The sequence below is a fragment of the Marimonas arenosa genome, from assembly GCF_030848945.1.
Classification (GTDB): Bacteria; Pseudomonadota; Alphaproteobacteria; order Rhodobacterales; family Rhodobacteraceae; genus Marimonas; species Marimonas arenosa.
Map to the genome: position 1 here is coordinate 313908 of NZ_JANHAX010000004.1, position 56679 is coordinate 370586.

Genomic DNA, 56679 nt, shown 5'->3' on the forward strand with positions numbered 1-56679 from the left:
GCCGCCATGTTCCTGGCCGAGCTGATCGTTGGGGTAACCTTGCCGTTCGGGGTCACCGTGTCGATGGCGGCGTTCGCGCTGCTCACTGTCCTGCTCACCCAGCCGATGTCGAACGCGGCGGCCGCATTGACGGTGATACCGGTGGCCGCCGCGTCGGCCGAAACGCTGGGGGTGGACGCGCGCGCGCTGGTCATTCTGGTCACGCTTTCGGCATCGCTCTCCTTCATCACGCCGCTCGAACCCGCGTGCCTGCTGGTCTATGGCCCCGGTCGCTATCATTTCAGGGATTTCGTCCGGGCCGGTCTGCCGCTGACGGTCATCTGTCTGACGCTGCTGCTGATATTCCTCCCGGTGTTCTGGCCGCTTTGAGGTCTGACCTACGACCGGGGCGCATTGCGCCGAAAACCCGAAATTCCGCGGCGCTGCCGAGACACCGACCGGTTGCAACAACCGCGAATCTTTGCAGATAGTGGCTGCGACCAATGGAGATGACCATGACGAAACCGGACGCAATCATCATCGGCGCAGGCGTGATCGGCGCCGCCGTGGCGCTGGAAATGGCGCGCAAGGGATGGAAGACGCTGAACCTCGACCGGCACAGGGCCGCGGGCCACGGTTCGACCGCGGGGTCCTGCGCCATCATCCGGATGCACTATTCCACGCTCGAAGGCACTGCCTTTGCCTGGGAGGGCTATCATTACTGGCGCGACTGGGCCGATTACCTGGGCCTGCCCGACGGCACGCCGCTGGCCGAGTTCCGCGAATGTGGCTGCCTGGTGATGAAAACGCAGGCCAATGATTTCATGGCCCGGCATATCGAAACCTCGCGCGCTTTGGGCATTCCGTTCGAGGAGTGGGATGCAGCGGCGATCCGGGCGAAGCTGCCGGTCTATGCGCTGGAACGGTATGCGCCAGCAAAGCGGATGGATCAGCCGGGGTTCGGCGAGCCCACCGGCGGGCGGCTCGAGGGGGCGGTGTTCTGGCCCAATGGCGGCTATGTCAACGACCCGGCCCTGTCGGCGCAGAACCTGGCCGACGCGGCGCGCGCGGCGGGGGCCGAGTTCCGGCTGGGGGTCGAGGTCGAGGCGGTGCTGCAGGCGGGTGGCCGCGTGAAAGGCGTGCGGCTGAAGGGCGGCGAGGAGATTAACGCGCCGGTGGTGATCAATGTTGCCGGGCCCGGCTCGCGTACCGTGAACGAGATGGCCGGGGTGACCGGCGACATGACGATCGAGACCCGACCCTTGCGGCAGGAGGTGGTGCATGTGCCGAGCCCCGAGGGGTTCGACTTCGAGCGCGACGGCACTATCGTCAGCGACAGCGACATCGCCTGCTATTGCCGCCCGGAGCAGGGCAACCACATCCTGGTGGGCAGCGAAGACCCCGAATGCGACACCCACCAGTGGGTGGAGAGTGACACCGGGTTCAACCGCGATTTCACCGACCAGTGGACCACCCAGGCGATGCGCTATGCCCAGCGGGTGCCGTCGCTCGGCATCCCGAACCGGACGCGGGGTGTGGTCGAGCTTTACGACGCCTCGACCGACTGGATTCCGATCTATGACAAGTCGAGCCTGGGCGGGTTCTACATGGCCTGCGGCACCAGCGGCAACCAGTACAAGAACGCGCCGATTGCCGGGCGGATGATGGCCGCGCTGGTGGCGTATTGCGAGGGCGGGGCGGATCACGACGCCAAGCCGCTGCAATTCACGCTGCCCTATATCGGGCGCGAGATCGACGTCGGATTCTATTCGCGCAAGCGGGAAATCAACGCCGAGTCGAGCTTTTCGGTTCTGGGGTGAGAGGCGGCGTGAAGTGTGCCGTGAAGGGCGGCCTCCGACCGCGAATGGAGTGGTTTGGCCTGGGGCGGGCATTGGTCCCTTAATCGCTGAGCCGCGCATCGTTGGGCCGCGGTCCAGCGATCCAAGGTTTGTTCGAAGCACTTTATCAAGACAAATCCGAATGACCTCAACTGGTTGCGTCAGCGTCACCAAATCGCCGGGCCCGGGGGCGGCCCGGCGATGCGCGGCGGGCTGACGCCCTTGATTCCGCGCAGGGCGCTCAGCTCGAACGTCCGCTCCAGGCCAGAACCGGCCGCTCCGGGGAGGTCCTCATACCGATGTCCGGCAATTTCGATCAGGTGTCTGGATGCGCTTCCAGGTAGCTTGCCAGGCGGGCGGTTTCTTCGTCGCTGAAATGCAGGCCCAGCCTGGTGCGGCGCCACAGCAGGTCGTCGGTGTCGCGCACCCACTCCTTGGCGATCAGCCAGTCAACTTCGGCGGCGCGGAGGCCGTGGCCGAAATCCTGACCGGGGCCGCTCTGGAAGATCGTCATCGCCTCGGTGCCGTAGGCGCGGATCAGGCGGGTGGCGGTGGCGGCGTCGGCCCAGGGCTGGGCGGCGCGGAAACCGGCCACGAGGTCGGCCGCGCCTTCGACCGGGAAATCGCCGCCGGGCAGCGCCACGCCGGCGGTCCAGTCGCCGGGCAGGTTGGGGAAAACCGGGGCCAGTTTGGCCAGGGCGGTTTCGGCCAGGCGGCGGTAGGTGGTGATCTTGCCGCCGAAGACGTTGAGCACCGGGGCCCCGGCGCTCTGGTCGAGTTTCAGCACGTAATCTCGGGTGGCGGCGGTGGCCGAACTCGCCCCGTCGTCATAGAGAGGCCGGACCCCGGAATAGGTCCAGACAATGTCTTCGGCCGCGATCTGGCACTTGAAATACTGCCCGGCGAAGGCACGCAGGTAATCGGCCTCGGCCTGGGTGCAGCGCGGCGGCGTGTCGGCTGAGCCGTGTTCGTCCTCGGTGGTGCCGATCAGGGTGAAGTCCTGCTCGTAGGGGATGGCGAAGATGATGCGGCCATCGCTGCCCTGGAAGAAGTAGCACTTGTCGTGATCGTAGAGTTTGTGCGTGACGATATGCGAGCCGCGCACCAGGCGGACGCGGTCGGGGGTGTTGAGCTTGAGCGTGCCCGACAGCACGTCGCCGACCCAGGGGCCGGCGGCATTGACCAGGGCGCGGGCGCGGATGGTGCGTTCGGCGCCGTTTTCGTCGACGGTCACGCGCCACCCGTCCCGGTCGGAGGTGGCGCGGATGACTTTCGAGCGCGGCAGGACCGTGGCACCGCGCTCGGCTGCATCGCGGGCATTGAGCACCACGAGGCGGGAATCCTGGACCCAGACGTCGGAGTATTCGTAGGCGCGGGTGAGGCTGTCTTTGAGCGGCGCGCCTTCCGAGGCGGTGCGCAGGTCAAGCTCAGTGGTGCCGGGCAGGATCCGGCGGGCGCCCATGTGATCGTAGAGGAAGAGTCCGAGGCGGATGAGCCAGGCCGGGCGCCGGCCGTTCAGCCAGGGCATGAAGATACCAAGCAGCCGCGAGGTCGGGGTGCCGGCCTCGAACCGCATGTCGGGCGAGAGCGGCAGCACGAAGCGCATCGGCCAGGCGATGTGCGGCATGGCCCGGAGCAGCACCTCGCGTTCCTTGAGCGCCTCGCGCACCAGGCGGAACTCGAAATACTCGAGATAGCGCAACCCGCCGTGAAACAGCTTGGTCGAGGCCGACGAGGTGGCCTGGCCGAGATCGCCCATCTCGCACAGCGTCACCGACAGGCCGCGGCCGGCGGCGTCGCGGGCGATGCCGCAGCCGTTGATGCCGCCGCCGATGATCAGCAGATCGGTGGTTTCGCGCATGTCCTGCCCTTTCAGGCGTCACCCGGGGAGCGGGATAGTCGAGCGGCGTGCAGGTGGCAAGGCGGGGCGAGGGGCCAGCCCCTCGCGCTCCCCGGGATATTTGGGGTCAGATGAAGGGGCGGATCAGGCTTTTGCCGTGGCGGGTGCGGCGAGATCGGCGAGGATCGGGCAGTCGGGACGGTTGTCGCCAGCGCAAGCGTGGACGAGATGCGACAGCGTTGCGTGCATTTGCTGCAACTCGGCGATCTTCTGCTCGATGCCGGCGAGGTGTTTCTGCGCCACCAGTTTGACGTCGGCCGAGGCGCGGCCGCGGTCCTCGTAGAGTGCCAGCAGCGTGCGGCAGTCCTCGATCGAGAACCCGAGGGAGCGGGCGCGGCCGAGGAAGGAAAGCTTGTGCAGGTCGCTGTCGCGGAACGTGCGGTAGCCGTTGGCGGCGCGTTGCGGGGTGACAAGACCGATGTCCTCGTAGTAGCGGATGGTCTTGGCAGGCAGACCGGAGGCGCGGGAGACTTCACCGATATTCATGGGTTATCCTTCCTGCATCTGTGGGGATATGCGGCGCAGCCGCAGCGCGTTGGAGACGACGAAAACCGAGCTGAGCGCCATGGCCGCGGCGCCGAGCATCGGCGAAAGCTGCACGCCGAAGGCCGGGTAGAACAGACCGGCGGCAACCGGGATCAGGGCGGTGTTGTAGGCGAAGGCCCAGAACAGGTTCTGGCGGATATTGCGCATCGTGGCGCGGGAGATGGTGAAAGCGTTGACCACACCGGCGAGATCGCCGCGCATCAGCACCACATCCGCCGCCTCGACCGCAACATCGGTGCCGGTACCGATGGCGATGCCGATATCGGCCGAGGCGAGCGCCGGCGCGTCGTTGATACCGTCACCGACGAAAGCAAGCCTGGCGCCGTCCTGGCGCAGGGCTTCGAGTGCCTTGACCTTGGCGCGGGGCAACAGTTCGGCCTCGACGTGATCGATGCCGGCCTGCGCCGCGATTGCCCGGGCGGTGACCTGGGCGTCGCCGGTGAACATGGCGGTTTTCAGTCCCATGTCGTGCAGGGCAGCGATGGCGGCTTTCGTCGTCGGTTTCAGGGGGTCGGCCACGGCCAGGGCGGCAGCGATCTGCCCGTCGATGGCGGCGAAGAGCGGGGTTTTTCCCTGAGCCGCCATGGCGGCCGCGGCCTGTTCGAGGGATCCCAGGGCGATGTTCTCACGCGCCATCAGGCGGGCTGCACCGATCAGCACCGCGCGGCCTTCGACCGCAGCGCGGACCCCGAAGCCGGTTTGCGAGCGGAAGTCCCTGGCGGCGGGCAGGGAGCCGAGTTCGTCTTTCGCGGCGGCCTCGATGGCGCGGGCGATCGGGTGTTCGGATTGGGCTTCGACGGCACCGACCAGGCGGAGCACGGTGGCGCGGTCCTGGCCCTCGGCAAGGACCAGATCGGTGAGCTGTGGTTTGCCCATCGTCAGCGTGCCGGTCTTGTCGAAGGCGACCACCTGTGCGCCTTGCAGCGCCTGCAGCGCGTCGCCCTTGCGGAACAGCACGCCCATTTCGGCGGCCCGGCCGGTGCCGACCATGATCGAGGTCGGCGTCGCCAACCCCATGGCGCAGGGGCAGGCGATGATCAGCACCGCGACGCCGGCGACCAGCGCGTGCGAGAGCGCCGGGGCCGGGCCGAAGACGAGCCAGACGAGGGTTGTCAACGCGGCGAGCCCCATCACCACCGGGACGAACCACAGCGTGATGCGGTCGACGAGCCCCTGGATCGAGAGCTTCGCGCCCTGCGCGTCTTCGACCATGCGGACGATCTGCGCCAGCGTGGTGGCGCTGCCCACGGCGGTGGCCTCGATCCGGAGGCTGCCCGTGCCGATGACCGTGCCGCCGGTGACGGCATCGCCGGGCTGCTTGTCGACCGGGATCGGCTCGCCGGTGATCATCGATTCGTCGACATGAGTGCTGCCCTCGGTCACGGTGCCGTCGACCGGGATGCGGGCGCCGGGGCGGAGGATCACGGTGTCGCCGGTCCGCACCGCGCTGGCTTCGATTTCGATTTCCTGCCCGTCTCGCAGGACGAGGGCCGTCTTGGGCGCGAGCTGCATCAGCCTGGCGATCGCCGCGCCGGTGCGGCCCTTGGCGCGGGCCTCGAGGAAGCGGCCGACGAGGATCAGGGTGACGATCACCGCCGCGGCCTCGAAATAGACGGCGCGGGTGCCCTCGGGCAACAGCCCGGGCGCGAAGGTGGCGACGGTGGAGAAGAGATACGCAGCCAGGGTGCCGACGGCGACGAGGCTGTTCATGTCGGGCGCGCCGTGCAGCAGCGCCGGGATGCCCTTGGTATAGAAGCGGCGGCCGGGGAAGATCAGCACAAGGGTGGTCAGCAGGAACTGCGCCACCCACGAGGTCTGCTGGCCGATGGTGGCCATGATCCAATGGTGAAAGGGTGGGATCAGGTGTCCGCCCATTTCCACCACGAAGACCGGCAGGGTGAGCGCGGAGGCGATCAGCACCTCGCGTTTCAGCTCCGCCGCCTCGGCCTCCTTGCGGGCGCTGATGTCGACGGTTGCGGAAGCCTCGCGCACCGTCGCCGGGTAGCCGACCGAGGCGGCGGCTGCGATCAGGTCGGAGGGCGTCACCATGCCCTCGAGATAGGTGACGGTGGCGGTTTCCGAGGCGAGGTTGACGTTGACATCCGTCACGCCGTCGAGCGCGGCGATGGCAAGGTCGACGCGACCGACGCAGGAGGCGCAGGACATGCCCTCGATATCGAGCACGACTTTCGCCCGCCGGGCCGGGTAACCTGCGCGGTCGAGCGCCGCGGCGATGGCGCCGGGATCAGCGGGGGCGGTATAGTGCAGCGTGGCGGATTCACTGGCGAGGTTGACGGCCACGTCGGACACGCCATCAACGTCTTGCAGCGCTTTCGACGCGCGACCGACGCAGGCGGCGCAGGACATGCCGTCAATGGAGAGTTTCAGATCGTGCAGGGCGGTCATGGGGCTGGCCTTTCGCAATGCTGTGATTACCATATAGATGTTCCAGTCACTGGAAGGTCAAGGGGCGACGGCGCTCTTGACCTTCCCCCACTGGAAGGACCCAGATAACCGGAAAACCTGACAGGAGTGACGAGCGATGAAATTCACCGTACCGAACATGAGCTGCGGGCACTGTACCGCGTCGATCGAAGACAAGATCCACGATGCCGACGAAGGCGCCGAGGTGAGCTGCGACCTGGAGAGCAAGATCGTCGAGGTCGACAGCGTGCTGGACGCGGCCGAGATCGCGGCGGCGATCCAGGCGGCAGGGTTCGAGGCGAGCCCGGCCTGATGCGTAGTAGATTGTCGCGGCGCGCGTTCCTGGCCGGGGCGACAGCCCTGGCCTTGCCGGTGCCGGCGCGCGCCCAGAGCGCTGCGCGGCGGCTGGTGATGCCGCCGCTGCTCGATGCCCGGGCGGCGGGGCGATTCAGCCTGCGCGCGGCGGCGGGGCAGCACGATTTCCTGGGCGAAAGCCCCAGCGACACGGCCGGTTTCAACCGGGGTTATCTCGGTCCGGTGGTGCGAATCGCCCCAGGCGAGACCGAGGCCACGGTGGAAAACGCCGCCGGTTTCGCGGTGACGTCGCACTGGCACGGCCTGGAAGTGCCGGGCGAGGCCGATGGCGGGCCGCATCAGACGGTGGCGCCGGGCGCGACCTGGCGCACCGTTCTGCCGGTCGAGCAACCGCCGGCGACGGCCTGGTATCATTCGCATATCCACGGGCAGACGGCGCCGCAGGTCCATGCCGGGCTGGCTGGCGTGCTGCAGATCTTGGACGGGCGCGACGGCGACCGGGGATTGCCGTCGGATTACGGTGTCGACGACCTGATGCTGGTGCTGCAGGACCGGCGCTTTGATCAGGACGGCCGCATGGTCTATCGCCCGACGATGCATGACCGGATGGTGGGCCACCTCGGCGACTGGATGGTGGTCAACGGCCAGGTCGACGGGGTGGCGGCGGTGCCGCCGGGCGTGGTGCGGTTGCGGTTGCTGAATGCCTCGAACGCGCGAATCTATCGCCTGACGATGCGATCGGGGCGCGGGATGCATCTGGTGGCGACCGAGGGGGGCTACCTGCCAACGCCGCTGGCGCTGGACAGTCTGCTGCTGTCGCCGGGCGAACGGGCCGAGGTGCTGGTGGATTTCGCCGGTGCCGAGACCGATGCGCTGGTCAGCGACGTGATTGCCAACATGCCGATGCTGGCCGGCGGCCAGGGCCTGCGGGCGTCGCAGGGCCGCGGCCGGTTCACGGTGCTGGACTTTACAGCCGACGCCGGCCTGCCGGTGCGGATCGACCGGTTGCCGGACAAGATCGGCGACGATGTCCCGGAACCGGGCCAGGCTCACGACATCGCGCGCGCGTTCAGCCTCGACATGGGGATGGGCATGCACGGCGGGTTCGCGATCAACGGTGCGAGTTTCGCAATGGAGCGGATGGATCATGTCTCGAAGCAGGGCCAGACCGAGCTGTGGCGGGTGCGGGCCGATCGGATGATGCATCCGTTCCACGTGCACGGCACCCGGTTCCGGGTGCTGAGCGAGAACGGCCAGCCGCCGCGTCCGGAATATCGCGGCTGGAAGGATACGGTGCTGATCGATGGCGAGGCGGAGTTGCTGATGCGCTTCAACCACCCGGCGCCGGCGCATGCGCCCTACATGTTCCATTGCCACATCCTCGAACACGAGGACGCCGGCATGATGGGACAATTCAGCGTGGCCTGATCCAATTGTGCGCTTCCCGCTGGGCGGCAGGCGGTTTTCTTTGAAAACCTGCCGAGAGCCTGCGCGCTCTTAGTCAGCCAGGTGGCACGGCGACGCCCACGCCGCGGGACGGCGCGGGTCTCATCGGTTCGGATCGAGTATTTTCACCAAGAAAGAGCCGCAAACAAGGACCTCTTTCTTGGCTGAAATACTCCGGGGGAGGTGCAAAATGCCGTGGGCATTTTGCACCTTGGGGGCAGAGCCCCCGATTGCACGAAACCTGTGCGCCGCAGGCGCTCAATTGGATCACACGCTCAGCCGAGCAGGCGGCGGGCGATCACCTGGGCCTGGATCTCGGCGGCGCCTTCGAAAATGTTGAGGATGCGGGCGTCGCACAGGATGCGGGAGATCCTGTATTCCAGGGCGAAGCCGTTGCCACCGTGGATCTGCAGGGCGTTGTCGGCCGCGGCCCAGGCCACGCGGGCGCCCAGAAGCTTGGCCATGCCGGCCTCGAGATCGCAGCGGCGGTCGTGGTCTTTTTCCCAGGCGGAGAAATAGGTCAGCTGGCGAGCGACCATGATTTCGACCGCCATCATCGCGAGTTTCGACGCGACGCGGGGAAACTCGATCAGCGATTTGCCGAATTGCTTGCGGTCCTGGGCGTATTGCAGCCCCTGATCGAGCGCCGATTGCGCCACGCCGATGGCGCGGGCGGCGGTCTGGATGCGGGCGGCCTCAAAGGTTTTCATCAGCTGCTTGAAGCCCTGGCCCTCGACCCCGCCGAGGAGGTTTTCGCCTTTAACATGGAAATTGTCGAAGCCCAGTTCGTATTCCTTCATGCCGCGATAGCCCAGCACCTCGATCTCACCGCCCGACATGCCGTCGGTGGGGAAGGGGTTGTCGTCGGTGCCGGGCGTCTTTTCGGCCAGGAACATGGACAATCCGCGGTGATCGGTGGTGTCGGGATCGGTGCGCGCCAGCAGGGTCATCACATGGGTGCGGGCGGCGTGGGTGATCCAGGTCTTGTTGCCGGTGACGCGGTAGTCGCCATTGTCGTCCTTGATGGCGCGGGTGCGTAAGGAGCCGAGGTCCGAGCCGGTGTTGGGTTCGGTGAAGACGGCCGTGGGCAGGATCTCGGCGCTGGCGATCTTGGGCAGCCAGTGGGCCTTCTGCTCGTCGGTGCCGCCGCCTTCGATCAGTTCGGCGGCAATTTCCGAGCGGGTGCCGAGCGAGCCGACGCCGATATAGCCGCGGGAAAGTTCCTCGGAGACTACGACCATCGCGGCTTTCGTCAGGCCGAAGCCGCCGTATTCCTCGGGGATGGTGAGGCCGAAGACGCCCATTTCGGCAAGTTCCTCGATCACCTCCATCGGGATCAGCTCGTCCTTGAGGTGCCAGTCATGGGCGAAGGGTTCGACCTTTTCGACGGCATAGCGGCGGAACTGTTCACGGATCATTTCCAGTTCGTCATCGAGCCCGGTGACGCCGACAGTGATCTCGGCGGCGCGTTCCTGCATCAGCTCGACCAGGCGAATGCGGGCGGCTTGCGTGTTGCCGCGGGCCATCAGGGTCTGCACTTCCTGGCATTGGAAGCCCGAGAGCGCGTCCCAGCCGAGGCCCAGCTCCTGCAGGTGCAGAATCTCGCCCTGGCTCATCGGGATGCCGCCGGCGATGTGGTGCAGGTATTCGCCGAAGGCGATCTGGTGGATCAGCTGCTCGACCTCTCCGAACTTGCCCTGTTCGGCGACGCGGCTGGCCCAGTTCTGCATCTGACGCAGGGATTCGACGTAGGTGGCGAGCCAGGCAACGCCATGGGCGGCGGTCTGGTTGGCCTCGATCAGCCGGGCCGAGACGCGACCGTCCTCGGTCACCGTATCGCGCAGGCGGGCCAGTGCGGCGTCGAACACGGCTTCGGCCGCGGGCACGGCGGCGGCGGTGAGGGTAAGAAGATCGGGAAGAACGATATCGGTCATGGGTGCCCCCTGCATATCCTTGGCCATGAATCAGCCCCTTTGAAGCTTGTGGATCCTGAGTCCCGGGTGGTTTAGTTATTTTGCAGGTGCAGCGCAACAAATATACCTATATTTGCTATGTTTTTGTTCATTTCTTGCGCGGAAAATTTTGCGGTGCGGCGTGAACTGGGGTGATAAGAAGAGACATGGACGCGCTGCTTTCTCTGCTTCCGCCGGACACGCTGGCGATCTGTTTCGCCATCGCGCTGTTTGCCGGCGTGGTGAAGGGGCTGGTCGGCTTTGCCATGCCGCTGATTCTGATTTCCGGCATGGGCAGCCTGATCGACCCGGAACTGGCGCTTGCGGGGCTGTTGCTGCCGACGCTGATCTCCAATCTTTGGCAGGGGTTCCGGCAGGGGGTGGGGGCGGCGCTGGGCTCGCTCAGGGCGTTTCTGCCGTTCATCGCGGTGGGCGGCGTGATGCTGGTGCTGTCGGCGCAAATGGTACGGGTCATCCCGCCCACGGTGATGTTCATCCTGATCGGGGTGCCGGTGACGCTGTTCACCCTGGTGCAACTCGTCGGCTGGCGGCCGAGACTGAGTGAGGCGCAACGGTTGCGGGCGCAACTGGTCGTTGGCGGGATTGCCGGCGCGATGGGCGGGTTTTCGGGCACCTGGGGGCCGCCGACGGTGCTGCTGCTGGTGGCGCTGGAGACGCCGAAGCTGGACCAGATCCGGGTCCAGGGCGTGCTTTACGCGCTGGGCTCGGTGGTGCTGACGCTGGCGCATCTGGGCTCGGGCGTGCTGCGTTGGGAGACGCTGCCCTTCGCGCTTTTCACCCTGCCGCCATCGCTGATCGGGATGTGGATCGGGCTCAAATTGCAGGACCGCACGCCGCAGCACCTGTTTCAGCGGGCGACGATGGTGGTGCTGATCCTCGCCGGGCTGAACCTGATCCGGCGGGGCGTAATGGGCTAGGGTTGCCGGATCAGCCGCCCTGTTCTGCGACCAGAGCGGCAAGCCGTTTTTCGAGTTCGGCAATCCGGCCCGGCCAGCTGAGGAAAACGACGACAGGCTGCGCGCAACCGGCGTCAACCGAAAAGAAAAATCGACAGGTGACAATCAGAGTTTGCCACGTTGATCGCCGGGTTTGCAGGGCGTGCCGGGATGGAACGGTCCGAGATCGAACAGTGGTGCGGTCAGCCCGCCTGGGTGCGCGGCGTGATTGAGCGGCGGATATCTTCACCAATCGCATGGCGGGCGCGTTCCATGTCGTGCTCGACCTGCAGGCGGATCCAGAAATCGGCGGCGGTCGAGAAATAGCGCGCCAGCCGCATCGACATCTCCACGGTCATCTTCTCGTCGCCCGCGATCAGTCCCTTGAGCCGGCCTTCGAGCATGCCGGTGGCGGCGGCGAGCTGGGCCGGTGCGATCCCCAGCGGTTCGAGATATTCCTCGCGCAGAACCTTGCCCGGGGCCGGGCAGAGCAAGACCGGTTCGGGTGCCTTCTCTTCGCCCGGGGCCTTGAGCTGGACCTCGGTCGGCAAGCCGGCGGCCTTCCAGGCCTCCATGCCGCCGGTCATGTGGACGACCGCGTCATAGCCTTCCTTGAGCAGCATCTTGCCGGCGGCTTCCGAGCGTTTACCGACGGCGCAGTGCAGCACCAGCCGCTTGCCGGGCAGGCTGGGAAACAGGTCGGCCTCGAAGCTGGACAGCGGCAGCAGCAGGGCGCCGGCGATGTGTTCGACCTCGTATTCCGACGGCTCGCGCACGTCGACGAGCACGATGTCGCCAGCGGCGAACCAGGCATGGATGTCTTGCGGGCTGGCGGGCGTGACGCCCGGGTCGTCGGCAGGCATGGCGGTGTTCCCCGGTCTGTGTTGCGCCGGAAAAGCCTGCGGTAAAACCGGCGCAAAGGCAAATCCCGGGCTCAGTCGCCCAGGATCGCGGGCCAGAGGGCCGCGTTGCGCCGGGCGAAGGCCGCGAGGTGACCGACAGAGCCGAGGCGAAAGGCGGCGGCGGCGAGCGTGACGTGGGTCTGCGGCGCTGCGGTATAGAGCCGGCCAAGGCGCTCGACCACATGCGGCGGGATCATCACGTCGTCGGCCAGCGCCACGGTTCGCAGCGGGGCGGTGAGACGGGTGGCGCCCCAGGGCGGCAGGGTGGTGTCGGCGCGGTGAAATCCTTGCCGCGTGCACCAGCGTTTCCACTGCCGGAACACCGGGCCGGGCAGGTCGGCGCCGAGACCCGAGAGTCGGGCGGGCAGATAGCCGGTCGTGGCCACGAGGGCGGGGCCGAGGCCGAACCAGAACAGTCGGGCCATGGCCTGGTAGGGCCAGGGATGGTCGCGAACATGCACCGGCCCCGAGGCGACGGCGATGACCCGGGCAATGTCGGCAAGCCCGGTCTGGTAGCCCAGCATGAAGCCTCCGAGCGAATGGCCGATCACCCAGAGCGGTAGATCGGGGCACCGCGCCGCCAGCCAGTCGCGGGCCGCCTGCTGATCGGTGATGCCCCAGTCGGCCATCTGCAGCGGCACCATCCGGGCCGGTCCCTCGGCCGAGGCGCCGAAACCACGGTAGTCGTAGGTTAGACAGGTGACGCCGCGCGCTTCGGCCAGCCAGCGGGCGAAGGCGCGGTAGTATACCTGCGCTACGCCGGTGGCCGGGTTGAGCACGGCCGCGGCGCGCGGCGCGGGGGCCGGGTAGAGCGTGGCGGTCAACCGGCCCGGGCCGGCGGGGATGGCAAGGGTCTCTTTCATGTAGACAGCAAAGGCACGGCTGGGGTTTGCGTAAAGCCTGACGTGGAGAGATGCGACGCAGCGTCAGGCCGCCGCCGCAGAGCGCGCCCACCCACCCGCCCCGCGCCCTGCGGCGGCTTGTTTCGCGGACCCGGACATGCCGCGCGGGCCCATCGGTGGAATTTGAGTATTTTTGCCAAGAAAGAACGGCAGGTCGCGGCGACGCGACGGTGACGGTCAGCCGGTCGACCAGGCGCGGGGCTGTTTCATGCCGGCGATCTTGCAGGCCTGCTTGACATAGCCTTGGGGAAACAGCGCGTAGAGCGCGTCCTTGGCCTGTGACTTGGTCAGGCCGCGGCCGTGGCCGAGGAAGCGCAGAACGTGGCGCTGGTCGGGGGTGATGCCATGTTCGTCACGCTCGGCGCGGATGAAGTCGATCACCTCATAGTGACGCCTGGTCAGCGTGATGCCCTCGGCCGCGGCGGTGATCTCGGCGAAGGCGGGTGACCACAGGAACGGGTCGGTGAGATAGCCATATTCATCGACCGTGACCTTGCCGCCTGGCAAGGCGAGTTCGGTCAGTTTGTCAGGCCGGGTGCGCATGGCGTCACCGGGTCGGCACCGGCATGTCGCCGCGATAGTCGTAGAAGCCGCGGCCGGCCTTGCGCCCGAGCCAGCCGGCCTCGACATACTTGGTCAGCAGCGGGCAGGGGCGGTACTTGGTGTCCGCCAACCCGTCATGCAGCACGTGCATGATCGCCAGGCAGGTGTCGAGGCCGATGAAATCGCCCAGTTCAAGCGGCCCCATAGGGTGGTTGGCGCCGAGCTTCATGGCGTTGTCGATCGAAGCGACGTTACCGACGCCTTCGTAGAGCGCGTAGGCGGCTTCGTTGATCATCGGGATCAGGATACGGTTGACGATGAAGGCGGGGTAATCCTCGGCGCTGGCGGCGGTCTTGCCCAGGCGGTCGACCACGGCGAGGCAGGACTTGTAGGTTTCCTCGTCGGTAGCGATGCCGCGGATCAATTCCACCAGTTTCATCAGCGGCACCGGGTTCATGAAGTGGAAGCCCATGAATTTCTCGGGCCGGTCGGTGCGGCTGGCCAGCCGGGTGATCGAAATCGACGACGTGTTGGAGGTGACGATGGTGTGGGGCTGCAAATGCGGCAACAGGCCCGCGATGATCTTGTTCTTGATGTCCTCGTTCTCGGTCGCCGACTCGATCACCAGGTCGGCGGCGCCGACCTCGGCGGTGTCGAGCGTCGGCGTGATGCGGGCGAGGGCCCGGGCCATGTCATCTTCGCTGATCAGGCCGCGTCCGGCCTGGCGGCCCATGTTCTTTTCAATCCGGGCCATGGCGGTGTCGAGCGCGTCCTGGCTGATGTCGTTGAGGGCCACGTCATAGCCCGCCAGTGCCATCACATGGGCGATGCCATTGCCCATCTGCCCCGCCCCGATCACGCCGACTTTGCTGATGTCCATCGCGCTGCCCCTGTCCTGCCCGGTCCTGTCATGTCGATACCCGAGAATAGGCCCGGGCCGGTGCGCTCTGCAAGGGCTGCACGTTTTGCGTGGTCATTTTACCGTGGCGCGGAAAATTTTCCGCAAATCCGCCGGTTAGCCTTTCGGAAAGGGGTTTCTGCGACTCATTTCCGTGGGTGAGAAAACTTGGTGGGTGAGATGACCTTCGAAAACATGGGGAGCGGGCCCCTCGACTATGCCCCGTGCACGTATGGCGGCAGCCGACTGACCTTTCGCGGACCGGCGCGCGCGCTGGAACGCGATTACATCGCCTTTCTCGGCGGGACCGAGACCTATGGCAAGTTCATCGCCGATCCGTTTCCGGCGCTGGTTGAACAGACACTGGGATTGGCCTGCGTGAATTTCGGCCAGATGAATGCCGGGGTGGACGTGTTCCTCAACGATCCGGCGGTGCTGAACACGGCGGTGGACGCGCGGCTGGCTGTCATCCAGGTGACCGGAGCCAACAACCTGTCGAACCGGTTCTATGCCGTGCATCCGCGCCGCAACGACCGGTTCCTCAAGGCCTCGGCAATGATGAAATCGGTGTTCCGTGACATCGATTTCACCGAGTTCCATTTCACCCGCCACATGCTGGGCGCGCTGGCGGTGCGTGCGCCTGACCGTTTCCGCCTGGTGATCGAGGAGCTGCAACACGCCTGGCTGGCGCGGATGGGGCTGCTGTTGTCGCGGTTCGAGGGGCGGGCGGTGCTGCTGTGGTTCGCCGATCACGCCCCTGAGGACAAGACCGACATCGCCCAGACCCGCAACGACCCCTTCGCGGTGGAACGCTGGATGATCGAGCGGTTGCGGTCGGGCGCGGCCGGGGTGATCGAGGCGGTTGCGAGCCCGAAGGCGCTGGCCCGCGGCACCCGCGGCATGGTGTTTTCCGACCTCGAGGCGCCGGCGGCCCAGGGCATGCTGGGGCCGGCGGCGCACGCAGAGGCGGCGGAGGAAGTGGCGTCGCAGCTGGCCGGCTTGCTGGAGACGCACCGCAACCAATGACGCAATGACAAAGGCCCGCCGGGTTGGGCGGGCCTTTGAGAAGACTTGGAGTGCGCGCTCGCGCGCCGCGTGTCAGAGCTTCTCGATCAGTTCCGGCACGGCGGTGAAGAGGTCGGCCACGAGACCGTAATCGGCGACCTGGAAGATCGGTGCCTCTTCGTCCTTGTTGATCGCGACGATGATCTTCGAGTCCTTCATGCCCGCAAGGTGCTGGATGGCGCCCGAGATGCCGACGGCAACGTACAGATCGGGGGCGACGACCTTGCCGGTCTGGCCGACCTGCCAGTCGTTCGGGGCATAACCCGAGTCGACCGCGGCGCGGCTGGCGCCGACGGCGGCGCCGAGCTTGTCGGCGAGGCTCTCGATCAGTTTGAAGTCCTCTTCCGAACCGACGCCACGGCCGCCCGAGACGACGATCCCCGCCGAGGTCAGTTCCGGACGGTCGCTTGCGGCAACCTTGTCTTCCACCCAGCTCGACAGGCCCGGATCGGCGGCGGCCGGCACGGATTCGACCGGGGCAGCGCCGCCTTCGCCGGCGGCGTCGAAGGTCGAGGTGCGGAAGGTGACCACCTTCTTGGCGTCCGACGACTTGACGGTCTGGATGGCGTTGCCGGCATAGATCGGGCGCTCGAAGGTCGAGCCGTCGACGACGCCGGAGACATCCGAGATCACCATTGCGTCGAGCAATGCGGCAACGCGCGGCATCACGTTCTTGGCGTCGGTGGTGGCGGGGGCCACGATGTGTTCGTAATCCCCAGCAAGGCTGACGATCAGCGTGGCGGTCGATTCCGCCAGGCGGTGACCGAGCGATGCGTCTTCGGCGACCAGCACCTTGGCAACGCCGTCGATCTTGGCGGCGGCGTCGCCGGCAGCGGCGGCCGAGGCACCGGCGGCCAGAACGGTCACGTCACCCAGGGCTTTTGCGGCGGTGACGGCCTTGGCGGTGGCGTCCATCGCCAGTTCGCCGTTGTTGACTTCGGCAAGCAGGAGAACAGCCATTACACGACCCCCTTCTCTTTGAGTTTGGCGACAAGCGTATCGACGTCCGGCACGATCTCGCCGGCCTGGCGGGCCTCGGGCTCGTCGGTTTTGACGATTTCGAGCCGCGGCGTGACGTCGACGCCGTAATCGGCGGCGGTTTTTTCATCCAGCGGCTTTTTCTTGGCTTTCATGATGTTGGGCAGCGATGCGTAGCGCGGTTCATTGAGGCGCAGGTCAACGGTGACGATGGTCGGCATCTTGACCGAGATGGTCTGCAGGCCGCCGTCGACTTCGCGGGTGACCTTGGCGCTGTCGCCTTCGATGTCGACGTCGCTGGCGAAGGTCGCCTGGCTCCAGCCCAGCAGGGCCGACAGCATCTGGCCGGTGGCGTTCATGTCGTTGTCGATCGCCTGCTTGCCGGCGAGCACGAGGCCGGGCTGCTCTTCCTCGACCACCTTGGCGAGGATCTTGGCGACCGCCAGCGGTTCGATATCGGTGTGCACGTCATCGGCGGCAACCACGAGAATGGCGCGGTCGGCGCCCATGGCGAGCGCGGTCCGCAGGGTTTCCTGGGCCTGCTTGACACCGATCGAGACTGCCACCACCTCTTCAGCCTTGCCGGCTTCCTTCAGGCGGATGGCTTCTTCGACGGCGATCTCGTCGAAGGGGTTCATCGACATCTTCACATTGGCAAGATCGACGCCCGATCCGTCCGCCTTGACGCGGACCTTCACGTTGTAGTCGATCACGCGTTTGACAGGCACAAGCACCTTCATTGGCGTATCTCCTTGGTTGCTCCCGTGCCCCGCGTGCGGGGCGAGTCAGTATCTCGCGGCGTTGTTACAGGCTTGGGGCGGGCGGAAACAGGGCAAAATCGTCACGTTAGCGCCAACCGACGTCGCGTTCGCGGGTTTTGCCGGGGATTCTTTGCCAGAATGTTTCAGGCTGCCGCGGGGACAACGCGGGTCGGGCATGAGACCTGCTCGGGCGGCTCTCCGCGAGGCTGCCGGCAAGAATGTGGCGGCGTTGCGCCAACCCGCCTCGCCGTCTTCGCGCGTCTCGGCGGCATCAATCGCAATTGTTGTGCTTGCGCCACATCTCCGGCGCATGACCTTCGGGCACGCTGGAGCAGGGATCGGCGGCATAGCCGCGCAGCTGGTTGTAGCGGGCGACCTGATGCGGGGTAAGCAGGGCCGGTGTCTCGAGGTGGCGCGACAAGTGCACGAAGCGCAACGCGGCGCGGGCATCGGCGGCGGCGTCGAGCAGGGCTTGAAGGGTAAGAGGATCAAGACTGTCTGCGGTGAAGGCGTCGGACAGGGCCTTTTCGGCGGCCAGGAACCGGGCACCGGCGGCGATCGCTTCGGTTTTCATTTGCGCATGGATCGTCTCGATGGCGGCGACCTGAGCAGGGGTAAGTTGCAGATCCTCCCGCAACTCGAGCACATGTGCCGGGCCCGGTTTGCCACTGAGTTCGGCAGGCAAGGCGAGGCCCCAGCCGCCGCCCGACTCGATTTCGGCAATGTCGTCGGGCGACAGGCTCTTGATGGCGCGCTGCTCGAACCCGGCGTAAGGCTGCTGGGTATGGCCATGCTGCTGGGCCAGCGCGGGGGTTGCGAGACAGGCGAAAGCAAGGGCGAGTCGGCGCATCGCGGGAACTCCTGTTTGACCGGGTTGCGATATTCTAACCGCCCGGCACCTTTGCGTCTGCCGTGGCCACGTGAATGTGAAGCACGAACCGTGATCTCACCGGTTGGCGCCGGGCACCCAGAGCACGTCGTCGCGACCTTCGTCATTGGCGACGCGGGCAGCGACGAAAAACCAGTCGCTGAGACGGTTGAGGTATTTCAACGCGGCATCATTGACGTCTTCCGCGCCGGCCAGTTCGACGGCCAGGCGTTCGGCCCGGCGGGCGACGGTGCGGCAAAGGTGGAGATACGCGGCAAGCGCGCTGCCGCCGGGCAGGACGAAGCTGCGCAGCGGCTCGAGAATTTCGTTCATCGCGTCGATTTCCAGCTCCAGCCGTTCGACCTGGGCCGGGACCATGCGCAGCGGCGGGTAGTCGGCCTCGGCATCGCGGGCCATGTCCGGCCGGCAGAGATCGGCGCCGAGGTCGAACAGATCGTTCTGGATGCGGGCGAGCGCCTCGTCGATGTCGTCGTCCTCGACGTAGAGACGGGCGAGGCCCAGCGTGGCGTTGAGTTCGTCCACCGTGCCGTAGGCGTCGACCCTCAGGTCATACTTGGCCCGGCGCGAGCCGTCGCCGAGCGCGGTGTCGCCTTTGTCTCCGGTGCGGGTATAGATTTTCGACAGAACCACCATGGTGTCAGCCTTTCGAACGCAGCCAGACGAACAGGAGAATCAGGGCAATGGCGATCGCCTGCGCGCCGATCCGCCAGCGCATCACCTTGTTGGCGTGCTTGCGGTTGAAGTCGCCGCCCTTGGCAAATCCGCCGACGCCGATCATCAGGATGACCAGAACGGCGATACAGGCGAGTGCCACCACCCAGAAAAGCGGATCGTCGGCCATTGCATGTCCTTTCGTGTTCGTTGACGCCCACATAGGGGCTGACGCGGAAAAAGCGAAGGGGCGATTTGGCGCGGCGTCAGGCGAGGCTGCCGTGGCGGGCCCAGGCGATGGCATCTTCGAGCCGGTCGTCGCCCCAGAAGATTTCGCCGCCAACGGCGAAGCTGGGGCTGCCGAACACACCGAGATCGCGGGCAGTTTCAGTGTCCTGTACCAGCTGTGCGGCGATGGTGTCGGAGGCGGCGCGGGCGATGGTCGGTTCCGGGTCCTGGCCGGCGGCTTCGAGACTGGCGGTCAGGCCTTCGCCTTCATCGGGGACCAGCCCTTTCTCGAACCAGTTTTCATAGGCCGCAATGACGAATTTCTGGCCCCAGCCCTCGTTCAGGCCGAGCAGCGCCACCTGATTGGCAAAGGCGAGGTCATTGAGTGGATAGGGGGCGGGCAGTTGCGGCGCGAGCCTGTATTTCCCGGCACGGCGCGCGATGTCGCGCCACATATAGGCGGTCTTCACCGGCTTGTCGCGGAAGGGGATGTTGTTCTGTTCGAGCATGATCGCCCGGACGTCGAAGGGTCGCCAGGTGACGTCGACACCTTCACGTGCGGCCAGCTCGGGCAGGCGTCGGACGGTGAGATAGGTGTAGGTCGAACCGATCGAGAACCAGAAATCGATTGCGGACATGGGCGCCTCCGGGTGTTTCAGGCGACCATAGGTCGTGCCGTGCGGAACGTGCAATGCCGATGTGATGCGGGATCCAGAGCCTCCGCGCGAACAGCGGCACGACCACTGCCGCTTGCACCGGTGTCTACCCCTTCGAGATCAGCCAGTCGAGCGCGCGGCTGGGCAGCAGGCGACGTGCCGTGCCCATCAGATAAGTCGGCGTGGTGATGTAGTAACGTGGTTTCGGGCGGCGGGCGTCGAGCGCGCGCGCCAGCTTCCTGGTGACCGCCATCGGCGGCAGTTCGAACGTATCGAGATCGCGTTCTTCGTAGAGCCGCTTGAGCAGCGTGCTGCGGTATTGTTCGGCCCGGGGACTGGCTTGCCAGTCGATCCAGCGTTCGAAATGCGGGATCGAATTCTCGCGGATTCTCGAGGTGATGGGGCCCGGTTCGAGCGTGATCACATGGATCGGGGTGTCGCGCATTTCGAGACGGAGCACGTCGGTCAGGCCTTCAAGCGCGTACTTGCTCGCAACATAGGCGCCGCGCCAGCGCATCGGCACCAGCCCGAGGACTGAGGAACAGTTGACGATCCGCCCGTGCCCCTGGGCCCGCATCACCGGAATCACCAGCCGGGTCAACTCGTGCTGGCCGAAGACATTGGCCTCGAAGATCGCGCGCAGGGCGCCGGCGGGCAGGTCCTCGACCGCGCCTGGGATGGCGAAGGCGCCGTTGTTGTAGAGCGCATCGAGCCGGCCGCCGGTGGCCTCGAGCACCTCGGCCAGCCCGTTGTAGATGCTGTCGGCCTCGGCATAGTCGATGCGCGGGCTTTCAAACCCTTCCTCGCTTAGACGGTCGCAATCGCTGGCGTTTCGGCAGGAGGCAAAGACCCGCCAGCCGCGGGACCTGAGCCCGTGCGCGGCATCATAGCCGATGCCCGAAGAGCATCCGGTGATAAGGATGGATTTGCCTGTCATCGCCACGCCCTGTGCCTGCCTTCGCCCGTCAGCGCAGGGCTAATCGATTTCGGGGCGTGGGGCAATCAGGTGGCGCTTTTGCGGAACCGGGCGACTTCAAGCCCTTGGCGCAAGTTGAAACGCGAGGGAGAATCTGGCGGGAGAATGTAGAGGATCGCCGCTGGGCACGGTACTCACAACCAGCATGGAAGTAATTGTATGCTCAGGCAATCAAGGCACATGTCTCAGCGGTGATGTGCAACAAATTTGCGCATCTCGATTTAAACGAGATGTTGATGATTTGACGCGACTATCGGGTCAAATTCCTTTGGCAAAGTCCGCGCTTTCGACATGCCATAGAGACTGTCAGGTCATAGTGCGGTGTGAGACCGAACATGGCGGTAACCTTCGAAGTCCTCTACTTGGGCACTGCGCCGGAAATTGACACGGCGGAAGGTAACGTGCTGAGCGAAAACGACGGCGCGTTGGTCGGTATGACCTTCGGCTCCACGGACGCGCCGCTGGCTTACAACGCCCAGCACACCCTGTCGCCGGTCGGCTATTCTGGTGGCACGTCGAACATGTATGATATCGACAACACGATTTCTAACGACACGTTCAGTATCGATGGCGGCCCGGCACAGACCTTTGATGGGCTGGCAGTTTATAATGCCACGATCACCTATGCCGACGGTACGCCAAGCGCGACCATCACCGCGGTTGTGATCCAGGATGCCGACGGTAACCTTTATCTGGTGCCGGAGACGTCCGCAAACGCGGACCATGCCGCAATGACCGCTGCGCCGATTGCAAGCATCACCCTTGATTCGATCTACACGATCTCCTCTGGCAGGCTGGTTGCAGATCGGCAAAGCACTGATTTCGTCTGTTATGCCCTTGGCACCGACATACTGACGGACCGCGGAAATGTTCCGGTTGAGTGTTTGAGGCCAGGCAACCATGTCATGACGCTTGACCGTGGCGCTCAGCCAATCCGCTGGATCCACTCTGGTATGCATCTACTTGACGCGGAGGACACCGACGCAAAACCGGTTTTGATCGGTGCAGGTGCGCTTGGCCCGGGGCGTCCGGCTCGTGACCTGATCGTGTCGCCGCAGCACAGGGTATTGGTCGGGTCCAACTTGCAGTTGCAGGATTTTTTCGGTGCCGAAGCGTTGGCCCCGGCAAAATTTCTGACACGCCTGCCGGGTATACGGCACATGAAAAGCAAACGGGATATCACGTGGGTTCATTTCGCCTGCGATCGACACGAACTTGTCTATGCCAACGGCTGCTTGTCGGAATCGCTTTTGCTAGGACCCATGGTTTTGAATGGGATGACGCATCACGACCGACGGGCTGCAGCCGAAATCTTTGGACAAGCCCCGACGCCCGACGCGGCGCTGAATGGCCCTCCGGCCCGGGACTTTCTGCGCAAACGCGAGGTTCAGGCGATGCTGAGGCCACGAAACAGATGCCGAAAGGTGACGCGGCCTCATGACGACGTCTCCTCGGCAGGATTGGCCAGTCACTATTGAACGAAAATGGCCTCTTTGTCTTGGGTTGCGGATCTTCCTGAAGGCAACCACCCGCCGGGAAAAAGAGTAGGTGTTGGCCAGCAATGCAGGCGGAGCGCTTCGAACATTCAAATCAACTTGTTCCGGGCAAGCATCAAATGACCGCTTCGTCCGCAATCCGGACGATCTGCAACAAGAAGCTGAAGGTGCGCGGAAACGAGCGCCTACTTCGCCGCCACCAACAGGTAGTCGGCCATCCAGCCGACACGGCCTGACGCGAGCACGCGCAGCTTGACCCAGCCGTCGCCGTCGTCGCTGAGCACTTCGACCTCGGTGTCCCGGGTCAGCTTTGTGACCACGCTGTAATCGGTGCCGGGCCCCTGGCGTAGGTTTACGCGGGAGGCGCTGACCTTGCGAAGGTCGGGAGAGGGTTCGGCCGCCACGGTGTCCGCTCCGGTGCTGGGCTCGGTTTGCGGGCGCGCGGCGCCGGCGGCGGCGATCAGGCGGGCGATTTTCTGCGGATCGGCGGCGACGGTCTCGACCCCAGGCGAGCCCGATCGCGCGGCGGTCGCGTCGTCTTCGGCGGCTACGGCCTGACGCACGGTGTTGAGCGTGAGGCGCAGGCGTTTTTCGGCATCGCTGACCGGGGCGTTCGGGCGCCGTTGCGGCGATGGCGCGGCAGCAAGAACCAGCCTGGCCGGCTTGTCGGTCGATTGGGCGGTGCGCTGTGGTTCGGCGGCAATGTGTTTCGGCTCCGGGTCGGGTTGACTGGCCTTCAATGCGGCGGCGTGCTGACGCGAGCCGTCAGCGGGCGCGTAATCCGCGCCGCCGCTGAGAACGTAGAACGCCCATCCGAGAAATCCGAAAGTCACAACGATCAAGCGCCACATCTGCGCATCCCCTTTACACATTCACCCGGTGAATGCGGGACTTATAGCCGATTCGCCCCTCGGAGTCGGAGGGGAAGAACACCGGTATTTTCCCTGATGCAATCCTGCACCATCCACGGTTGCCCGGCCAGTCAGGAAATCCCGACCCGGCTGCAGCGCGCCGCAAAGCGCTTGATGGGGCGGAATCGGGCCGGTAGAAGCGGGTCATGAGCGATTTGCTGGACGATCCAGAGGATACAGGCACCCAAATTTCCGAACCGCTGCGCCGTGCCATCGGTGAGCGTTACCTGACCTATGCGCTGTCGACCATCATGCACCGGGCGCTGCCGGATGCGCGCGACGGGCTGAAGCCGGTGCACCGGCGCATCCTCTACGCGATGAGCCGTCTGCGGCTGAATTCCGGCGGCGGGTTCCTGAAGTCCGCCAAGATCAGCGGCGACACGATGGGCGATTTCCACCCCCATGGCGATGCCGCGATCTATGACGCCATGGCGCGGCTGGCACAGGATTTCGCGGTGCGCTATCCGCTGGTTGACGGGCAGGGGAACTTCGGCAATATCGACGGCGATAACCCCGCCGCCTCGCGCTATACCGAGGCGCGGATGACGGTGTTTGCCGAGGCGCTGCTTGAGGGGCTTTCGGAAAACGCGGTGGATTTCCGGCCCAATTACGACGGACGGCTGGAAGAACCGAGCGTCCTGCCGGCGCAGTTCCCCAACCTGCTGGCCAATGGCGCGGCGGGGATCGCGGTGGGCATGGCGACCAACATCCCGCCGCACAATATCGACGAGCTGATCGGCGCCTGCCTGCATCTGATCAAGACGCCGGATGCACGCGACGACACGCTGCTGAACTACGTGCCGGGGCCGGATTTCCCGACCGGGGGCGTGATCGTCGAGCCCAGGGAGTCGATTGCCCAGGCCTATCGCACCGGGCGCGGCGCGTTCCGGCTGCGCTGCAAATGGGAGGTCGAGGACCTGGGCCGCGGCACCTGGCAGGTCGTGGTCACCGAGATCCCTTACCAGGTGCAGAAATCCAAGCTGATCGAGAAGATCGCCGAGCTGATCCAGACCAAGAAGGTGCCGATCCTCGCCGATGTGCGCGACGAGAGCGCCGACGATATCCGACTGATCCTCGAGCCACGCTCGAAGAATGTCGATCCCGAGTTGCTGATGAACATGATGTTCCGCAACTCGGACCTCGAGGTGCGGTTCTCGCTCAACATGAACGTGCTGATCGACGGGGTGACGCCGAAGGTCTGCTCGATGAAGGAGGTGCTACGCGCCTTCCTAGATTTCCGCCGCGAGGTGCTGCAGCGGCGCTCGCGGTACCGGATGGCGAAGATCGACAACCGGCTCGAGGTGCTCTCGGGCCTGATCACCGCGTTCCTGAACCTCGACCGGGTGATCGACATCATCCGCTATGACGACGACCCCAAGGTGGCGCTGATGTACGAGGACTGGAGCCGGCCGCACCAGGCGACCATCGCGCGGGCGATGGACGAGGTGTCCTATGTCTCGCCGCTGGCCGGGGTGGATGTGGCATCGCTGGTGCTGGTGGCGGATGAAGAGGCGGTGGCCTCGGGCGTACTGGCCGAAAGCGACGATGGCACGCGGGCCATTCCGCATTCCTATGCCGGGCGCGAGAATGGGCTGTCGGATGTGCAGGCCGAGGCGATCCTCAATATGCGACTGCGCAGCCTGCGGCGGCTGGAGGAAGAGGCGCTGGTGCGCGAGCGCGATGCGCTGATGGAGGAGCGGGCCGATCTCGAGGATCTGCTGGAAGATGACGGGATGCAATGGGACCGGATCGGCGAGGAACTGAAGGAGGTCCGCAAGACCTTCGGCAAGAGCCACGAGATCGGGGCGCGGCGGACGCAGTTTGCCGAGGCCGCCGAAGTGGAAGAGGTGCCGCTGGAGGCGATGATCGAGAAGGAACCGATCACCGTGGTCTGTTCCAAGATGGGCTGGATCCGGGCGATGTCGGGCCATATCGATCTGACCCGCGAGCTGAAATACAAGGACGGCGACGAGGGACGGTTCGTGTTCCATGCCGAGACCACCGACAAGCTGCTGGTTTTCGCCTCGAACGGGCGGTTCTATACGCTGCAGGCCGCCAACCTGCCCGGCGGGCGCGGCATGGGCGAGCCGGTGCGGCTGATGGTCGATCTGCCCAACGAGGCCGAGATCGTGGCGTTGTTCATCCATCGGCCCGGGCAGCGGCTGATCGTGGCCTCGGCCGAGGGCAACGGGTTCGTCGTGTCCGAGGACGAGGTGCTGGCGCAGACCCGCAGCGGCAAACAGGTGCTGAACGTCAGGGACACGGTGGCCGCGGTGTGCAAACCGGTTCAGGGCGATCACGTGGCGATCTGTTCGCAGAACGGTAAGTTCCTGGTCTTCCCGCTGGCGGAGCTGCCCGAGTTGGGCCGCGGCAAGGGCGTGCGGTTGCAGAAATACAACCAGGCGCGCGGGCGCCAGGGATCGCTGGAGCTCGATGGCGGATTGTCGGACCTGACCACCTTTGCCTGGTCCGAGGGTCTGAGCTGGGAAATGGGCGGCGGCAAGACCCGCCACGAGCCCGACATGAGCGAGTGGCTGGGCAAGCGCGCCGGCGTCGGCAAACGGCCGCCCTATGGGTTTCCGAAGGATTACAGGTTCAGCTGAGGCGGCCCGGGTTCCGACGCTCCCGAAGGGCGACTCCGAACCCATTCTACCGGATGCTGCGCGACGCGCGAACTACCGGAAAGTGCGTAGTTCGGACATTGCTACCAGGCGGTTCACCCAAAGCGGACGTGGAAAGCAATGCGGAAGATCATTTGTGTGCAACGCTTGGGGTGCGGGCGGAGATTTGGCCTTTGGGGGCGATCAGACAGCAACTGAATAGGTTCGGGGCGTTGAACGTGTCCCTTCCTGAAACGCCTCTTTCGCCATTAAGTCATACTAATTGCCGTAATTATTTTAATGCATTGGACTAATTATGCTCGCCTTGGCAGAAAAGTCTTGCTGCAAACTACGGGACATCACCATGCGCGCCTTCGACAGCCTCCATGGCCGCGATCGGCAGGCTTTTCATAAGCTCCATGAGCGGGAAGGCCGCGGGCGGCAGGACCCGGCCACGCTTGCGGGCGATTGCCCAATGAACGCGCAGTTCGAGTTTCGTCTCGATCTCGACCAAACGCCCGGCAGCCACGTCTTCCGCGACGTTGAATCTGTTGGCCAACCAGATGAGATCGGTGGCAAGCACCGCTTGCCGCAAGACCGTTATCGCATCGCATTCCAGGGCCAGGAAGGGTTTGTTGCTGCCATCGGCACCGAATTCGGCGGCAAGTGCAAGACGCATGATTTCGGGCATTTTCACCGAAGCAAAGCCGTATTGGAACAGGGCCGTCCTGTCGCGCGTATCCGAGGCGAGGACGGGATGATCCTTGCGGCAAAACAGACCCCCGCCAAATTCGCCGAAGGGTTCGACCTCGATCTCGGGACTCGAAGGAACGTGGCGTGTATCGCAGACAAAAAAGTCGAGTTCTTCTTCCTGAAGCAAGCCAGAAAGAACCTGAGACGAATTGTAGACGGCTTCGACACTGACATCCGGGCGATCCGCCATCCACTGCGCAATCGCCTTGCCGCCGAAGCTGTAGGCATAAGTCGGCACAAGGCCGACGCGCAGGTGGCCCGCTTCGCCCGATTTCAGGTTACCTACTTCTTCCGTCAGGTTTTCCGCCTCAAACAAGACGCTTTGCGCGCGTTTCAGGACCGTTTCGCCAACCGCCGTCAGTTTGACCGAATGCTTGGTGCGTTCGAAAAGCTGAACCCCAAGGTCGCGCTCCAGCGCCTTGATCGAATGCGACAAGGCTGGTTGCGACAGGTTCGCCCTTTCCGAGGCACGGCGAAAATTCCGCTCTTGGGCGACCAGGACAAAATGCTGAAGCTGGCGCAGGTTCATGGGTTTTTCCTTTCCGCGTTCCGATGGAATATCGTCAACGCATGTAATCGATCTCTTTTATTGCAAGGCTACCACGCAATAGGAATGGAAAAGGCAATTGGGAGGGCGCCATGACCGCAGGGACAGCTTTCGATATCATCGTTATCGGCGCGGGGATCGCGGGTGCCTCGGTGGCGGCCGAACTGTCGCCCGAGGCCAAGGTGCTGCTGCTCGAAATGGAAAGCCAGCCGGGCTATCACACCACCGGCAGGTCCGCCGCAGTCTATACGCCGATCTACGGCCCGCAACCGATCCGCGCCCTGACCCGGGCGTCGCGGGCGTTCTTTTTCGATCCGCCCGACGGCTTTGCCGATCACCCGCTCCTGAGCAAACGCGGCGGCATGTTCGTTGCCAACGCAGACCAGATGGCGGCGCTGGAAGCCGCCTATGCGGAAATGGGCGCAGAGGGAGAGCTGGAATGGCTCGATCCCGCCGGAGTACGCAGCCATCAGCCCCTCTTGCGCGAGGACTACGTGGCCGGGGGGTTCCTTGATCCGGGCTGTTTCGACATCGACGTGCACGCTTTGCACCAGGGCTATCTGAGCCGGTTCAAGGCGGCGGGGGGCCGGATCGCAACCCGGGCCGAGGTGACGGCGATGACGCGAGACAACGACATTTGGCGCATCACCAGCGTGGAAGGGGTTTTCGAGGCCCCGATCATCGTGAACGCTGCCGGAGCCTGGGCAGATCATATCGGCCGTTTAGCCGGGGCGGAAGAAATCGGGCTTATTCCCAAGCGGCGCACGGCGTTGATCGTCGATGCGCCAGAGGGCCTGGCGCTTGATGATTGCCCGCTGGTCGTGGGCATCGAGGAGGACTTCTATCTCAAACCCGATGCCGGTCGCCTGCTTCTCTCGCCGGCGAATGAAGACCCGGAAGTGCCGTGCGACGTCCAGCCCGACGAGATGGACATCGCGATCTGCATCGACCGGATCGAAAAGGCGTTCGACCTTCAGATCCGGCGGATCGAGAACCGCTGGGCGGGCCTGCGCAGCTTTGTCGCCGACAAATGCCCGGTCGCAGGCTATTCGGAACAGACCGAGGGCTTCTACTGGCTCGCCGGTCAGGGCGGCTATGGCATTCAATCGGCCCCGGCGCTGTCGCGCTTTGCCGCCTCGCAGATAGTGGGTTCAGACATCCCTCAAGACGTCCTCACAGAAGGGCTTGACCCGGCGACCCTGGCACCGGGCAGGCTGAAAGGCATAACATGATCTGGCTCGTTCCCATCGCCGCCATCGCATTGCTCGCCTCTGGTCTGGCGCTGGCTTACGTCATCGGTGGTGCGACCGTGCTGGCCTTCGTGGCAACCGACAACGCGCGATACCTCGCCATCCTGCCGCAAAAGGTGTTCTCGCAGATCAGCGTCTTTGCCCTGATGGCGATGCCGTTATTCATCCTGGCTGGCGAGTTGATGAACCGAGGCGGCGTGACCAAGGCGCTGATCGACATGTCCATGGCCTTGGTCGGACGCCTGCGCGGCGGACTGGGGCATGTCAATATCATGACCTCGGTGTTCTTTGCCGGCATCTCCGGCTCGGCCGTGGCGGATGCGGCGGCGCTGTCGAACACGCTGGTGCCGGCGATGAAGGAACGCGGCTATTCCGAGACCTATGCAGGGGCGATCACTGCGGCCTCGGCGATCATCGGGCCGATCGTGCCGCCCTCGATCATCCTGATTTTCTATGGCGCGATCATGCAGACATCCGTCGCCGCGCTGTTCGTTGCCGGTATCCTGCCGGGGCTTTTGCTGGCCGTGGCGCTGTTCATCATGAATGGATATTTCGCCTGGCGTGACGACCATCCGCGCCTGAGCAGGGAAGAGGCCCCGGCGATCCTGCCCTCGCTCGTGACCGCCTTGCCCGCGCTTTCGCTGCCGCTGATCATCGTCGGCGGCATTGTCCTGGGTTGGATGACCCCGACCGAGGCGGCGGTGGTCGCAGTGTTCGCGGCGCTTGCCGCGGGCGCGTTTTATTCGGGGTTCACCCGCAGCGACCTTTATGAAAGCCTGAAGCGCACTGCGATCCTGACGGGTTCGATCTTCATGATCCTTTGCGCCATCTCGGCGCTTGGCCATCTGGCGGCGCTGGAGCGAATACCTCAGGCAATTTCGGACCTCGTGGATCGCATGGGGCTGGGGCCGGTCGGGTTCCTTTTGATGATGAACCTGATCTTCATCATCGCCGGTATGGTGCTGGATATCGCGGTGGCGCTGGCGTTGCTGGTGCCGCTCTTGGCTCCGGTTGCGCTGGCGAATGGCATTGATCCGGTGCATCTGGGCATCGTGGTCTGCTTCAACCTCTCCATTGGCCTCGTGTCGCCGCCGCTGGGCGGGTGCCTTCTGATCGTGTCGACGGTGACTGGCATGAACTACTGGAAGCTGGCCCGCGCCGTCCTGCCCTTTGTCATTGTCGAGATCATCGTCCTGCTGGTTCTGGTCTTCGTGCCGGACATCAGCCTTGTCCTGCCCCGCGCCATGGGGCTTTGGCAGTAATCGTGATAGGGAAAGTGAACTAAGATCATAAATCAATTCGATTGGACGAATTACGCGGCGTCCAGTAACGAGGAAGAGAAAATCGCCGATCCGGGCGAAAGAAACCACAATCCGGGAGGAACTCACATGTCATACCTCAAACGCATCAGCGGCGCGGTCGTCGCGCTCGCGCTGTCGCTCGCAGCTCCGGCCAGCGCGCAGGTCAAGATCGCGCTTGATGGTCCCAAGGACCTCGAAAACGTCGGCACCTATGTCTGGGCGCATACCTTCGGCGAGCATCTGGCCGCCAACGGCATGGCGTACGAGGAATTCGAGCGCGGCGCATTGGGCGGCGAAGCCGAGAAACTCGACCAGGTCAGCCAGGGGCTTTTGGAAGTGTCGCTTTCGGACGTGAAATCGGCCGGAACGCTGGATGCCACCATGTTCGGCGTGATGCTGCCGTATTTCTTCACCGGCGTCGGTCAGATGGACCGTGCCCTGCTGGACGGCGGCATGCTGGAACGCATCAATTCCGCGACCACGGCCAAGGGCGTGCGGGTACTCGATATCGCGCTGATCGGCGCAGGCGCGGGGATCTTCAACACCAAGCACCCGGTCACCGGCGTCGCCGACATGTCGGACCTGCGGATGCGGGCACTGGACGAGGTGCAGATCGCGATCTTCAAGGCCTGGGGCTCGACCGGCACCATCGTGGCTTGGGACGAGGTTCCCAACGCCCTGCAAACCGGCGTGGCCGACGGCTATCTGAACCCGCCGATCGTGCCGCTGATGTTCGGCCACACCAGCTTCATCAAGCATTTCACCGATGCCAACCTGGTGCCCTCCAGCCGCGCGGTGATCGCCTCGGAAGACTGGTACCAGGGTCTGTCGGATGATCAGCGCAAGATCGTGGGCGACGCTGTGGTGGCCGCCCGTGCGGCGAACCGCGAATGGCTGGGCACGCAGGTTGCCGTGCTCGACAAGCTGCGCGGCGCGGGCGTAGAGGTGATCGAGCTGAGCGACGCGGCCCGCGCCGAATTTCGCAAGGCGTCCGAACCGCTCTATGGCCTGCTGCCGATGCCCGAAGGCGCGCTCGACGCCTGGATCGCGGCGAAAGGCGAATAAGCATGATGCGGGCGGCGGCACTCACACTCGACCGGATCTCGGCGGCGCTCAACGCCGTCGCGATCTGGGGTGCGATTATCGCAGTTCTGGTGATGATCGGCGCCGCCGGTTGGCAGGTCGTCGCCCGCTACCTGCTGGATCAGCCACCGGTCTGGACCGAGGAGCTTGCCCGTTTCTCGATGGTCTGGGCCGGAGTTTTGGGCGGCTCCTGTGCCTTTCGCGCCATGGCCGACCCTTCGCTGTTTCCGGCGATGCGCGACACAACCGGCCGCCCGGGCGCGGCGTTGGCGATCCTCCGGGCGCTTGGGGCCTTTGCCTTCATCGCGCCGATCCTGTGGTATTCGGCCTTCGGTCTGAACGGCAAGCTTGCCTCGGGTTATGTCGGCCGCCTGATGGGCCGGCAGGCGGAAACCATGGACCTGCCGATGGCGGTTTTCGGCATCGCCATTCCCATCGCCTTCGCGTTGGTCCTGATCCATCTCTTGGCCGATCTCGGCATGCGCCTGACCGGCCAGCCCCGGTCTGCAACCTGACGAACGGAGTCATCGATGAAAGTCCTGATTGCCGGTCTCGCGACCGAAACCAATACCTATTCCCCGATCCCGACCGGGCGCGCCTCGTTCGAGGAATCGATGCTGACCCGGACCGCGACACAAGAACCCGGCAACCTGTTCTCGGCGCCGATGATCGAATGGCGCCGCATGGCCGAGGAGCGCGGCTGGGAGGTGATCGAAAGCCTTGCCGCCTTTGCCCAGCCCGCGGGGATCACGGTGCGCAAGGTCTATGAGGAGTTCCGCGATGAAATCCTGGGCGATGTCCGGGCCCACAAGCCCGACATCTTCCTGATCTCGATGCATGGTGCGATGGTCGCCGACGGCTATGACGATTGCGAAGGCGATACCCTGGCCCGCGCGCGCGAAATCCTCGGACCTGACCGGGTGATCGGGCTGGAAATCGACCCGCACAACCATCTGACCGAGGCGATGCTGGACGCCGCCGACCTGATCGTCGAGTACAAGGAATATTCCCATATCGACAGCCCGGACCGGGCGCGCGAGTTGTTCGTGCTGGCCGCCGATACCGCCGAGGGCAAGATCAAGCCGGTGATGCGCGACTATGATTGCCGGATGATGCTGATGATGCCGACGCTGGAGGACGGCCCGGCCAAGGATTTCGTCACGGCGATGAAGGAGCGCGAGGGCAAGGATGGCATCCTGCATCTGTCGCTGACCCATTCCTTCCCCTATGGCGATACCGAACGCACCGGCATGCGGATGCTGGCCATCGCCGATGGCGACGCCGACAAGGCCGCGGCGGTGGCCGAGGAGTTCGGGCGCAAGCTGTGGGACCTGCGGCACGGGATCAAGAAGGATTTCCCGCCGCTTTCTGCCACGCTCGACAAGGTGCAAGCGTCGAATGAAGGTGGATTTGTCCTGGCCGATTACGCCGACAATGCGGGTGGCGGGGCGCCCGCGGATTCCACATTTGTGCTGCAAGAGGTTCTTGAGCGAGGGATGAAGGACGTCGCCCTTGCCATCTTCTGGGACCCGCTTCTGGTGCGGATGTGCACCGAGGTCGGTGTCGGCGCCAATATGCGTATCCGCCTTGGCGGCAAAATCTGTGAAGCTTCGGGCGAGAGCATCGACCTCGATGTCACCGTGCGCGGTATCCGCGAGAACATGACCCAAATGCTGGGTGAGACGGGAATGCCGATGGGCACCGGCGTGTGGCTGGAAGCGGACGGGGTGCATATCATCCTGTCCAGCCTGCGCACCCAGTGCTTCAACCCCTCGGCCTTCACCGATCTCGGCCTCGATCTGTCGGACATGAAGGCCATCGTGGTTAAAAGCTCGAACCATTTCTACAACGCCTTCGCCCCGATCGCGCATGAGATCATCCACATGGCCACGCCGGGCACGATGCCTTCGGACATCACGCTGGTGAAATACACCAAGCGTGACGGCAACTACTGGCCGAATGTCGAAAACCCGTTTGCAGACTAAGGAGACCAAAGCATGTCAGTCGAATCCGTCGGTGGCCCCGTCACCCTGCCCAATGGCGCGAAACTGCCGTTTTGCTCGGCGACCAGGGCGGGGGGCCTGATCTTCCTGTCCGGCAATCTCGGTGTCGACGAGAATTTCCAGGTGGTCGAGGGCGGTATCGAGGCCCAGACAACGCAATGCCTTCGCAACCTTGAAAAGGTGCTGCAGTCTGCGGGCGCGGAACTGACCGATGTCGCCAAGGTCCTAGTCTGGCTGACCGACCTGGGCGATTTCGCCGGTTTCAACAAGGCCTACTCGGAGGTGTTCGGCGACCATCTTCCGGCCCGCTCCACCGTGCAATCACCGTTGGTTCTTCCCGGCGCGCTGGTCGAGATCGAGCTGGTCGCGGTCGATCCGAACGCATGACCGACATCCCCGCTTTGGATGAGATCGCGGCCGCCTACGCGAAGCTGTCCGAAGAGGTGATCGAAACCCCGGTTCTGGCCTGAAACGGGCCCAGCAAGGACAAGCTCTTCGGGCCTTCGGGGCATGTGCATCTGAAGCTTGAGGCATTCCAGACCGCCGGGTCGTTCAAGCTGCGCGCGGCGCAATTGAAGATCGCCAACCTGTCGCAAGCGGCCGGCGAGAAAGGGATCGTCGTCGGCAGCAGCGGCAATCATGGTGTCGCCTGTGCCCATGTGGCCGGGCAGCTTGGCGTGTCCTGCAAAGTGGTCGTGCACAAGGCCGCCAACCCCTACAAGCTGGGCATGATCGCGGCGCATGGGGCCGAAGTTGTGATCCTGCCGACGGCCAGCGATATCATCCCGACCTGCCGGCAGATCGTGGCGGATGAGGGCCGCAGTTTCATTCACCCCTTCGAAGGTTGGGACACCGTCCTTGGCACTGCGACGCTGGGATACGAGATGATCCACCAGATCGGCGCGGTGGACGCCATCGCGGTGCCGGTCGGCGGTGGCGGGCTGATTTCCGGCATTGCGCTTGCCGCCAGCCTGATGCGCCCGGGCTGCGAGGTTTACGCGGTCGAACCAAGGGGGTCCGACGTCTTTCGCCAAAGCTTGGCCGCGGGGCACCCGGTGACCGATACGACGATTGCATCCATTGCAGACAGCCTGAACGCGCCGTTCACGGCGGACTATTCCTTTTCCGTGGCCCATCCCCGCGTGTCAGACGCCGTGACCGTGAGTGATGACGAGATCCGGTCGGCGATGGGGATGATGGTCGAAGAATTCCACCTGGCGCTGGAACCGGCGGCGGCCACGGCCTTTGCCGGGGTGATCGGCCCACTGAGGACGCAGTTGGCCGGCAAAAACGTCGCCGTGATCGTCTGCGGATCGAACATCGACAGGGCCACTTTTACCGCTATTCTGAAAGGGACTTCCGCATAAGGGCCCGATCTCGGCCCACGATACCCGCGAAAGGAATGTCCCCATGCCGGCTCCAAGCCCCGAAAGCCTCGAAACCGCGTAAGCAATCCTGCGCGACACGCCTGCGATCGACTAGCATACGCATCTGGGGCTTTGGGAGGTCCGTGGTCTGCCGCCCGGCGACGATCCGTTGTCGCGCTATATCGGCGATGACGCTGTTCGCAGGATTGTCGAACAGATGCTGGAAGCGGGCTGTCACGCGGCCTCGGTGAACCTGGTGAGCGACGTGCCGATCCCCAAGCTCGGGGCCCCCGGCAAAAAATCCCGCGACTTCTCGCCGGGCCAGGCCTGGGCCGAGTACCAGCGCCTGATCGCCGATATGCGGGAATTTTTCGAAATCATGCCGATGACCCCGGCGGAAACGCCCGACGACATCGACTCGCTTCGCGACTAGGGCAAACTCGCCGTGTTCCTGTCCATCGAAGGCGCGCATATGGTCGAAGAGGACCTCGGTCGGTTTGAAACCCTACGCGCCGACGGTATCGCCACGTTCCAGCCGATCCGCTTCGCCCATTGCCACATCGGTGACTCGCAGACCGATCCACCGGTCTATGATGGACTGTCTGATTTCGGGCGCGAGGCCGTCCAGCCGGCGCGCGCGCTCGGCATGGTGCTGGACTGTGCCCATGCAACGCTGAAGGCAACGGCTGACATGGCTGATGCCCAGGCACCCCGACGAAGAGCAAGAGCGGGTGAGCCACGAAACGATCTGTCGCAGTCTTTATGTGCAGGCCCGCGGGGTTCTGAAGAAAGAACTGCAGCAATGCCTGTGCAGCCCCCGAGCGATCCGGCGCTCACGACATGCGACCCAGAAGGGGTTGAAATTGCGCAGGATCAAGGACGCCATTCCAATCAGCGAGCGCCCGCCAGAGATCGAAGATCGCGCCGTGCCAGGCCATTGGGCAGGTGACCTGATCGTCGGGGCAAACAGCAGCTACATCGCCACGCTGGTCGAACGGCATTCCCGCTTCGTGATGCTCGCCAAGGGTGCGAACAAGGACACGCAAAGCGTCATCACGGCACCGATCAAACAGGCCAGCAAGCTGCCCAAAGGGCTGTACCGATCACTGACTTGGGATCGTGGCTCAGAGATGACCGACCATGTGACGTTCACCATGGCGACCAAGATCGACGTCTACTTCTGCGATCCGCAGTCGCCGTGGCAACGCCGCAGTCACGAGAACACGAACCGGCTTCTGCGCCGGTACTTTCCCAGAGGTCTGGATATGACGACCTTCAGCCAGGCCAGGCCAAGCCAGGCTCAGCGCAGTCGCGAGACAACTCAACGAACCACCGAGAAAGACCATGCAACACCAAACCCCTGCAGAAAGGTTTGACCAGTGTGTTGCGGCGATCCCGATCCATTGAATCCGCACCCGCAGAGCAGCGATTGCTGTGACCGCTGTCGGATCGAGGAGTTGAGGCCGAGGCCTTGCCTAGCCATCGGCCAGATAGCGCCGGAACCAGGCGATGGTACGGTCCCAGGCCAGTTCCGCGGCGGCCTCGTCATAGCGCGGGGTGGAGTCGTTGTGGAAGCCGTGGTTCACGCCGGGGTAGATATGCGCCTCGTAGGTGGTGCCGGCGGCGTCGAGCGCGGCCTGGTATGCGGGCCAGCCGTCGTTGATGCGGGTGTCGAGCTCGGCGTAGTGCAGCAAGAGCGGCGCCTTGATTCGGGGCACGTCCTCGGCGGCGGCCTGGCGGCCATAGAACGGCACCGCGGCGGCTAGGTCGGGGAAGGCCACGGCGGCGGCGTTGCTGACCCCGCCGCCATAGCAGAAGCCGGTGATGCCCACCTTGGCGGTGGTGAACTCGGCGGCGGTCAGCCAGTCGACGGCGGCGAAGAAATCGTTCATCAGCTTTTCAGGATCGACGGTCTTCTGCAGCGCGCGGCCTTCGTCGTCGTTGCCGGGATAGCCGCCGACGGAAGTAAGCCCGTCGGGCGCAAGCGCGATGAAGCCTGCCTTGGCCACGCGGCGGGCGACATCTTCGATATAAGGATTGAGGCCGCGGTTTTCGTGCACCACCACGACGCCCGGCACTGGGCCGGTCGCGGCGGCGGGGCGCACCAGATAGCCACGCACCTCGCCGTGCCCGTCGGGCGAGGGGTAGGTGATATATTCCGGCAGGATGTCGGGATCGGTGAATTTCACCTGTTCGGCCAGAGCGTAGTCGGGGCTCATCGCCTTGAGGATCGCGGCGGCGCCCAGCCCCGCCACGGCGAATTTGCCGGCGCGGTCGAGGAATTCGCGCTTGGTGATCATGCCGTGGGCGTAGAAATCGTAGAGTTCCAGCAGTTCGGGTGAAAAATCCCGGGCGGTCAGGCGGGTCATGGCGGCCTCCATTCGATGCCATGCAAGGATAGCACGCGGTCAGGAAGGGCCTTTCACTTTTTCGGCATCACGGGCCGGTGGCGCGAACCAACCAAGGCGAGTGCTGTCGGCTGCTGAAACAGCCCATGGTTAGTTTCCACCAAATCGGAAGAAATTGTGTTATGTTAAATGATGGCCCGGGGACGCACCCTGGCCGGTTTCAGAAAACATTCAGGGAAGGGATTACTACATGGCACTTTTCATGTGGATGGCGAAGTATACGCCGGAGGCCGTCAAGGCGATTGCAGAAAGTGGTTCGAATCGCGAGGACGTGGCACGCGCGACCGTCGAGGCGGCGGGCGGCAAGCTGCTCGGTTTCTACGGGCTGGTTGGGCAGGACTATCATGTCGCGTTGCTTTGCGACATGCCCGGGATCGGGGAATATGTCGGGGTCGTGCTTGCCGCGTCGCTTGGCGGGGCCATTGCCGATTTCAAGTCGATTCCGATGTACGACATGGCCGAGGCGACAAAGGTTTGGGACACCTATGCCAAGGTGAAATCGACCTACGCGCCCCCGGGCTGAACCAGGAGACCGGCACGCGGTGCCGATCGGCATTGCCCTGCATCAGGCCGGTTCCGAGGTGAGCCAGACACCGCCTTCGGGGCGCAGCGTCAGGATCATCACCGGTTTCGGGTTGCGCCCGGGCACCAGATGGAAGCGGCGGCGCGACAACAGCGTCGCAAGCACGATCACCGCCTCCTGGATGGCGAAGCTGGCGCCGATACAGATGCGCGGGCCGTCGCCGAACGGCAGGTAGGCATAGCGTTCCACCGCCTTGCGGTCGGCGAAGCGGTCGGGGCGGAAGGCGTCGGGGTCGTCCCACAAGAGGCGATTGCGGTGCAGCGCATAGATCGGGATCATCACCGTGTCGCCGGGCCGCACCTCGCGGCCGCAGAGCGTGTCGGGCGCCTGGGCGGTGCGCGAGATGATGCCGGCGGGCGGGTAGAGCCGCAGCGCCTCGTCGACGATGCTGCGGATGAAGGGCAGGGCGTCGAGGTCGTCCGCCGTGGCGATGCGGCCATCAAGCGCGGCCTGGGCTTCGGTGCGGGCGCGGTCCTGCACCTCCTGGTCGAAGGCGCAGAGATAGAGCGCCCAACTGAGCGTGAGCGCGGTGGTTTCATGCCCCGCCACGATGAAGGTCAACAGATTGTCGCGCAACTCGGCGGTGTTCATCTTGCGCTTGGTTTCCGGATCCTCGCCCTCCAAGAGCAGGTCGAGCAGGTCGGGGATGGCGCCCGCCCCCCGGCTGCGCCGTGCCTCGACCGCGCCATCGGCCAGTGCCTTCATGTCGCCCACCGCGCGGCCGGAGAAGACCCGCCCAGGCCGCGGCACCCAGTCGGGAAACCCCAGGATGTCGAACAGCGACATCCGGCCGGCGGCGTCGATATAGGCGTCGATGGCGCGGTGTACCTCGTCCGGTTCGAACGCCGAGCCTTCCGAGAATGTGACGTTGCCGATCACCTCGAAGGTGGCGCGCACCATCTCGTCATACATATCGACGGCACGCTGGCCTGCGGCCGCGATCCGATCCAGGCTGTGTTCGGCGGCAGCGCTCATTACCGGGGCGAGGTTGGTGACGTTGCGGTGGGAAAAGGCGGGTGCGGCGGCGCGGCGCTGCCAGCGCCAGTGCGCGCCCTCGGCAATGAACAGCGACTCGCCGATCGCCGGTTTCAGAAGATTCTTGGTGACCAGCGACTTGGGGTAATTGTCAATATTTTCCAACAGCATCCGGCGGATCGCCTCGGGGTCCATCACCATGTGCCAGCGCTTGGCGGTGCGGCCCGAGACCATTGGCTGGCGGGTTGCGATTTCAGGAAGGATTTCCAGAAGGTTGCGCCGGGCGGCGTTGAGGCTGGCGAAGATCCCCATCGGCCGTGTTACCAGCGGCACGTGGACGGGCAGGTCGGCTGCACTCATGTCATTCTCCGCGATCCAGTCACGTCGAATATAGGCTCGGCAGGCCTGGTTTCAAACGATTGCACCCCCGGGTCGGCTGCGCTATCGAGAAAGCCGGAAGTGAAGGGGGAGTGTCATGTTGCGTCATCTGTTGTCGGTGCTGGGTCTTGCCTTGCTGACCGCCTGTTCCGGGGCGGACGACCTCGACAAGCCGCCGGTGCCGCTGGGCAATTTCGCGCTGGGCCATAATGTGGTGGTGGCGCCGAACCTGGTCAAAGGCCCGGTGTCACGCGAGGCCGACAAGGACAAGTTCATCGCCGTCATGAAAGAGGCGGTGGACGAACGGTTCGGCCGCTACGAGGGCGACAAGTTTTACCATCTCGGGATCAGCCTGGAAGGCTATGTGCTAGCCCAGCCGGGGGTTCCGCTGGTGGCGAGCCCGAAATCGATCCTGATCGTCAACCTCACCGTCTGGGACGATTCCAAAGGCGAGAAGCTGAATGCCGAGGTCGAGCAGATCACCGTGATCGAAAGCTTCGGTGGGCATACGCTGCTCGGGTCGGGCTATACCCAGTCGCCGGAAGAGCAGATGCGCGGTCTGGCGCGCAACGCCGCCAAGCAGATCGAGCGATACCTGGTCCGGCAGAACTATTCCGAAGGCTGGTTCAAGGACAAGGACGGGGCGTAACGGTCCGCTTTGCCAGGGCCGCGTTCTAGATGGCGAATTGGCCGTCGGCGCAGGCGGCGACGGGGGCGGAGCTGTGCATGTGGCCGAGACCGATCGTATCCGCCGCCGGACCAAGGACATGATTGTCCGGCAATCGTAACGCATCAAGAGGGGCGCACGCTGGCTGACGGCGCTGCCGGACGCGGACGCGGGCGGTTCGTCGGGAGGAGTCCAGGTGTCTGGACAGAGGGCTGAGACGCTGGCTTTCGAACAATGCCCGAGGGGAAAATTCCGGAGTGGTTTTTTCGCCCCTGTCGCGTATCCGGGCCTTGATTTCCGGGCGGCAACCCAATAAACGGCGCGCGGAGTGAAACTTGGCCCGCCTGTCGTGAGGTTGCGGGCCGCAGCTAAGGGGCGCCGGACGCATGGCAAAGGAAAAGTTTGAACGCACGAAACCGCACGTGAACATCGGGACGGTGGGTCACGTTGACCACGGCAAGACGACGCTGACGGCGGCGATCACCAAGTATTTCGGTGACTTCAAGGCCTATGACCAGATCGACGGCGCGCCGGAAGAGAAGGCCCGCGGCATCACCATTTCGACCGCGCATGTCGAGTATGAGACCGACGCGCGCCACTATGCCCACGTCGATTGCCCCGGCCACGCCGACTATGTGAAGAACATGATCACCGGCGCGGCGCAGATGGACGGCGCGATCCTGGTGTGTTCGGCCGCTGACGGCCCGATGCCGCAGACCCGCGAGCACATCCTGCTGGGCCGCCAGGTCGGCATCCCGGCCTTCGTGGTCTACATGAACAAGGTTGACCAGGTCGACGACGAGGAACTGCTCGAGCTGGTCGAGATGGAGATTCGCGAACTGCTGAGCTCCTACGACTATCCGGGCGACGATATCCCGATCGTCAAGGGCTCGGCGCTGGCCGCTCTCGAGGGCCGTGATCCGGAGATCGGCGAGAACTCGATCCGCGAGCTGATGGCGGCGGTCGACGAGTACATCCCGACGCCCGAGCGTGCCGTGGACCAGCCGTTCCTGATGCCGATCGAAGACGTGTTCTCGATCTCGGGCCGCGGCACGGTTGTGACCGGCCGGGTCGAGCGTGGCGTGATCAACGTCGGCGACGAGATCGAGATCGTCGGCATCCGCGACACCACCAAGACGACCTGCACCGGGGTGGAGATGTTCCGCAAGCTGCTCGACCGCGGCGAGGCCGGCGACAACATCGGCGCCCTGCTGCGCGGCATCGACCGCGAAGGCGTCGAGCGTGGCCAGGTGCTGTGCAAGCCGGGCTCGGTGACGCCGCACACCAAGTTCGAGGCCGAGGCCTACATCCTGACCAAGGAAGAGGGTGGCCGTCACACGCCGTTCTTCGCCAACTACCGGCCGCAGTTCTACTTCCGCACCACGGACGTGACCGGGACGGTGACGCTGGCCGAGGGTACGGAAATGGTGATGCCGGGCGACAACGTGTCGTTCACGGTCGAGCTGATCGCGCCGATCGCGATGGAAGACGGGCTGCGCTTCGCCATCCGCGAAGGCGGCCGCACCGTTGGCGCCGGCGTGGTCAGCAAGATCATCGAGTGATCGACGAAAGCCGTGCGACAGCACACCCTACGGATGAGACACGGGCCGCCTCTGTTCGAGGCGGCCTTTTTCTTTTGCAGTGATTTGGATTTGCTGGCGCGCCGCCGATAGAGGGCGACGTGGATATCACCGCGATCTGAAACACGAACAATCGCTCAGATCAGATAGGGAATCTCCATGCCTGACTTTCCGTCCCCGACACGCTGCACCCGGTGCTGCTGGCCGGCGGCAGCCCGCACCGCGGCACCGTTTTCCTGAAAGCCGCCATCGACCATGCTCGCTTCAAGGTGGGAGATTCCTCCTGTGCCAGTGCGCGGGTAGCGCCTGCGGATTGGGCCGCGCACCTGGCGCCCAAGCTTTACGATTTTTCGCCCGAGAAACTGGTGATTGGGAAATTCTGCGAGATCGCTGGCGGCGTAACGTTCATCACCGCGTCGGCCAATCACCGGATGGACGGGGTCTCGAGTTTTCCTTTCGCTGTTTTCCATGGCCAGTTTGACAGCGCGCCGTCGATGCCCGGGCCGGGGCCGGACACCGTTCTCGGTCATGACGTCTGGGTCGGACAGGGAGCGCGCCTGCTGCCCGGCGCGAAGATCGGAAAGGGATGCATTGTCGGTGCCGGCGCCGTGGTCGCCGGAGAGGTTCCGTCTTAGACGGTGATCGCAGGCAACCCGGCCCGGGTCGTCAGGTCGCGGTTCGACCGCGCAACCGTTGCCGCGCTTGTGGCGCTGGCCTGGTGGGACTGGCCGATCGGCACGATCCTGTCCGAAGAGGCGGCGATCCGTGGGGGCGGCCTGGCGCGGCTGCAGACGGTGGCGGCCGGGTTGGCGGCTCGCTGATCTCGGCTTCAACGCTTTGATATACCGAGGTTGAACCAGGAGCACCTTCGGTTAAGCTGTTCGTATGACAGGGCGTGGGACGGTGATACGGCGGGGAACAAGCGCCGCGGTTATTCTGGCATTCGTGGTCATCGCGCCCGCGGCCGGAGCGAAGACGGCGCTGGACAGTTCCGAAAAAACCTATGCCCGCGAATGTATCGACCTCAACGCCAGCGACGAGGAGTTGATCGGTATCTGCCAGCAGGCGCTGGACGAAGGCGGCTATGGCCGGGTGCAGCATCTCCAGATCCTCGAGGCGCTGGGCCACGCCTATCGCTGGACCAGGCAATTCGACGAGGCCGAGGTGCAATACCGCCGGATCCTGGACCTCGATCCGCGTTCGACCCGGGGGCTGAACGGGCTGGGCTGGGTGGCATATGCCCGCGAAGACTTCGCTGCGGCGGCCGGACATTTCGAAGCGTCGGTGGCGGTTAACCCCACCAATGACGGGCTGGGCGGTTTTGGCGGGGCGGGGTTCCGGGCCGGGCGTCTCGATATCGACACCGCGGTGGGCTATCTCGACGCGGCGCTGGCGCTGAACGATACGGATCGCTGGACGTTGCGCGAAAAGGGCTGGATCCTGCTCGATGTGCACCGTTACGAGGCGGCGCTGGCCGCGTTTCAGGCCGCGATCGCGCTAGAAGCCGAGGATGCCAACGCCCACGAGGGGGCGGCGCGGGCGCTGGCCGAGTTGCAGCGATACGCGGCCGCACTTACGCATATTCTCAAGGCCGGTGAGCTTAACCCCGACGATCTCGACGTGCTGATCTGGCGGTCGCATATCTCGCGCTGGAACGGCAACAATTTGCGCGCCCTGCGCGATGCCGAGCTGGTGATCCGGAAAGCGCCGGAGTTGAGTGACGGAGTGGTGCTGAAGGCGCGGGCCCAGGCGGCGATGGGCTTCGACCAACTCGCCCTGACAACGCTGCGCGACGCCTTCGCCGAGTTCGAGAACGACGATTTCCTGCGCTACTGGCTGGCCGAGATGCTGCGCCGCGACGAGCAGTTCGAAGAGGCCCTCGCGATCATGGCCGCGAATGTTGCGGCCGAGGCGCCGGACGGCTACGATCTCAAGCTTTATGCCAACCTGGCGCTGGAACTGGGCCGGTTGGACGAGGCGCGGCAGGTCCTTGAGCGGGCCAGCGAGGTGGCGCCCTGGCTGGTCGAACTGGGCTATTACCGGGCTCGGCTTCTGGTCCTCGAGGGCCGTTACGACGACGCCGAGGCGGCCTTCGCCGAGGCGGTCGAGGCTGGTCTGCCGGCGAGCTATGCCGCCGATCTGGCACAGCTGATGATCAAGCAGGGCGAGATGCTGCGCGCCGTCGTTTTTGGCAAGCGCTACTGAGCGCATCGGGCCGCTGTTTTCCTGTCAGTTCCGTCTTGCATTCGCTTGCGACGGCCAGTAAACCCGGCCTCGGCCTTAGGGGTATAGCTCAGCTGGTAGAGCGACGGTCTCCAAAACCGTAGGTCGCGGGTTCGAGCCCTGCTGCCCCTGCCATTCTCTCCTGGACATGCTGACGAACCGGCTTTGGTGACATTGCCACGCGACAAAGGTCGGCAACGCGCGTTAGGCTGACCGGCGACGACCTGAGACCTACCCGGGACTGAGAAGCCATGACTGAACCGCGAGACCTGACGTTGCTGGCCTGCCAGATCGACGTGCCGGAAACGCCCGACGCAGCGGCGCGGGATTCACATCTGCGGTCGGTGGTGGCGCGGATCCGGGCGGTCGCGGAGCCGGGGCAATACGATCTGATCGTGCTGCCCGAGCTGAGTGCGATCGAGTATTCCGAGGCGGCGTTCGCCCGGCTCGATCTTCTGGCCGAGCCGCTGGAGGGGCCGAGCTTCATGGTGTTCGCAGAGCTGGCGCAGGCGGTTCGGGCGACGGTGGTCTATGGCTTCGCGCGGCGCGACGAGGCGGGGCGACATTTCATCTGCCAGGCGGCGGTCGGGCCGGACGGGGTGTTGCTGGGCTTCTACGACAAGCTGCATCTGGCGCAGTTCGGCGACTCGGCGGAGGCCGGGGCGTTCCGGGCCGGCGATCACCTGTTCCAGTTTGAAATCTGCGGGCTCAGGATTGCGCCGCTGATCTGCTATGACATCCGGTTTCCGGAACTGACGGCGCGGCTGGCGGCGGACGGGGTCGACCTGGTGCTGCAATGCTCGGCCTATGCGCATGATCTGTCCTTTCACAGCTGGCGGCCCTTCGTGGTGACGCGGGCGATGGAACAGGGGCTGGCCTGGCTAGGGCTCAACCGCGCCGGTGACGGTTGGGGTGGGTCGATCTGGTGCCCGGGCTATGCCGACGCGGCGGCGCCGGAGCAGGTGTTCGGACCAAAGGAGTGTTTCGTGCCGCTACAACTGCCGCGCGACTTTCGCCGGGGCAATGCCGAACGTCTGCCTTTCGACCGGGATCGGCGCGGCGATTATGCAGGGTTGCCGGTGCATCGTGCCGAGGTTCCGGGCGGCGGCTAGCTGGCACCCGGCCCAGCTTCTGCCGCCTTTCCGCCTCAAAAAAGCCCGCCATGTCGGGCACGCTCCTGAGGTTGGGAGGGGCATTCGGGTCTCGCCAAACCCGACAGGAAAGGTTGTCAGCAGTGAACAAGGTCAGGACGAGTGAATCGGTGCCGGCAAAGCCGGAAAGTGCACCTGTGGATGAAACGCTGAGTGTCGTGCGGCAGATGATGCAGGAATCTGCGAAGGAGACGGCCGTGCCGCGCAAGGCGCCGCGGCAGCCCGAGGCGGTATCGTCCGCGACAATGACCGCGACCGCGCCTTCGGCACTGGCGAAGACCCTGCCGGAGTTGGGCGCTGCCGATTCCGACGAGATGAACGATGACCCGGCTGGCATGGACGACGCCCGGGGCCCCGGTCTGCTCGGCCGCCTGGCGGCGCTGCTGCCGCGCCGCCGCCGGGTGACGGACCTGGCGGACCTGCCGGACGATTGGGCAACCCGCGGGGCCGAACCCCATGCCCAGACCCAACCGGAGCTCCCGCATTCAACGGCATCCTTCAACGCCGTGGCGCCCGACAGGATTGTCGACCGGCTGAAGGCCCGCATCGCCAGCTACGAGCCCAAACGCAAGCATAGTGCAGTCCTGCTGCTGCTGGCGGTGATGATCTGGAAGCCGTGGCTGATTCCGGGGCTGCTGTTTCTTGGGCTGTGGATCGTGCTGATCGCGTATTTCACGCTGGGACCTGACCGGGTGACCGAATTGGTGCTGGTGTTCTGGGAGTGGTTCTCGAAGCGCCGCCCCGAAACCGCACAACGCGTGTTGGAGCGGGTCCAGCGCGGGGCCGACCGGGTCGATGGCTGGCTGACAGCCTTGCCGGAAAGCTGGACCGACGGGGTTTATTTGCCTGATTTCGGCCGCTCGGCCGCAGTCAGCCAAACCGAGGCGATGGATGCCGATCCGTTCGATCGGCTTCAGAGTGAGCGAGAGGACATAGTGGCCCGGGCGGGCCGGGTCCCGGGGCAACTGCGCTCGTGACGTCCGGCCGCGGGGCTGCGGGCGAAGGTCAGGCAGCGCAGGCTTGAAATCGCCGGCGCGCCCGCGTATGTGACCCCCGAGCTTCAAGAAAGACAGGTCATGGCCCGCACAAATCCGATTCAATTCATCCAGCAGGTTCGCTCGGAGGTCGCCAAGGTTGTCTGGCCGACCCGCCGCGAGGTTTTCCTGACCACGGTCATGGTGTTCATCATGGCCACGCTGACCGCGATTTTCTTCGCGCTTGTCGACCTGCTCATCAAATCGGGCTTGCAGGGCATCCTGGGCCTGTTCGGCTGAGGCAATTCGCGACAATCGAACCCGCACGCCGCACCATCGCGGGCGAGAGGTGTTTTCGAGTCAACGAACCCGGCGGCGAAAAATCGCATCCCGGCCCTTGAATTCATTGGCCTCAGAGGGTAGCACCGCCCCACTCTCCGACAATGGCGTGTGGCGATTCGTGTTGCACGCCGCTTTTTGTTGCGGGGAGTGTCGCGGGCAGCTGCTTGCAGAAACGGAATAATCCGGTGTCTTGGGCGCCGGCAGACAGGATCGAAGCACAGATGGCGAAACGGTGGTACTCGGTGAGCGTGCTCTCGAATTTCGAGAAAAAGATCGCTGAGCAGATCAGGCAGCTTGTGGGCGAGCAGGGCCTCGAGGACCAGATCGACGAGGTTCTGGTGCCCACCGAAGAGGTGATCGAGGTGCGCCGCGGCAAGAAGGTCACGACCGAGCGCCGCTTCATGCCGGGTTACGTGCTGGTGCATATGGAGATGTCCGACAAGGGCTATCACCTGATCAACGGCATCAACCGGGTGACCGGCTTCCTGGGGCCGCAGGGCCGTCCGATGCCGATGCGCGACGCCGAGGTCGAGGCGATCCTCGGCCGCGTCGCCGAGGGCGAAGAAGCGCCGAAGCTGATGATCCACTTCGAAGTGGGTGAGAAGGTCAAGGTCAACGACGGGCCGTTCGAGGATTTCGACGGCATGGTCGAGGAAGTCGACGACGACAACCAGCGCCTGAAGGTGACGGTGTCGATCTTCGGCCGGGAGACCCCGGTCGAGTTGGAATTCACGCAGGTCACCAAGCAGACCTGACGTGTGACAGACGTGGGAGGCGAGGGGGCCGCGGCCCCTGGACCGGACCACGGCAACGAAAACCCGAGGGGCGCGCCCCGACGGTGTTGGAAAAGGAGAAAGGCCAATGGCCAAGAAACTAGCCGGGACCATGAAGCTGCAGGTCCCAGCCGGGCAAGCGAACCCGTCTCCGCCGGTCGGTCCGGCGCTGGGTCAGCGCGGTATCAACATCATGGAATTCTGCAAGGCGTTCAACGCCAAGACGGCAGACATGGAACCGGGCGCGCCGTGCCCGACCGTGATTACCTATTATCAGGACAAGTCCTTCTCGATGGACATCAAGACGCCGCCGGCGTCGTATTACCTGCGCAAGGCCGCCAATCTGAAGTCGGGCGCTAACAACCCCGGCCGCGAGACCGTGGGCAGCGTCACCACCAAACAGGTGCGCGAGATTGCCGAGGCCAAGATGAAGGACCTCAACGCCAACGATATCGAGGCGGCAATGCTGATCATCGTGGGCAGCGCCCGCTCCATGGGCATCGAGGTGAAGTAACATGGCAAAGCTTGGAAAACGTACCCGCGCCGCTCGCGAAGCCGTTGCTGGCAAATCGAACATTTCCGTGGAAGAGGCGGTCAGCCTGGTCAAGGCCAATGCCAATGCCAAGTTCGATGAAACCGTCGAAATCGCCGTCTGCCTGGGTGTCGACCCGCGTCATGCCGACCAGATGGTCCGTGGTGTCGTCGGCCTGCCCAACGGCACTGGCAAGGACGTGCGTGTCGCTGTCTTTGCCCGTGGCCCGAAGGCCGACGAGGCCAAGGAAGCCGGAGCTGATATCGTCGGCGCCGAAGACCTGATGGAGACCATCCAGGGCGGCAAGATCGAGTTCGACCGCTGCATCGCCACCCCTGACATGATGCCGGTCGTTGGCCGTCTGGGCAAAGTGCTGGGTCCGCGCAACCTGATGCCGAACCCCAAGGTCGGCACGGTGACGATGGACGTGGCCGAGGCGGTGAAAGCGGCCAAGGGCGGCGAAGTGCAGTTCAAGGTCGAGAAAGCCGGCGTGGTGCATGCCGGCGTCGGCAAGGCGTCGTTCGACGAAGCCAAGCTGGTCGAGAACGTCCGCGCTTTCGTGGACGCCGTTGCCCGCGCCAAACCGGCCGGGGCCAAGGGCGCCTATATGAAGAAGATCGCGTTGAGCTCGACCATGGGCCCGGGCGTGACGATCGACGTCGACAATGCCGCCGGTCACTGACCCCGCGCAGAAACCATCCGGAAGGGCGCCCTGCGGGGCGCCTTTTTCGTTCGCGCTTTCCGGTCCGGACCGCGTGCGGGCCGGTTTGGCGGAGGTTGGCCCGAGGCCGGGGCGCCCAGTGTCAGGCGGACCGCACCAGAGCCAGCTGCGGAAGCTGGCCCAGGCCGGCCCTGGCTAGGCGGGCTGAGGTCCAGACCGGCGCCGACAACGCGCCGGTGCGGCGCAGCTGTCCGGGGTTCAGGAATGGCCGGGCCGGAGCATAACCGCCGCCGACGGTCCCGCTGACGGGGCAGCGCAACGGGTGCAGAATATCGAGCCGGTGTTTCGGAGTGAGGTTTTACATCGCAACCGCGCCGGGAAAGAAGCTTTCGGTCGGGGCGCCTTCGGCAAAGACGATCTGGTGCCGTTCAAAAATCAGGCGAATGTAGATCGCCCGCCGCCGACCGTGCATCGGGCGAATGCCGGGCAGGCCGGTGAAGGCCTTGGCCGGGGCCAGCGCGCCGGGGCCGTGGCCGGCATCGGGCACCAGCAGGCGGTGCTATGGCGAGACGATCAGCGCGCGATGCGGCAGGCCTGCGCCCAGCGCGCCGGGAGCGAACCGGATCGGTTCTTCCGGGTTGCTGTCCCGGGTCCAGAGATCGTCGGTGCGCCAGACCCAGTGCACCGGCTGCGCGCCGTGATCCGCGGTGACGATCCGGTCACCCGGCGTGATGGTGGAAACCGGCCGCTCGCCGCCCGGTGTCAGCAGGCGGGTGCGGACTTCGGAACACAGGAAATCGGAGCTTTGCCGGTCGGCGATCAGATTGACCTGGGTACCGGCGGCGACCGAATCGAACGTGATGCTTTCGATCGGGGCGGCGGTCACGGCGTAATAATCGCTGTTGGCGCTCAGCTCTGGCGCCAGGTAGAGGTTTCCGTTGGACTCCTGAAACACCACGGCGGTGATGGTCGCGTCCAGCGTGCCGTCGGTACAGGTGATCGTCGCGTTGTAGAGGCCGAGCGAGTCGCAGGTCTGTGGCGGGTCGCCGTCGATGCTGAACGTGTCGCTGGCAACACTGTTGTTCGCGTCGTGCATGGTCGGATCGTCGTCGGAATAGCCGACGGGACTGAACGTGTGCTGGGCGTTGAAGGCCAGCGGCGATTCAGCGGATCCGAATGTGAGGCCGACCAGCGCGCCGGCGTTTTCGCTGGAGTCGTTGCCCTCTGACGGGTCGATATCCGGGCCGGTGCCGAGATAGAGAATTTCGAAGGAGGTGGCCAAAACGGGGTCCTCGCGGCGGGTGTCGCGGGGTGCCTGGCGGCAACTGCCGGCGCAGTATCGCCGGGAACCGTCAATATGCCGTAGACCCGCGACCGCGGTCCCGCGGTTCGCAGGGCAGGGCGAAAATCGCGCTCCCCCCCTTGCCCCGGCCGCCGTTTCGCTCTAAACGACGCCTCGTCAGGTCGCCCGAGTCGCTCGTGGCGGCCTGTCGATTCGTCCGAGACGGTGGGTGGAGTAATCCATAAATCCTGCCTGAGACGGGTAAAGACCAGATTTCTCAGGACTGCTTCGAAGGCTGTCCCGGAGTGAGTTGGAACGGACCCGTAAGGACCCGATTGCCGGGCCTTTGCAAGACCTGGTGAAAGCAAGAGCCGGGGGGTCCCAAGAGCCTCCCATAACTGGAGTGAAACTGTGGATAGAGCCCAGAAAGAGAAAGTGGTCGAGGAACTCGGCCAGATCTTCGAAAGCTCTGGCGTCGTTGTGGTTGCCCACTACGCCGGTCTGACAGTTGCTGAGATGCAGGATCTGCGTTCTCGTGCCCGTGGGGCCGAGGCGTCGGTTCGTGTCGCCAAGAACAGGCTCGCCAAGATCGCCCTTGAGGGCAAGCCCTGCGCAAGCGTGGCAGAATACCTCAATGGCATGACCGTTCTGACCTATTCCGAGGACCCCGTGGCAGCAGCCAAGGTGGCCGAGGACTTCGCCAAGGAGAACAAGAAGTTCGAAATCCTTGGCGGGGCGATGGGTGAGAACGCGCTCGACCGTGCCGGCGTGGAAGCCGTGTCGAAAATGCCCTCGCGCGATGAACTCATCGCCACCATCGCGGGTATGCTCGGCGCACCGGCCTCCAACATCGCGGGCGCAATTGGCGCACCTGCTTCGAATATCGCTTCCATCCTTTCGACTATCGAAGAGAAGGCGGCGTAAGCACCTGAATGATCGGCGCAGGGGCGAATGCCCGGCGTTGGAACACAAACTTGAAAACGGAAAGCAAGTAACATGGCTGATCTGAAAAAAATGGCGGAAGAGATCGTGGGTCTGACCCTTCTCGAAGCACAAGAACTGAAAACCATCCTCAAAGACGAGTACGGCATCGAGCCCGCCGCCGGCGGTGCTGTGATGATGGCCGGCCCCGCAGGCGATGCCGGTGGTGCCGCTGAAGAGGAAAAAGACGAATTCGACGTGATCCTGGTTTCGGCCGGCGCGTCGAAAATCAACGTCATCAAGGAAGTCCGCGGCATCACCGGCCTCGGCCTCAAGGAAGCCAAAGAGCTGGTCGAAGCCGGTGGCAAAGCCGTCAAGGAAGGCGTTGCCAAGGCCGAAGCCGAAGAACTCAAAGCCAAGCTGGAAGCAGCTGGCGCCGAAGTCGAGCTCAAGTAATCGGCTTTACCGGGGTTGATCCCCGGGACTTTCAAGGCTGGATCCGGCAAAATCCGGGTCCAGCCGAACCTGTCTTAGCAAGGGCCCCTTGTTCGAAACGTGAAAAAGGGGCGTTTTCTAAGGCTCGGTTCAGAGATCGGGAGGCCGCTTTGGGCGGCGGCCAGGAATGGATCCTGAACGGGCTGTCTCGTATGGGCGAGGTGCCGGGCCCCGACGGCAGCTTCGACCGGTGAGAAACGAAAGGTGACATCGACCATGGCTCAATCCTTCCTTGGCCAGAAACGTTTGCGTAAATATTATGGCAAGATCCGCGAAGTGCTGGAGATGCCGAACCTGATCGAGGTGCAGAAAAGCAGCTACGATCTGTTCCTGAATTCCGGTGATCAAGAGATCCCGCAGGATGGCGAGGGCATCAAGGGCGTCTTCCAGTCGGTTTTCCCGATCAAGGACTTCCATGAAACCAGCGTGTTGGAATTCGTCGATTACGAGCTGGAAGAGCCGAAATACGACGTCGAGGAATGCCAGCAGCGCGACATGACCTATTCGGCGCCGCTGAAGGTCAAGCTGCGGCTGATCGTGTTCGATGTGGACGAGGATACCGGCGCCAAATCGGTCAAGGACATCAAGGAGCAGGACGTGTTCATGGGCGACATGCCCCTGATGACGCCGAACGGCACCTTCATCGTCAACGGCACCGAGCGCGTGATCGTGTCCCAGATGCACCGCTCGCCCGGTGTGTTCTTCGATCATGACAAGGGCAAGACCCATGCCTCGGGCAAGCTGCTGTTCGCCTGCCGTATCATCCCCTATCGTGGCTCGTGGCTGGATTTCGAATTCGACGCCAAGGACATCGTCTTTGCCCGTATCGACCGTCGCCGCAAGCTGCCGGTGACGACGCTGCTTTACGCGCTGGGGCTCGACCAGGAAGGCATCATGGATGCCTATTACGAGACGGTCACCTACAAGCTGCGCAAGAAAGACAACGGCTGGATCACCAAGTTCTTCCCCGAGCGGGTGCGGGGCACCCGGCCGGCGTTTGACCTGGTCGATGCCAAGACCGGACAAGTCATCGGCGAAGCCGGCAAGAAGGTGACGCCGCGGGCGGTGAAGAAGATCATCGACGAGGGCAAGATCACTGACCTGCTGGTGCCGTTCGAGCAGATCGTCGGCAAGTTCGCCGCGAAAGACATCATCAACGAGGAAACCGGTGCGATTTACGTCGAGGCCGGCGATGAACTGACGCTTGAGCATGACAAGGATGGCAACATCACCGGCGGATCGCTGCAGGACCTGCTGGATGCGGGTGTTACCGAGATCCCGGTGCTCGACATCGATAACGTCAATGTCGGCCCCTACATGCGCAACACCATGGCGCAGGACAAGAATATTAACCGCGACACTGCGCTCATGGACATCTATCGCGTCATGCGCCCGGGCGAGCCGCCCACCGTCGAGGCCGCCTCGGCGCTGTTTGACACGCTGTTCTTCGACAGCGAGCGCTATGACCTGTCGGCCGTGGGCCGGGTGAAGATGAACATGCGCCTCGCGCTCGACAAGCCCGACACCCAGCGGACGCTCGACCGCGAGGACATCGTGGCCTGCATCAAGGCGCTGGTCGAGTTGCGCGACGGCAAGGGTGATATCGACGATATCGACCACCTCGGCAACCGCCGGGTGCGCTCGGTCGGCGAACTGATGGAGAACCAGTATCGCGTTGGCCTGCTGCGGATGGAGCGGGCGATCAAGGAGCGGATGAGCTCGGTCGAGATCGACACGGTGATGCCGCAGGACCTGATTAACGCCAAACCGGCCGCGGCCGCGGTGCGCGAATTCTTCGGCTCATCGCAGCTTTCCCAGTTCATGGACCAGACCAACCCGCTCAGCGAGGTCACTCACAAACGCCGCCTGTCGGCGCTTGGGCCGGGCGGCCTGACCCGCGAGCGCGCCGGTTTCGAGGTCCGCGACGTGCACCCGACCCACTATGGCCGGATGTGCCCAATCGAGACGCCGGAGGGCCCGAACATCGGCCTGATCAACTCGCTGGCCACTTTCGCCCGCGTCAACAAATACGGCTTCATCGAAACGCCTTATCGCAAGGTGGTGGATGCCAAGGTGACCGACGAGGTGTCCTACATGTCGGCCACCGAAGAGATGCGCCACGTGGTGGCGCAGGCCAACGCCCATCTCGACAAGGACGGCAAGTTCGAAAACGATCTGGTGTCAACCCGTCAGTCGGGCGAATACACCCTGGCGCCGCGCGAAAACGTCGATCTGATCGACGTGTCGCCGAAGCAGCTGGTGTCGGTTGCGGCCTCGCTGATTCCGTTCCTGGAAAACGATGACGCCAACCGCGCCCTGATGGGCTCGAACATGCAACGCCAGGCAGTGCCGCTGTTGCAGGCCGAAGCGCCGCTGGTGGGCACCGGTATCGAGGAAATCGTCGCCCGTGACAGCGGTGCCTCGATCATGGCGAAACGTGCCGGGGTCATCGACCAGGTCGATGCGTCGCGTATCGTTGTGCGCGCCACTGAAGATCTTGAACTTGGCGATGCCGGCGTGGACATCTATCGTCTGCGCAAGTTCCAGCGTTCCAACCAGAACACGACGATCAACCAGAAACCGCTTGTCAAAGTGGGCGACACGGTGGTCAAGGGCGAGGTTATCGCCGATGGCCCGTCGACCGATCTGGGCGAGCTGGCACTGGGCAAGAACGTGGTCGTCGCCTTCATGCCGTGGAACGGCTACAACTACGAGGACTCGATCCTGATCTCCGAGCGCATTGCGCGGGATGACGTTTTCACCTCGATCCATATCGAGGAGTTCGAGGTCGCCGCCCGTGATACCAAGCTGGGGCCGGAAGAGATCACCCGTGACATCCCGAATGTCGGCGAAGAAGCGCTGCGCAACCTTGACGAGGCGGGCATCGTCTATATCGGCGCAGACGTCGAGCCGGGCGACATTCTGGTGGGCAAGATCACCCCCAAGGGCGAAAGCCCGATGACGCCGGAAGAAAAGCTTCTGCGCGCCATCTTTGGTGAGAAAGCCAGCGACGTGCGCGACACCTCGCTGCGCGTCAAGCCGGGCGATTTCGGCACCGTGGTCGAGGTGCGTGTCTTCAACCGCCACGGCGTTGAAAAGGACGAGCGCGCCTTGCAGATCGAGCGCGAGGAAGTCGAACGTCTGGCCCGTGACCGCGACGACGAGCTGGCGATCCTCGACCGCAACATCTATGCCCGTCTGAAATCGCTGATCCTGGGCAAGGTGGCGGTCAAGGGGCCGAAAGGCGTCAAGGCGAACTCGGAAATCACCGAGGATCTGCTGGAAACCCTGACCCGCGGCCAGTGGTGGCAGCTGGCGCTGAAAGATGAGAAGGATGCCCAGATCGTCGAAGCGCTGCACGAGCAGTACGAGGTGCAGAAGCGCACGCTCGATGCCCGTTTCGAGGACAAGGTCGAGAAGGTTCGCCGCGGCGACGACCTGCCGCCGGGCGTGATGAAGATGGTCAAGGTCTTCGTCGCGGTGAAGCGCAAGCTGCAGCCGGGTGACAAGATGGCCGGGCGCCACGGCAACAAGGGCGTGGTGTCGAAGGTGGTGCCGATGGAGGACATGCCGTTCCTCGAAGACGGCACCCCGGTCGATATCTGCCTCAACCCGCTGGGCGTGCCCAGCCGGATGAACGTGGGTCAGATCTTGGAGACCCACATGGGCTGGGCCGCGCGCGGCATGGGTGTGAAGATCGACGATGCGCTGGGTGACTACCGCCGCACCGGCGATCTGACCCCGGTACGCGAAGCGATGAAACATGCCTATGGCGAGGACGTCTATGAGGAAGGCATCGCAGGTATGAACGAAGGCGGGCTGGTCGAAGCGGCCGAGAACGTCACCCGCGGCGTGCCGATTGCGACGCCGGTGTTCGACGGCGCCAAGGAGGCGGACGTCAACGACGCGCTGACCCGCGCCGGGTTCGACACCTCGGGCCAGTCGATCCTGTTCGACGGCCGTTCCGGCGAGCAGTTTGCGCGCCCCGTCACCGTGGGCGTGAAATACCTGCTCAAGCTGCACCACCTGGTCGACGACAAGATCCACGCGCGCTCGACCGGGCCGTACTCGCTCGTCACCCAGCAGCCGCTGGGCGGCAAGGCGCAGTTCGGCGGCCAGCGCTTCGGGGAAATGGAAGTCTGGGCGCTGGAAGCCTATGGCGCGGCCTATACCCTGCAGGAAATGCTGACGGTGAAGTCCGACGACGTGGCGGGCCGGACCAAGGTCTACGAGTCGATCGTCAAGGGCGAGGACAATTTCGAAGCCGGCGTACCGGAATCGTTCAACGTGCTCGTCAAAGAAGTCCGCGGTCTCGGCCTGAACATGGAACTCCTGGATGTGGAGGATGAGGAGTAGGGGCGAAAGCCCTTACCCCTACCCAACGCTTCCACACCAATTTGAGGACATCAAAATGAACCAGGAACTGATCAACAACCCGTTCAACCCGCTGGCCCCGCAGAAGATCTTTGACGAGATCCGCGTCAGCTTGGCGAGCCCGGAACGGATCCTGAGCTGGTCGTACGGCGAGATCAAGAAGCCGGAAACCATCAACTACCGGACCTTCAAGCCCGAGCGTGACGGCCTCTTTTGTGCCCGCATCTTCGGGCCGATCAAAGACTATGAATGCCTGTGCGGCAAATACAAGCGCATGAAGTATCGCGGCGTCGTCTGCGAGAAATGCGGTGTCGAAGTCACGCTGCAGAAGGTCCGCCGCGAGCGCATGGGCCATATCGAACTGGCGGCGCCGGTGGCGCATATCTGGTTCCTCAAGTCGCTGCCTTCGCGCATTGGCCTGATGCTTGACATGACGCTGCGCGATCTCGAACGCGTGCTCTACTTCGAAAACTACGTGGTGATCGAACCGGGGCTCACCGACCTTTCCTATGGTCAGATGCTGACCGAGGAAGAGTTCATGGACGCCCAGGACCACTACGGCATGGACGCGTTCACGGCCAATATCGGCGCCGAGGCGATCCGCGAGATGCTGAGCCAGATCGACCTGGAGACCGAGGCCGAGCGCCTGCGCGAAGAGCTGAAGGAAGCCACCGGCGAACTGAAGCCCAAGAAGATCATCAAGCGGCTGAAAGTGGTCGAGTCGTTCATCGAGAGCGGCAACCGCCCGGAATGGATGGTGCTGACGGTGATCCCGGTGATCCCGCCCGAGTTGCGACCGCTGGTGCCGCTCGATGGCGGCCGGTTCGCGACCTCGGACCTGAATGACCTGTATCGCCGGGTGATCAACCGCAACAACCGTTTGAAGCGGCTGATCGAACTGCGCGCACCCGACATCATCGTGCGCAACGAAAAGCGGATGCTGCAGGAATCGGTCGATGCGCTGTTCGACAACGGCCGCCGCGGCCGGGTCATCACCGGTGCCAACAAGCGCCCGCTGAAATCGCTTTCGGACATGCTCAAGGGCAAGCAGGGCCGCTTCCGCCAGAACCTTCTGGGCAAGCGGGTCGACTTCTCGGGCCGTTCTGTCATCGTGACCGGGCCGGAACTCAAGCTGCACCAGTGCGGGTTGCCCAAGAAAATGGCGCTCGAGCTGTTCAAGCCGTTCATCTATTCGCGGCTCGAGGCCAAGGGACTGTCGAGCACCGTGAAACAGGCCAAGAAATTGGTCGAGAAGGAACGCCCCGAGGTCTGGGATATCCTTGACGAGGTGATCCGCGAACATCCCGTGCTGCTGAACCGCGCCCCGACATTGCACCGCCTTGGTATCCAGGCGTTCGAACCGGTGCTGATCGAGGGCAAGGCGATCCAGCTTCATCCGCTGGTGTGCTCGGCGTTCAATGCCGACTTCGACGGTGACCAGATGGCCGTTCACGTGCCGCTGTCGCTGGAAGCCCAGCTGGAAGCCCGCGTGCTGATGATGTCGACCAACAACGTGCTGTCGCCCGCCAACGGCGCGCCGATCATCGTGCCGTCGCAGGACATGATCCTCGGCCTCTATTACACGACCATCGAGCGCGAAGGCATGAAGGGCGAGGGCATGGTGTTCTCGTCCATCGAAGAGGTGCAATACGCGCTCGATACCGGTGCGGTCCACCTGCACGCCAAGATCACTGCGCGGGTACCTCAGGTCGATCCGGAAACTGGCGAAACCGTGATGCAGCGGTTTGAAACAACCCCGGGCCGGGTGCGCCTCGGCGCGCTTCTTCCGACGAACACCAAGGCGCCGTTCGAACTGGTCAACCGGCTGCTGCGCAAGAAAGAGGTGCAGCAGGTCATCGACACCGTCTACCGCTATTGCGGCCAGAAGGAATCGGTTATCTTCTGCGACCAGATCATGTCGATGGGCTTCAAGGAAGCCTTCCGCGCCGGCATCAGCTTTGGCAAGGACGACATGGTGATCCCCGACAACAAGTGGGCGATCGTCGACGAGACCCGCGACCAGGTCAAGGATTTCGAACAGCAGTACATGGACGGCCTGATCACCCAGGGTGAAAAGTACAACAAGGTCGTCGATGCCTGGTCGAAGTGCAACGACAAGGTCACTGACGCGATGATGGGCACCATCTCGGCCGATGTGAAGAACGAGGCCGGCCAGGTCATGGAACCGAACTCGGTCTACATGATGGCCCATTCCGGTGCCCGGGGCTCGGTCACGCAGATGAA

Annotated in this window: 52 protein-coding genes, 1 tRNA gene and 3 pseudogenes (2 of these 56 running past the window's edge); 35 read left to right on the plus strand and 21 right to left on the minus strand. The window is 64.3% G+C overall.

Annotated features, from left to right (window positions below; all coding sequences use genetic code 11):
• A protein-coding gene (locus tag NO357_RS14805; RefSeq protein WP_306736472.1) for an SLC13 family permease crosses the window boundary here: on the plus strand, positions 1-369 show its final stretch. Its footprint begins 1398 nt before the window's first position; 369 of the gene's 1767 nt are visible here — the last part of the coding sequence; its start codon lies off the left edge, out of view; the stop codon is at positions 367-369.
• 125 nt (positions 370-494) lie between these two features.
• The gene (locus tag NO357_RS14810; protein WP_306736473.1) at positions 495-1799 is read left to right on the plus strand and encodes an NAD(P)/FAD-dependent oxidoreductase; all 1305 of its coding nucleotides are present in this window, start codon (positions 495-497) and stop codon (positions 1797-1799) included.
• Between the two features lie 334 nt (positions 1800-2133).
• Here the strand turns inward: NO357_RS14810 and glpD are convergent, their stop codons facing one another.
• From glpD to NO357_RS14825, 3 genes are all read right to left on the minus strand, one after another.
• The gene (glpD, locus tag NO357_RS14815) at positions 2134-3678 is read right to left on the minus strand and encodes a glycerol-3-phosphate dehydrogenase (RefSeq protein WP_306736474.1); all 1545 of its coding nucleotides are present in this window, start codon (positions 3676-3678) and stop codon (positions 2134-2136) included.
• Between the two features lie 123 nt (positions 3679-3801).
• Complete coding sequence (gene cueR, locus NO357_RS14820; protein ID WP_306736475.1) at positions 3802-4203, minus strand: Cu(I)-responsive transcriptional regulator; 402 nt, start codon at positions 4201-4203, stop codon at positions 3802-3804.
• Positions 4204-4206: 3 nt separating this feature from the next.
• Positions 4207-6669 carry a heavy metal translocating P-type ATPase gene (locus tag NO357_RS14825; RefSeq protein ID WP_306736476.1) on the minus strand — a complete coding sequence of 821 codons (2463 nt, stop codon included), beginning with the start codon at positions 6667-6669 and terminating at the stop codon, positions 4207-4209.
• Between the two features lie 136 nt (positions 6670-6805).
• On the opposite strand from NO357_RS14825, the gene NO357_RS14830 reads away from it, so the two are divergent.
• The gene (locus tag NO357_RS14830) at positions 6806-7000 is read left to right on the plus strand and encodes a heavy-metal-associated domain-containing protein (protein WP_306736477.1); all 195 of its coding nucleotides are present in this window, start codon (positions 6806-6808) and stop codon (positions 6998-7000) included.
• Positions 7000-8430 (plus strand): multicopper oxidase domain-containing protein, encoded by a 1431-nt coding sequence (locus NO357_RS14835; protein ID WP_306736478.1) that lies wholly within the window; start codon positions 7000-7002, stop codon positions 8428-8430. The genes NO357_RS14830 and NO357_RS14835 overlap by 1 nt, the downstream gene beginning before the upstream one ends.
• Positions 8431-8723: 293 nt before the next feature.
• Here the strand turns inward: NO357_RS14835 and NO357_RS14840 are convergent, their stop codons facing one another.
• The gene (locus tag NO357_RS14840) at positions 8724-10409 is read right to left on the minus strand and encodes an acyl-CoA dehydrogenase family protein (RefSeq protein WP_376744394.1); all 1686 of its coding nucleotides are present in this window, start codon (positions 10407-10409) and stop codon (positions 8724-8726) included.
• A 158-nt stretch (positions 10410-10567) separates the two neighbouring features.
• Here NO357_RS14840 and NO357_RS14845 point away from each other — a divergent pair, with 158 nt between their 5' ends.
• Complete coding sequence (locus tag NO357_RS14845) at positions 10568-11338, plus strand: sulfite exporter TauE/SafE family protein (RefSeq protein WP_306736480.1); 771 nt, start codon at positions 10568-10570, stop codon at positions 11336-11338.
• A 221-nt stretch (positions 11339-11559) separates the two neighbouring features.
• On the opposite strand, the gene NO357_RS14850 is transcribed toward NO357_RS14845, so the two are convergent.
• The 4 genes from NO357_RS14850 to NO357_RS14865 form a co-directional block, all read right to left on the minus strand.
• Positions 11560-12219, minus strand: a complete 660-nt coding sequence (locus tag NO357_RS14850; RefSeq protein ID WP_306736481.1) for a HigA family addiction module antitoxin — start codon at positions 12217-12219, stop codon at positions 11560-11562.
• A 71-nt stretch (positions 12220-12290) separates the two neighbouring features.
• Entirely contained in the window at positions 12291-13121 is an 831-nt protein-coding gene (locus tag NO357_RS14855; protein ID WP_306736482.1) for an alpha/beta hydrolase family protein, read from the minus strand.
• Between the two features lie 216 nt (positions 13122-13337).
• Positions 13338-13703, minus strand: coding sequence for a TusE/DsrC/DsvC family sulfur relay protein (locus NO357_RS14860; RefSeq protein WP_306736483.1), 366 nt, complete (start codon positions 13701-13703; stop codon positions 13338-13340).
• 4 nt (positions 13704-13707) lie between these two features.
• Positions 13708-14583, minus strand: a complete 876-nt coding sequence (locus NO357_RS14865; protein WP_306736484.1) for a 3-hydroxybutyryl-CoA dehydrogenase — start codon at positions 14581-14583, stop codon at positions 13708-13710.
• Positions 14584-14781: 198 nt separating this feature from the next.
• Between NO357_RS14865 and NO357_RS14870 the strand changes: the two genes are divergently transcribed.
• Positions 14782-15627: a DUF6473 family protein gene (locus tag NO357_RS14870; RefSeq protein WP_306736485.1), complete on the plus strand. Its 846-nt coding sequence runs from the start codon at positions 14782-14784 to the stop codon at positions 15625-15627.
• A 72-nt stretch (positions 15628-15699) separates the two neighbouring features.
• On the opposite strand, the gene NO357_RS14875 is transcribed toward NO357_RS14870, so the two are convergent.
• From NO357_RS14875 to NO357_RS14905, 7 genes are all read right to left on the minus strand, one after another.
• Positions 15700-16626 (minus strand): electron transfer flavoprotein subunit alpha/FixB family protein, encoded by a 927-nt coding sequence (locus NO357_RS14875; protein WP_306736486.1) that lies wholly within the window; start codon positions 16624-16626, stop codon positions 15700-15702.
• Positions 16626-17384, minus strand: coding sequence for an electron transfer flavoprotein subunit beta/FixA family protein (locus tag NO357_RS14880; RefSeq protein WP_306736487.1), 759 nt, complete (start codon positions 17382-17384; stop codon positions 16626-16628). Before NO357_RS14880 ends, NO357_RS14875 begins: the two co-directional genes overlap by 1 nt.
• A 292-nt stretch (positions 17385-17676) precedes the next feature.
• Positions 17677-18255 (minus strand): periplasmic heavy metal sensor, encoded by a 579-nt coding sequence (locus tag NO357_RS14885; protein WP_306736488.1) that lies wholly within the window; start codon positions 18253-18255, stop codon positions 17677-17679.
• 96 nt (positions 18256-18351) lie between these two features.
• Entirely contained in the window at positions 18352-18927 is a 576-nt protein-coding gene (locus tag NO357_RS14890; protein ID WP_306736489.1) for a cob(I)yrinic acid a,c-diamide adenosyltransferase, read from the minus strand.
• Positions 18928-18931: 4 nt separating this feature from the next.
• Positions 18932-19135: a twin transmembrane helix small protein gene (locus NO357_RS14895; protein ID WP_306736490.1), complete on the minus strand. Its 204-nt coding sequence runs from the start codon at positions 19133-19135 to the stop codon at positions 18932-18934.
• A gap of 76 nt (positions 19136-19211) precedes the next feature.
• Positions 19212-19811 (minus strand): 2-hydroxychromene-2-carboxylate isomerase, encoded by a 600-nt coding sequence (locus tag NO357_RS14900; RefSeq protein WP_306736491.1) that lies wholly within the window; start codon positions 19809-19811, stop codon positions 19212-19214.
• 124 nt (positions 19812-19935) lie between these two features.
• Complete coding sequence (locus NO357_RS14905; RefSeq protein WP_306736492.1) at positions 19936-20766, minus strand: SDR family NAD(P)-dependent oxidoreductase; 831 nt, start codon at positions 20764-20766, stop codon at positions 19936-19938.
• A gap of 374 nt (positions 20767-21140) precedes the next feature.
• Here NO357_RS14905 and NO357_RS14910 point away from each other — a divergent pair, with 374 nt between their 5' ends.
• Entirely contained in the window at positions 21141-22283 is a 1143-nt protein-coding gene (locus NO357_RS14910) for a Hint domain-containing protein (protein WP_306736493.1), read from the plus strand.
• A gap of 203 nt (positions 22284-22486) precedes the next feature.
• Here NO357_RS14910 and NO357_RS14915 read toward each other — a convergent pair whose 3' ends face one another.
• Positions 22487-23152, minus strand: coding sequence for an SH3 domain-containing protein (locus NO357_RS14915; protein ID WP_306736494.1), 666 nt, complete (start codon positions 23150-23152; stop codon positions 22487-22489).
• 206 nt (positions 23153-23358) lie between these two features.
• Here NO357_RS14915 and NO357_RS14920 point away from each other — a divergent pair, with 206 nt between their 5' ends.
• On the plus strand, positions 23359-25815 hold the full coding sequence (locus NO357_RS14920; protein WP_306736495.1) for a DNA topoisomerase IV subunit A: 2457 nt from the start codon (positions 23359-23361) through the stop codon (positions 25813-25815).
• Between the two features lie 346 nt (positions 25816-26161).
• Here NO357_RS14920 and NO357_RS14925 read toward each other — a convergent pair whose 3' ends face one another.
• On the minus strand, positions 26162-27094 hold the full coding sequence (locus NO357_RS14925) for a LysR family transcriptional regulator (protein ID WP_306736496.1): 933 nt from the start codon (positions 27092-27094) through the stop codon (positions 26162-26164).
• A gap of 110 nt (positions 27095-27204) precedes the next feature.
• On the opposite strand from NO357_RS14925, the gene NO357_RS14930 reads away from it, so the two are divergent.
• The 10 genes and pseudogenes from NO357_RS14930 to NO357_RS14975 all read left to right on the plus strand — a co-directional run.
• On the plus strand, positions 27205-28344 hold the full coding sequence (locus tag NO357_RS14930; protein WP_306736497.1) for an NAD(P)/FAD-dependent oxidoreductase: 1140 nt from the start codon (positions 27205-27207) through the stop codon (positions 28342-28344).
• A complete protein-coding gene (locus NO357_RS14935) occupies positions 28341-29624 on the plus strand; it encodes a TRAP transporter large permease (protein ID WP_306736498.1) in 1284 nt (427 codons plus the stop codon). The genes NO357_RS14930 and NO357_RS14935 overlap by 4 nt, the downstream gene beginning before the upstream one ends.
• 126 nt (positions 29625-29750) lie before the next feature.
• Positions 29751-30728, plus strand: coding sequence for a TRAP transporter substrate-binding protein (locus NO357_RS14940; RefSeq protein ID WP_306736499.1), 978 nt, complete (start codon positions 29751-29753; stop codon positions 30726-30728).
• Between the two features lie 2 nt (positions 30729-30730).
• Positions 30731-31261, plus strand: a complete 531-nt coding sequence (locus NO357_RS14945) for a TRAP transporter small permease (RefSeq protein WP_306736500.1) — start codon at positions 30731-30733, stop codon at positions 31259-31261.
• 15 nt (positions 31262-31276) lie between these two features.
• Positions 31277-32731, plus strand: a complete 1455-nt coding sequence (locus NO357_RS14950; RefSeq protein ID WP_306736501.1) for a M81 family metallopeptidase — start codon at positions 31277-31279, stop codon at positions 32729-32731.
• Positions 32732-32743: 12 nt separating this feature from the next.
• Complete coding sequence (locus NO357_RS14955) at positions 32744-33136, plus strand: RidA family protein (protein WP_306736502.1); 393 nt, start codon at positions 32744-32746, stop codon at positions 33134-33136.
• Positions 33137-33261: 125 nt separating this feature from the next.
• The gene (locus NO357_RS14960) at positions 33262-34116 is read left to right on the plus strand and encodes a threonine ammonia-lyase (RefSeq protein ID WP_306736503.1); all 855 of its coding nucleotides are present in this window, start codon (positions 33262-33264) and stop codon (positions 34114-34116) included.
• Between the two features lie 169 nt (positions 34117-34285).
• Positions 34286-34549: a hypothetical protein gene (locus NO357_RS14965; RefSeq protein WP_306736504.1), complete on the plus strand. Its 264-nt coding sequence runs from the start codon at positions 34286-34288 to the stop codon at positions 34547-34549.
• A gap of 39 nt (positions 34550-34588) precedes the next feature.
• Positions 34589-34753, plus strand: a pseudogene (locus tag NO357_RS21435) (hypothetical protein); the annotation flags it as partial.
• 55 nt (positions 34754-34808) lie between these two features.
• A pseudogene (locus NO357_RS14975) lies at positions 34809-35523 on the plus strand (IS30 family transposase); the annotation flags it as partial.
• 68 nt (positions 35524-35591) lie between these two features.
• Here the strand turns inward: NO357_RS14975 and yghX are convergent.
• Positions 35592-36485, minus strand: a complete 894-nt coding sequence (yghX, locus tag NO357_RS14980; RefSeq protein ID WP_306736506.1) for a YghX family hydrolase — start codon at positions 36483-36485, stop codon at positions 35592-35594.
• Positions 36486-36714: 229 nt separating this feature from the next.
• Here yghX and NO357_RS14985 point away from each other — a divergent pair, with 229 nt between their 5' ends.
• Positions 36715-37047 carry a GYD domain-containing protein gene (locus tag NO357_RS14985; protein WP_306736507.1) on the plus strand — a complete coding sequence of 111 codons (333 nt, stop codon included), beginning with the start codon at positions 36715-36717 and terminating at the stop codon, positions 37045-37047.
• A gap of 42 nt (positions 37048-37089) precedes the next feature.
• On the opposite strand, the gene NO357_RS14990 is transcribed toward NO357_RS14985, so the two are convergent.
• The gene (locus tag NO357_RS14990; protein WP_306736508.1) at positions 37090-38442 is read right to left on the minus strand and encodes a cytochrome P450; all 1353 of its coding nucleotides are present in this window, start codon (positions 38440-38442) and stop codon (positions 37090-37092) included.
• A 115-nt stretch (positions 38443-38557) separates the two neighbouring features.
• On the opposite strand from NO357_RS14990, the gene NO357_RS14995 reads away from it, so the two are divergent.
• Positions 38558-39109: a hypothetical protein gene (locus tag NO357_RS14995; RefSeq protein WP_306736509.1), complete on the plus strand. Its 552-nt coding sequence runs from the start codon at positions 38558-38560 to the stop codon at positions 39107-39109.
• Between the two features lie 404 nt (positions 39110-39513).
• Positions 39514-40689 carry an elongation factor Tu gene (tuf, locus tag NO357_RS15000; protein WP_306736510.1) on the plus strand — a complete coding sequence of 392 codons (1176 nt, stop codon included), beginning with the start codon at positions 39514-39516 and terminating at the stop codon, positions 40687-40689.
• Positions 40690-40844: 155 nt separating this feature from the next.
• On the opposite strand, the gene NO357_RS15005 is transcribed toward tuf, so the two are convergent.
• Positions 40845-41177, minus strand: a complete 333-nt coding sequence (locus NO357_RS15005; protein ID WP_306736538.1) for a hypothetical protein — start codon at positions 41175-41177, stop codon at positions 40845-40847.
• 24 nt (positions 41178-41201) lie between these two features.
• On the opposite strand from NO357_RS15005, the gene NO357_RS15010 reads away from it, so the two are divergent.
• From NO357_RS15010 to rplA, 10 genes are all read left to right on the plus strand, one after another.
• The gene (locus tag NO357_RS15010) at positions 41202-41342 is read left to right on the plus strand and encodes an LbetaH domain-containing protein (RefSeq protein WP_306736537.1); all 141 of its coding nucleotides are present in this window, start codon (positions 41202-41204) and stop codon (positions 41340-41342) included.
• A gap of 3 nt (positions 41343-41345) precedes the next feature.
• A complete protein-coding gene (locus NO357_RS15015; protein ID WP_306736511.1) occupies positions 41346-41528 on the plus strand; it encodes a hypothetical protein in 183 nt (60 codons plus the stop codon).
• 82 nt (positions 41529-41610) lie between these two features.
• Positions 41611-42912, plus strand: coding sequence for a tetratricopeptide repeat protein (locus tag NO357_RS15020; protein ID WP_306736512.1), 1302 nt, complete (start codon positions 41611-41613; stop codon positions 42910-42912).
• Positions 42913-42989: 77 nt separating this feature from the next.
• Positions 42990-43065: transfer RNA gene (locus NO357_RS15025), tRNA-Trp, on the plus strand.
• Positions 43066-43181: 116 nt separating this feature from the next.
• Complete coding sequence (locus tag NO357_RS15030; protein WP_306736513.1) at positions 43182-44042, plus strand: carbon-nitrogen hydrolase family protein; 861 nt, start codon at positions 43182-43184, stop codon at positions 44040-44042.
• Between the two features lie 176 nt (positions 44043-44218).
• Entirely contained in the window at positions 44219-45058 is an 840-nt protein-coding gene (locus NO357_RS15035) for a hypothetical protein (RefSeq protein WP_306736514.1), read from the plus strand.
• Positions 45059-45157: 99 nt separating this feature from the next.
• On the plus strand, positions 45158-45355 hold the full coding sequence (gene secE / locus NO357_RS15040) for a preprotein translocase subunit SecE (protein ID WP_306736515.1): 198 nt from the start codon (positions 45158-45160) through the stop codon (positions 45353-45355).
• A gap of 263 nt (positions 45356-45618) precedes the next feature.
• Complete coding sequence (gene nusG / locus NO357_RS15045) at positions 45619-46152, plus strand: transcription termination/antitermination protein NusG (protein WP_306736516.1); 534 nt, start codon at positions 45619-45621, stop codon at positions 46150-46152.
• A 106-nt stretch (positions 46153-46258) separates the two neighbouring features.
• On the plus strand, positions 46259-46684 hold the full coding sequence (gene rplK / locus NO357_RS15050) for a 50S ribosomal protein L11 (RefSeq protein ID WP_306736517.1): 426 nt from the start codon (positions 46259-46261) through the stop codon (positions 46682-46684).
• Between the two features lies 1 nt (position 46685).
• On the plus strand, positions 46686-47384 hold the full coding sequence (gene rplA, locus NO357_RS15055; RefSeq protein WP_306736518.1) for a 50S ribosomal protein L1: 699 nt from the start codon (positions 46686-46688) through the stop codon (positions 47382-47384).
• A 337-nt stretch (positions 47385-47721) separates the two neighbouring features.
• On the opposite strand, the pseudogene NO357_RS15060 reads toward rplA, so the two are convergent.
• Positions 47722-48459, minus strand: a pseudogene (locus NO357_RS15060) (Hint domain-containing protein).
• Between the two features lie 597 nt (positions 48460-49056).
• Here NO357_RS15060 and rplJ point away from each other — a divergent pair.
• The 4 genes from rplJ to rpoC form a co-directional block, all read left to right on the plus strand.
• Positions 49057-49569 carry a 50S ribosomal protein L10 gene (gene rplJ, locus NO357_RS15065; protein ID WP_306736519.1) on the plus strand — a complete coding sequence of 171 codons (513 nt, stop codon included), beginning with the start codon at positions 49057-49059 and terminating at the stop codon, positions 49567-49569.
• 72 nt (positions 49570-49641) lie between these two features.
• Positions 49642-50022, plus strand: coding sequence for a 50S ribosomal protein L7/L12 (gene rplL, locus NO357_RS15070; RefSeq protein WP_306736520.1), 381 nt, complete (start codon positions 49642-49644; stop codon positions 50020-50022).
• Between the two features lie 255 nt (positions 50023-50277).
• The gene (rpoB, locus tag NO357_RS15075; RefSeq protein ID WP_306736521.1) at positions 50278-54417 is read left to right on the plus strand and encodes a DNA-directed RNA polymerase subunit beta; all 4140 of its coding nucleotides are present in this window, start codon (positions 50278-50280) and stop codon (positions 54415-54417) included.
• Positions 54418-54472: 55 nt separating this feature from the next.
• Positions 54473-56679 carry the 5' portion of a DNA-directed RNA polymerase subunit beta' gene (gene rpoC, locus NO357_RS15080; protein ID WP_306736522.1) on the plus strand. It continues 2041 nt past the right edge of the window, so 2207 of the gene's 4248 nt are visible here — the first part of the coding sequence; it begins with the start codon at positions 54473-54475; its stop codon lies off the right edge, out of view.

Bases quoted from the DNA above. Each gene is read 5' to 3' on its own strand.
- NO357_RS14810 (WP_306736473.1), top strand. From the start codon at position 495: ATGACGAAACCGGACGCAATCATCATCGGCGCAGGCGTGATCGGCGCC.
- glpD (WP_306736474.1), bottom strand. From the start codon at position 3,678: ATGCGCGAAACCACCGATCTGCTGATCATCGGCGGCGGCATCAACGGC.
- cueR (WP_306736475.1), bottom strand. From the start codon at position 4,203: ATGAATATCGGTGAAGTCTCCCGCGCCTCCGGTCTGCCTGCCAAGACC.
- NO357_RS14825 (WP_306736476.1), bottom strand. From the start codon at position 6,669: ATGACCGCCCTGCACGATCTGAAACTCTCCATTGACGGCATGTCCTGC.
- NO357_RS14830 (WP_306736477.1), top strand. From the start codon at position 6,806: ATGAAATTCACCGTACCGAACATGAGCTGCGGGCACTGTACCGCGTCG.
- NO357_RS14835 (WP_306736478.1), top strand. From the start codon at position 7,000: ATGCGTAGTAGATTGTCGCGGCGCGCGTTCCTGGCCGGGGCGACAGCC.
- NO357_RS14840 (WP_376744394.1), bottom strand. From the start codon at position 10,409: ATGGCCAAGGATATGCAGGGGGCACCCATGACCGATATCGTTCTTCCC.
- NO357_RS14845 (WP_306736480.1), top strand. From the start codon at position 10,568: ATGGACGCGCTGCTTTCTCTGCTTCCGCCGGACACGCTGGCGATCTGT.
- NO357_RS14850 (WP_306736481.1), bottom strand. From the start codon at position 12,219: ATGCCTGCCGACGACCCGGGCGTCACGCCCGCCAGCCCGCAAGACATC.
- NO357_RS14855 (WP_306736482.1), bottom strand. From the start codon at position 13,121: ATGAAAGAGACCCTTGCCATCCCCGCCGGCCCGGGCCGGTTGACCGCC.
- NO357_RS14860 (WP_306736483.1), bottom strand. From the start codon at position 13,703: ATGCGCACCCGGCCTGACAAACTGACCGAACTCGCCTTGCCAGGCGGC.
- NO357_RS14865 (WP_306736484.1), bottom strand. From the start codon at position 14,583: ATGGACATCAGCAAAGTCGGCGTGATCGGGGCGGGGCAGATGGGCAAT.
- NO357_RS14870 (WP_306736485.1), top strand. From the start codon at position 14,782: ATGACCTTCGAAAACATGGGGAGCGGGCCCCTCGACTATGCCCCGTGC.
- NO357_RS14875 (WP_306736486.1), bottom strand. From the start codon at position 16,626: ATGGCTGTTCTCCTGCTTGCCGAAGTCAACAACGGCGAACTGGCGATG.
- NO357_RS14880 (WP_306736487.1), bottom strand. From the start codon at position 17,384: ATGAAGGTGCTTGTGCCTGTCAAACGCGTGATCGACTACAACGTGAAG.
- NO357_RS14885 (WP_306736488.1), bottom strand. From the start codon at position 18,255: ATGCGCCGACTCGCCCTTGCTTTCGCCTGTCTCGCAACCCCCGCGCTG.
- NO357_RS14890 (WP_306736489.1), bottom strand. From the start codon at position 18,927: ATGGTGGTTCTGTCGAAAATCTATACCCGCACCGGAGACAAAGGCGAC.
- NO357_RS14895 (WP_306736490.1), bottom strand. From the start codon at position 19,135: ATGGCCGACGATCCGCTTTTCTGGGTGGTGGCACTCGCCTGTATCGCC.
- NO357_RS14900 (WP_306736491.1), bottom strand. From the start codon at position 19,811: ATGTCCGCAATCGATTTCTGGTTCTCGATCGGTTCGACCTACACCTAT.
- NO357_RS14905 (WP_306736492.1), bottom strand. From the start codon at position 20,766: ATGACAGGCAAATCCATCCTTATCACCGGATGCTCTTCGGGCATCGGC.
- NO357_RS14910 (WP_306736493.1), top strand. From the start codon at position 21,141: ATGGCGGTAACCTTCGAAGTCCTCTACTTGGGCACTGCGCCGGAAATT.
- NO357_RS14915 (WP_306736494.1), bottom strand. From the start codon at position 23,152: ATGTGGCGCTTGATCGTTGTGACTTTCGGATTTCTCGGATGGGCGTTC.
- NO357_RS14920 (WP_306736495.1), top strand. From the start codon at position 23,359: ATGAGCGATTTGCTGGACGATCCAGAGGATACAGGCACCCAAATTTCC.
- NO357_RS14925 (WP_306736496.1), bottom strand. From the start codon at position 27,094: ATGAACCTGCGCCAGCTTCAGCATTTTGTCCTGGTCGCCCAAGAGCGG.
- NO357_RS14930 (WP_306736497.1), top strand. From the start codon at position 27,205: ATGACCGCAGGGACAGCTTTCGATATCATCGTTATCGGCGCGGGGATC.
- NO357_RS14935 (WP_306736498.1), top strand. From the start codon at position 28,341: ATGATCTGGCTCGTTCCCATCGCCGCCATCGCATTGCTCGCCTCTGGT.
- NO357_RS14940 (WP_306736499.1), top strand. From the start codon at position 29,751: ATGTCATACCTCAAACGCATCAGCGGCGCGGTCGTCGCGCTCGCGCTG.
- NO357_RS14945 (WP_306736500.1), top strand. From the start codon at position 30,731: ATGATGCGGGCGGCGGCACTCACACTCGACCGGATCTCGGCGGCGCTC.
- NO357_RS14950 (WP_306736501.1), top strand. From the start codon at position 31,277: ATGAAAGTCCTGATTGCCGGTCTCGCGACCGAAACCAATACCTATTCC.
- NO357_RS14955 (WP_306736502.1), top strand. From the start codon at position 32,744: ATGTCAGTCGAATCCGTCGGTGGCCCCGTCACCCTGCCCAATGGCGCG.
- yghX (WP_306736506.1), bottom strand. From the start codon at position 36,485: ATGACCCGCCTGACCGCCCGGGATTTTTCACCCGAACTGCTGGAACTC.
- NO357_RS14985 (WP_306736507.1), top strand. From the start codon at position 36,715: ATGGCACTTTTCATGTGGATGGCGAAGTATACGCCGGAGGCCGTCAAG.
- NO357_RS14990 (WP_306736508.1), bottom strand. From the start codon at position 38,442: ATGAGTGCAGCCGACCTGCCCGTCCACGTGCCGCTGGTAACACGGCCG.
- NO357_RS14995 (WP_306736509.1), top strand. From the start codon at position 38,558: ATGTTGCGTCATCTGTTGTCGGTGCTGGGTCTTGCCTTGCTGACCGCC.
- tuf (WP_306736510.1), top strand. From the start codon at position 39,514: ATGGCAAAGGAAAAGTTTGAACGCACGAAACCGCACGTGAACATCGGG.
- NO357_RS15005 (WP_306736538.1), bottom strand. From the start codon at position 41,177: ATGGAAAACAGCGAAAGGAAAACTCGAGACCCCGTCCATCCGGTGATT.
- NO357_RS15010 (WP_306736537.1), top strand. From the start codon at position 41,202: ATGCCCGGGCCGGGGCCGGACACCGTTCTCGGTCATGACGTCTGGGTC.
- NO357_RS15030 (WP_306736513.1), top strand. From the start codon at position 43,182: ATGACTGAACCGCGAGACCTGACGTTGCTGGCCTGCCAGATCGACGTG.
- secE (WP_306736515.1), top strand. From the start codon at position 45,158: ATGGCCCGCACAAATCCGATTCAATTCATCCAGCAGGTTCGCTCGGAG.
- nusG (WP_306736516.1), top strand. From the start codon at position 45,619: ATGGCGAAACGGTGGTACTCGGTGAGCGTGCTCTCGAATTTCGAGAAA.
- rplK (WP_306736517.1), top strand. From the start codon at position 46,259: ATGGCCAAGAAACTAGCCGGGACCATGAAGCTGCAGGTCCCAGCCGGG.
- rplA (WP_306736518.1), top strand. From the start codon at position 46,686: ATGGCAAAGCTTGGAAAACGTACCCGCGCCGCTCGCGAAGCCGTTGCT.
- rplL (WP_306736520.1), top strand. From the start codon at position 49,642: ATGGCTGATCTGAAAAAAATGGCGGAAGAGATCGTGGGTCTGACCCTT.
- rpoB (WP_306736521.1), top strand. From the start codon at position 50,278: ATGGCTCAATCCTTCCTTGGCCAGAAACGTTTGCGTAAATATTATGGC.